The organism is Pseudomonas sp. FSL R10-1339 (genome assembly GCF_009600545.1).
Lineage (GTDB): Bacteria > Pseudomonadota > Gammaproteobacteria > Pseudomonadales > Pseudomonadaceae > Aquipseudomonas > Aquipseudomonas bubulae.
This window is the reverse complement of the sequence record NZ_WIVQ01000011.1, coordinates 1-55,474: the sequence shown is the minus strand read 5'-3', so window position 1 is coordinate 55,474 and position 55,474 is coordinate 1. Positions and strand designations below refer to the sequence as shown.

At 57.5% G+C, this 55,474-nt stretch carries 57 protein-coding genes; 17 read left to right on the top strand and 40 right to left on the bottom strand.

Annotation, left to right across the window (positions count from 1 at the left end):
• Nucleotides 1-51 precede the first annotated feature (51 nt).
• The 3 genes from GHO03_RS05960 to GHO03_RS05950 are packed head-to-tail and all read left to right on the top strand — an operon-like array spanning nt 52 to nt 1,652.
• The gene (locus GHO03_RS05960; protein WP_095001627.1) at nt 52-489 is read left to right on the top strand and encodes an NUDIX domain-containing protein; all 438 of its coding nucleotides are present in this window, start codon (nt 52-54) and stop codon (nt 487-489) included.
• Nucleotides 489-1,127, top strand: coding sequence for a LysE family translocator (locus tag GHO03_RS05955; protein ID WP_153399386.1), 639 nt, complete (start codon nt 489-491; stop codon nt 1,125-1,127). The genes GHO03_RS05960 and GHO03_RS05955 overlap by 1 nt, the downstream gene beginning before the upstream one ends.
• Before the next feature lie 12 nt (nt 1,128-1,139).
• Complete coding sequence (locus tag GHO03_RS05950) at nt 1,140-1,652, top strand: GNAT family N-acetyltransferase (RefSeq protein ID WP_133144830.1); 513 nt, start codon at nt 1,140-1,142, stop codon at nt 1,650-1,652.
• A 52-nt stretch (nt 1,653-1,704) separates the two neighbouring features.
• Here GHO03_RS05950 and metR read toward each other — a convergent pair whose 3' ends face one another.
• Complete coding sequence (gene metR, locus GHO03_RS05945; RefSeq protein WP_095001423.1) at nt 1,705-2,622, bottom strand: transcriptional regulator MetR; 918 nt, start codon at nt 2,620-2,622, stop codon at nt 1,705-1,707.
• Between the two features lie 107 nt (nt 2,623-2,729).
• Between metR and metE the strand changes: the two genes are divergently transcribed.
• A complete protein-coding gene (gene metE, locus GHO03_RS05940) occupies nt 2,730-5,042 on the top strand; it encodes a 5-methyltetrahydropteroyltriglutamate--homocysteine S-methyltransferase (protein WP_095001422.1) in 2,313 nt (770 codons plus the stop codon).
• 42 nt (nt 5,043-5,084) lie between these two features.
• Here metE and GHO03_RS05935 read toward each other — a convergent pair whose 3' ends face one another.
• Genes GHO03_RS05935 through GHO03_RS05910 form a run of 6 tightly spaced genes read right to left on the bottom strand, consistent with a single transcriptional unit; the run spans nt 5,085 to nt 12,318 of the window.
• Nucleotides 5,085-6,476: a sigma-54 dependent transcriptional regulator gene (locus tag GHO03_RS05935; protein WP_153399384.1), complete on the bottom strand. Its 1,392-nt coding sequence runs from the start codon at nt 6,474-6,476 to the stop codon at nt 5,085-5,087.
• Entirely contained in the window at nt 6,473-8,233 is a 1,761-nt protein-coding gene (locus tag GHO03_RS05930; protein ID WP_153399382.1) for an ATP-binding protein, read from the bottom strand. The genes GHO03_RS05935 and GHO03_RS05930 overlap by 4 nt, the downstream gene beginning before the upstream one ends.
• On the bottom strand, nt 8,233-9,357 hold the full coding sequence (locus GHO03_RS05925; protein WP_153399380.1) for a GNAT family N-acetyltransferase: 1,125 nt from the start codon (nt 9,355-9,357) through the stop codon (nt 8,233-8,235). The genes GHO03_RS05930 and GHO03_RS05925 overlap by 1 nt, the downstream gene beginning before the upstream one ends.
• 15 nt (nt 9,358-9,372) lie before the next feature.
• The gene (locus GHO03_RS05920) at nt 9,373-10,239 is read right to left on the bottom strand and encodes a carboxylesterase (protein WP_095001418.1); all 867 of its coding nucleotides are present in this window, start codon (nt 10,237-10,239) and stop codon (nt 9,373-9,375) included.
• Entirely contained in the window at nt 10,236-11,630 is a 1,395-nt protein-coding gene (locus GHO03_RS05915) for an aspartate aminotransferase family protein (RefSeq protein WP_095001417.1), read from the bottom strand. The genes GHO03_RS05920 and GHO03_RS05915 overlap by 4 nt, the downstream gene beginning before the upstream one ends.
• Nucleotides 11,623-12,318, bottom strand: coding sequence for an MtnX-like HAD-IB family phosphatase (locus GHO03_RS05910; RefSeq protein ID WP_095024195.1), 696 nt, complete (start codon nt 12,316-12,318; stop codon nt 11,623-11,625). The genes GHO03_RS05915 and GHO03_RS05910 overlap by 8 nt, the downstream gene beginning before the upstream one ends.
• A gap of 228 nt (nt 12,319-12,546) precedes the next feature.
• On the opposite strand from GHO03_RS05910, the gene GHO03_RS05905 reads away from it, so the two are divergent.
• The gene (locus tag GHO03_RS05905) at nt 12,547-13,311 is read left to right on the top strand and encodes a MipA/OmpV family protein (protein ID WP_095019468.1); all 765 of its coding nucleotides are present in this window, start codon (nt 12,547-12,549) and stop codon (nt 13,309-13,311) included.
• A 62-nt stretch (nt 13,312-13,373) separates the two neighbouring features.
• Here GHO03_RS05905 and GHO03_RS05900 read toward each other — a convergent pair whose 3' ends face one another.
• The 14 genes from GHO03_RS05900 to GHO03_RS05835 all read right to left on the bottom strand — a co-directional run bounded on the left by GHO03_RS05900 (nt 13,374) and on the right by GHO03_RS05835 (nt 27,770).
• On the bottom strand, nt 13,374-13,793 hold the full coding sequence (locus tag GHO03_RS05900; protein WP_095001414.1) for a transporter: 420 nt from the start codon (nt 13,791-13,793) through the stop codon (nt 13,374-13,376).
• Between the two features lie 11 nt (nt 13,794-13,804).
• Nucleotides 13,805-14,179 carry an EamA family transporter gene (locus tag GHO03_RS05895; RefSeq protein WP_095001413.1) on the bottom strand — a complete coding sequence of 125 codons (375 nt, stop codon included), beginning with the start codon at nt 14,177-14,179 and terminating at the stop codon, nt 13,805-13,807.
• Nucleotides 14,170-15,096, bottom strand: coding sequence for an arginase (locus tag GHO03_RS05890; protein ID WP_153399377.1), 927 nt, complete (start codon nt 15,094-15,096; stop codon nt 14,170-14,172). Before GHO03_RS05890 ends, GHO03_RS05895 begins: the two co-directional genes overlap by 10 nt.
• A 179-nt stretch (nt 15,097-15,275) precedes the next feature.
• Nucleotides 15,276-15,602, bottom strand: coding sequence for a GlpM family protein (locus tag GHO03_RS05885; RefSeq protein WP_169844883.1), 327 nt, complete (start codon nt 15,600-15,602; stop codon nt 15,276-15,278).
• Between the two features lie 8 nt (nt 15,603-15,610).
• On the bottom strand, nt 15,611-16,936 hold the full coding sequence (locus GHO03_RS05880) for a sigma-54 dependent transcriptional regulator (RefSeq protein ID WP_095001411.1): 1,326 nt from the start codon (nt 16,934-16,936) through the stop codon (nt 15,611-15,613).
• Nucleotides 16,933-18,837, bottom strand: a complete 1,905-nt coding sequence (locus GHO03_RS05875; protein ID WP_095020398.1) for an ATP-binding protein — start codon at nt 18,835-18,837, stop codon at nt 16,933-16,935. Before GHO03_RS05875 ends, GHO03_RS05880 begins: the two co-directional genes overlap by 4 nt.
• A gap of 168 nt (nt 18,838-19,005) precedes the next feature.
• Entirely contained in the window at nt 19,006-19,740 is a 735-nt protein-coding gene (locus GHO03_RS05870; protein ID WP_016779681.1) for an amino acid ABC transporter ATP-binding protein, read from the bottom strand.
• Nucleotides 19,737-20,411 carry an amino acid ABC transporter permease gene (locus tag GHO03_RS05865; protein WP_019823564.1) on the bottom strand — a complete coding sequence of 225 codons (675 nt, stop codon included), beginning with the start codon at nt 20,409-20,411 and terminating at the stop codon, nt 19,737-19,739. The genes GHO03_RS05870 and GHO03_RS05865 overlap by 4 nt, the downstream gene beginning before the upstream one ends.
• Nucleotides 20,411-21,157, bottom strand: a complete 747-nt coding sequence (locus tag GHO03_RS05860) for an amino acid ABC transporter permease (protein WP_016779683.1) — start codon at nt 21,155-21,157, stop codon at nt 20,411-20,413. The genes GHO03_RS05865 and GHO03_RS05860 overlap by 1 nt, the downstream gene beginning before the upstream one ends.
• Before the next feature lie 202 nt (nt 21,158-21,359).
• Nucleotides 21,360-22,289: a glutamate/aspartate ABC transporter substrate-binding protein gene (locus tag GHO03_RS05855; RefSeq protein ID WP_095001409.1), complete on the bottom strand. Its 930-nt coding sequence runs from the start codon at nt 22,287-22,289 to the stop codon at nt 21,360-21,362.
• A gap of 329 nt (nt 22,290-22,618) precedes the next feature.
• Nucleotides 22,619-24,157, bottom strand: a complete 1,539-nt coding sequence (gene glpD / locus GHO03_RS05850; protein ID WP_095001408.1) for a glycerol-3-phosphate dehydrogenase — start codon at nt 24,155-24,157, stop codon at nt 22,619-22,621.
• 286 nt (nt 24,158-24,443) lie between these two features.
• Nucleotides 24,444-25,199, bottom strand: a complete 756-nt coding sequence (locus GHO03_RS05845) for a DeoR family transcriptional regulator (protein ID WP_019823558.1) — start codon at nt 25,197-25,199, stop codon at nt 24,444-24,446.
• 124 nt (nt 25,200-25,323) lie between these two features.
• Nucleotides 25,324-26,829: a glycerol kinase GlpK gene (glpK, locus tag GHO03_RS05840; RefSeq protein WP_095001407.1), complete on the bottom strand. Its 1,506-nt coding sequence runs from the start codon at nt 26,827-26,829 to the stop codon at nt 25,324-25,326.
• 89 nt (nt 26,830-26,918) lie between these two features.
• Nucleotides 26,919-27,770 (bottom strand): MIP/aquaporin family protein, encoded by an 852-nt coding sequence (locus tag GHO03_RS05835; protein WP_153399374.1) that lies wholly within the window; start codon nt 27,768-27,770, stop codon nt 26,919-26,921.
• A gap of 370 nt (nt 27,771-28,140) precedes the next feature.
• On the opposite strand from GHO03_RS05835, the gene ybaK reads away from it, so the two are divergent.
• Complete coding sequence (gene ybaK, locus GHO03_RS05830; protein ID WP_095001405.1) at nt 28,141-28,611, top strand: Cys-tRNA(Pro) deacylase; 471 nt, start codon at nt 28,141-28,143, stop codon at nt 28,609-28,611.
• Nucleotides 28,612-28,627: 16 nt separating this feature from the next.
• Here ybaK and GHO03_RS05825 read toward each other — a convergent pair whose 3' ends face one another.
• Complete coding sequence (locus GHO03_RS05825; protein WP_095001404.1) at nt 28,628-29,737, bottom strand: ABC transporter ATP-binding protein; 1,110 nt, start codon at nt 29,735-29,737, stop codon at nt 28,628-28,630.
• A complete protein-coding gene (argF, locus tag GHO03_RS05820) occupies nt 29,734-30,654 on the bottom strand; it encodes an ornithine carbamoyltransferase (RefSeq protein WP_095001403.1) in 921 nt (306 codons plus the stop codon). The genes GHO03_RS05825 and argF overlap by 4 nt, the downstream gene beginning before the upstream one ends.
• A gap of 511 nt (nt 30,655-31,165) precedes the next feature.
• Here argF and grxD point away from each other — a divergent pair.
• Complete coding sequence (gene grxD, locus GHO03_RS05815; RefSeq protein WP_016779691.1) at nt 31,166-31,507, top strand: Grx4 family monothiol glutaredoxin; 342 nt, start codon at nt 31,166-31,168, stop codon at nt 31,505-31,507.
• 91 nt (nt 31,508-31,598) lie between these two features.
• Here the strand turns inward: grxD and bfr are convergent, their stop codons facing one another.
• On the bottom strand, nt 31,599-32,069 hold the full coding sequence (bfr, locus tag GHO03_RS05810) for a bacterioferritin (protein ID WP_016779692.1): 471 nt from the start codon (nt 32,067-32,069) through the stop codon (nt 31,599-31,601).
• Nucleotides 32,070-32,267: 198 nt separating this feature from the next.
• Nucleotides 32,268-32,486 (bottom strand): bacterioferritin-associated ferredoxin, encoded by a 219-nt coding sequence (locus GHO03_RS05805; RefSeq protein WP_153380374.1) that lies wholly within the window; start codon nt 32,484-32,486, stop codon nt 32,268-32,270.
• Nucleotides 32,487-32,764: 278 nt separating this feature from the next.
• Here GHO03_RS05805 and GHO03_RS05800 point away from each other — a divergent pair, with 278 nt between their 5' ends.
• Nucleotides 32,765-33,367 (top strand): peroxiredoxin, encoded by a 603-nt coding sequence (locus tag GHO03_RS05800; protein WP_095001402.1) that lies wholly within the window; start codon nt 32,765-32,767, stop codon nt 33,365-33,367.
• 77 nt (nt 33,368-33,444) lie between these two features.
• Here GHO03_RS05800 and rnt read toward each other — a convergent pair whose 3' ends face one another.
• Both rnt and pyrC read right to left on the bottom strand, forming a co-directional pair.
• On the bottom strand, nt 33,445-34,119 hold the full coding sequence (gene rnt / locus GHO03_RS05795; RefSeq protein WP_016779695.1) for a ribonuclease T: 675 nt from the start codon (nt 34,117-34,119) through the stop codon (nt 33,445-33,447).
• Nucleotides 34,116-35,162: a dihydroorotase gene (gene pyrC, locus GHO03_RS05790; protein WP_153399371.1), complete on the bottom strand. Its 1,047-nt coding sequence runs from the start codon at nt 35,160-35,162 to the stop codon at nt 34,116-34,118. Before pyrC ends, rnt begins: the two co-directional genes overlap by 4 nt.
• A 155-nt stretch (nt 35,163-35,317) precedes the next feature.
• Between pyrC and GHO03_RS05785 the strand changes: the two genes are divergently transcribed.
• Nucleotides 35,318-36,223: an OmpA family protein gene (locus GHO03_RS05785; RefSeq protein WP_095024200.1), complete on the top strand. Its 906-nt coding sequence runs from the start codon at nt 35,318-35,320 to the stop codon at nt 36,221-36,223.
• A 127-nt stretch (nt 36,224-36,350) separates the two neighbouring features.
• On the top strand, nt 36,351-37,568 hold the full coding sequence (locus GHO03_RS05780; protein WP_016779698.1) for an argininosuccinate synthase: 1,218 nt from the start codon (nt 36,351-36,353) through the stop codon (nt 37,566-37,568).
• Between the two features lie 57 nt (nt 37,569-37,625).
• On the opposite strand, the gene GHO03_RS05775 is transcribed toward GHO03_RS05780, so the two are convergent.
• A complete protein-coding gene (locus GHO03_RS05775) occupies nt 37,626-38,417 on the bottom strand; it encodes a hypothetical protein (protein WP_153399369.1) in 792 nt (263 codons plus the stop codon).
• A gap of 992 nt (nt 38,418-39,409) precedes the next feature.
• On the opposite strand from GHO03_RS05775, the gene GHO03_RS05770 reads away from it, so the two are divergent.
• Nucleotides 39,410-40,036, top strand: coding sequence for a response regulator transcription factor (locus tag GHO03_RS05770; RefSeq protein ID WP_095002959.1), 627 nt, complete (start codon nt 39,410-39,412; stop codon nt 40,034-40,036).
• A gap of 85 nt (nt 40,037-40,121) precedes the next feature.
• Here the strand turns inward: GHO03_RS05770 and GHO03_RS05765 are convergent, their stop codons facing one another.
• From GHO03_RS05765 to metG, 4 genes are all read right to left on the bottom strand, one after another.
• Nucleotides 40,122-40,304 carry a PA3496 family putative envelope integrity protein gene (locus tag GHO03_RS05765; RefSeq protein WP_016779702.1) on the bottom strand — a complete coding sequence of 61 codons (183 nt, stop codon included), beginning with the start codon at nt 40,302-40,304 and terminating at the stop codon, nt 40,122-40,124.
• Between the two features lie 106 nt (nt 40,305-40,410).
• On the bottom strand, nt 40,411-41,049 hold the full coding sequence (gene nth / locus GHO03_RS05760) for an endonuclease III (protein ID WP_095002960.1): 639 nt from the start codon (nt 41,047-41,049) through the stop codon (nt 40,411-40,413).
• Between the two features lie 58 nt (nt 41,050-41,107).
• Nucleotides 41,108-42,100, bottom strand: coding sequence for an electron transport complex subunit RsxB (rsxB, locus tag GHO03_RS05755; RefSeq protein ID WP_095020403.1), 993 nt, complete (start codon nt 42,098-42,100; stop codon nt 41,108-41,110).
• 204 nt (nt 42,101-42,304) lie between these two features.
• Nucleotides 42,305-44,356 carry a methionine--tRNA ligase gene (gene metG / locus GHO03_RS05750; protein ID WP_153399367.1) on the bottom strand — a complete coding sequence of 684 codons (2,052 nt, stop codon included), beginning with the start codon at nt 44,354-44,356 and terminating at the stop codon, nt 42,305-42,307.
• Between the two features lie 181 nt (nt 44,357-44,537).
• Between metG and apbC the strand changes: the two genes are divergently transcribed.
• Nucleotides 44,538-45,632, top strand: coding sequence for an iron-sulfur cluster carrier protein ApbC (gene apbC / locus GHO03_RS05745; protein WP_153380370.1), 1,095 nt, complete (start codon nt 44,538-44,540; stop codon nt 45,630-45,632).
• Nucleotides 45,633-45,830: 198 nt separating this feature from the next.
• On the opposite strand, the gene GHO03_RS05740 is transcribed toward apbC, so the two are convergent.
• Nucleotides 45,831-46,040, bottom strand: a complete 210-nt coding sequence (locus tag GHO03_RS05740; RefSeq protein WP_002554837.1) for a cold-shock protein — start codon at nt 46,038-46,040, stop codon at nt 45,831-45,833.
• 352 nt (nt 46,041-46,392) lie between these two features.
• Here GHO03_RS05740 and dcd point away from each other — a divergent pair, with 352 nt between their 5' ends.
• Together dcd and GHO03_RS05730 are read left to right on the top strand one after the other, a co-directional pair.
• Entirely contained in the window at nt 46,393-46,959 is a 567-nt protein-coding gene (gene dcd / locus GHO03_RS05735) for a dCTP deaminase (protein ID WP_016779707.1), read from the top strand.
• A gap of 93 nt (nt 46,960-47,052) precedes the next feature.
• The gene (locus GHO03_RS05730) at nt 47,053-47,259 is read left to right on the top strand and encodes a hypothetical protein (protein WP_095002964.1); all 207 of its coding nucleotides are present in this window, start codon (nt 47,053-47,055) and stop codon (nt 47,257-47,259) included.
• Nucleotides 47,260-47,271: 12 nt separating this feature from the next.
• Here the strand turns inward: GHO03_RS05730 and GHO03_RS05725 are convergent, their stop codons facing one another.
• The 7 genes from GHO03_RS05725 to GHO03_RS05695 form a co-directional block, all read right to left on the bottom strand.
• On the bottom strand, nt 47,272-48,393 hold the full coding sequence (locus tag GHO03_RS05725) for a succinylglutamate desuccinylase/aspartoacylase family protein (protein ID WP_095002965.1): 1,122 nt from the start codon (nt 48,391-48,393) through the stop codon (nt 47,272-47,274).
• A 165-nt stretch (nt 48,394-48,558) separates the two neighbouring features.
• Nucleotides 48,559-51,021 (bottom strand): penicillin acylase family protein, encoded by a 2,463-nt coding sequence (locus GHO03_RS05720; protein ID WP_153380368.1) that lies wholly within the window; start codon nt 51,019-51,021, stop codon nt 48,559-48,561.
• Between the two features lie 80 nt (nt 51,022-51,101).
• Nucleotides 51,102-51,743 carry a glutathione binding-like protein gene (locus GHO03_RS05715; protein ID WP_095002967.1) on the bottom strand — a complete coding sequence of 214 codons (642 nt, stop codon included), beginning with the start codon at nt 51,741-51,743 and terminating at the stop codon, nt 51,102-51,104.
• Nucleotides 51,744-51,945: 202 nt separating this feature from the next.
• The gene (locus GHO03_RS05710; RefSeq protein WP_086795965.1) at nt 51,946-52,155 is read right to left on the bottom strand and encodes an SEC-C metal-binding domain-containing protein; all 210 of its coding nucleotides are present in this window, start codon (nt 52,153-52,155) and stop codon (nt 51,946-51,948) included.
• A 7-nt stretch (nt 52,156-52,162) separates the two neighbouring features.
• On the bottom strand, nt 52,163-52,648 hold the full coding sequence (locus tag GHO03_RS05705) for an LEA type 2 family protein (RefSeq protein ID WP_095002968.1): 486 nt from the start codon (nt 52,646-52,648) through the stop codon (nt 52,163-52,165).
• Nucleotides 52,649-52,670: 22 nt separating this feature from the next.
• Nucleotides 52,671-53,147: a YchJ family protein gene (locus GHO03_RS05700; protein WP_095002969.1), complete on the bottom strand. Its 477-nt coding sequence runs from the start codon at nt 53,145-53,147 to the stop codon at nt 52,671-52,673.
• Between the two features lie 4 nt (nt 53,148-53,151).
• The gene (locus tag GHO03_RS05695) at nt 53,152-53,649 is read right to left on the bottom strand and encodes a DUF6231 family protein (protein WP_095019457.1); all 498 of its coding nucleotides are present in this window, start codon (nt 53,647-53,649) and stop codon (nt 53,152-53,154) included.
• A gap of 157 nt (nt 53,650-53,806) precedes the next feature.
• On the opposite strand from GHO03_RS05695, the gene GHO03_RS05690 reads away from it, so the two are divergent.
• The 3 genes from GHO03_RS05690 to GHO03_RS05680 form a co-directional block, all read left to right on the top strand.
• Complete coding sequence (locus GHO03_RS05690; RefSeq protein ID WP_095002971.1) at nt 53,807-54,499, top strand: OmpA family protein; 693 nt, start codon at nt 53,807-53,809, stop codon at nt 54,497-54,499.
• Nucleotides 54,500-54,625: 126 nt separating this feature from the next.
• Nucleotides 54,626-54,904: a DUF1145 domain-containing protein gene (locus GHO03_RS05685; protein WP_095019456.1), complete on the top strand. Its 279-nt coding sequence runs from the start codon at nt 54,626-54,628 to the stop codon at nt 54,902-54,904.
• On the top strand, nt 54,897-55,474 hold a 578-nt coding region (locus tag GHO03_RS05680; protein ID WP_153399365.1), incomplete at its 3' end, for a collagen-like protein. The genes GHO03_RS05685 and GHO03_RS05680, both read left to right, overlap by 8 nt.

Genomic DNA, 55,474 nt, shown 5'->3' with positions numbered 1-55,474 from the left:
CGTTGGGTCGTGCAATCCTTCTTGACCTTACTGTTTTGTTGGCCGAATTCCGTGACCTCATTTGAACCCGCAACCTCCAGAATCATTCGTATTGCCGCTGCCGTAGTGATTGGCCTCGATGGGCGGACCCTGCTGGTGCGCAAGCGCGGCACCCAGGCCTTTATGCAACCCGGCGGCAAGATCGATGCCGGTGAGCAGCCGGTCGACGCCCTGGCCCGTGAGCTGGAAGAGGAGCTGGCTTTGGTGATCGACCCGGCCAGCGCGACCTGGCTGGGCCATTTCGCTGCCCCTGCGGTCAACGAACCGGGTTTTGAGGTACAGGCCGAGCTGTTCCTGGTGCATATCAGTCAGCCCGTGGTGGCAGCGGCAGAAATTGAAGAAGTGCAGTGGATCGACCCCGAGGGCGATGGCGGCCTGGTACTGGCGCCGTTGACCCGGGATCTGGTCCTGCCGTTTTATCGCAATGCCTTGCAGTCCCGGACGGCCTGATGATTCCAGCCCATGAATTGCTGATTTTTGCTGCGGCCTGCCTGCTGTTGGTGCTGACGCCAGGGCCGAACATGATCTACCTGGTCTCGCGCTCCATCTGCCAAGGGCGCAAGGCAGGCGTCACATCGTTGCTCGGGGTGGTGGCGGGTTTTTTCGTGCACATGTTTGCCGCCGCTGCGGGTTTGACGGCGGTATTTATGGCTGTACCGATGGCCTATGAGGCACTCAAGTGGGCGGGCGCCCTGTATCTGCTGTGGATGGCCTGGCAAGCTGTACGCCCGGGTGCCAGCTCACCGTTCGAAGCCCGGGACCTGGCGCCGGATGCCATGCCGAAGCTACTGACGATGGGCTTTATGACCAGCGTACTCAACCCCAAGGTGGCGGTGTTCTATTTGTCGGTTTTCCCGCAATTCATCAACCCGGAACACGATTCGATGTTCACTCAGAGTATTGTATTGGGCCTGACTCAAATCAGCGTCAGCTTCACGGTTAACCTGCTGATCGCGCTGTTTGCCAGCGGTATTGCCGTGTGGTTTGTACGCAACCCGCTATGGCTGGCCGTGCAGCGCTATGTGATGGGCGGTGTGCTGGCCGCACTGGCGGTGAGGCTGATGCTGGAACAACGTAAAACCGTATGACCTGGACCCGTAATGGCTATAGAACTGCTTGAACCCGCAAACGCCAAGGCTTATCGCAAACTGATGCTTGAGGCTTATGCGCAGCACCCCGAGGCTTTTGTATCCTCCATAACCCAACGTGAGAAGTTACCGCTGAGCTGGTGGGAAGCAAAACTGGACGATGAACTGAGCGCCCTGTTCGGTGCATTTGTCGATTCCCGACTGGTGGGCATTGTCGGCCTGGCATTCGAACCCTGGGAAGATGCCCGGCACAAGACCACGTTGTTTGGTTTGTATGTGTCGCAGGCTTTTCGTGGGCAAGGGCTGGGGGAGCATCTGGTGCAGGCGGTGGTTTCACTGGCTGAGCAAGAGCCCGAAACCAAGGTGATCGAACTGACGGTCAGCGCTAACAGCGATGCTGCACTGGCGTTGTACCAGCGCTGCGGTTTTGCACAGTCGGGGCTGGAAGACTGCGCAATTCGGGTGGGGGAGGCCTATTACGACCGGGTGCATATGCGCCGGTTGGTCAATATAGAAGAGAACTGACCGGGCTCTGGGTGGGAGCGGGCAAGCCCGCTCCCACACTGCCTTGCCGTTGTCAGCGAACCGCACTCACGCCATCCAGCGTCGAAAATGACGTGTCCTTGGCTGTCAGCAAAAAGTCGCGCATATAAGGTGCATCCAGCATGTCGGCGCGAATCGCGGCGTAGAGTGTCGCAAACAGGCCTTTCTCGCCCAGGCGTTTGGCCTTCACATAACCCCGTGAGCTGTATTCATGCAGCGCCCAGTGCGGCATCCCGCAGACTCCCCGGCCGCTGGCTACCAGCTGCATCATCATCACTGTCAGCTCCGAGGTGCGAACCTGCGCAGGTTCTACATCGGCCGGCTCCAGGAAGCGGGTAAAGATGTCGAGGCGATCGCGCTCCACCGGGTAAGTGATCAGAATTTCGCTGCTCAAATCCTCAGGCACGATAAATGGCTTGCTGGCCAATGGATGCTGATTGGCCACTGCTAGCATGGCTTCATAGGTAAATAGCGGCACATAGGTCAGCCCGGCGATTTCCTGCGGGTCGGACGTGACCACCAGATCCAGATCGCCCCGGGCCAGTGCCGGCAAGGGTGCGAAGGCAAAACCGGATGCCAGATCCAGCTCGACCTCGGGCCAGGCATCGCGGAACTGGTCAATGGTCGGCATCAACCACTGGAAGCAGCTGTGGCATTCAATCGCCATATGCAGACGACCGGCCGTTCCGCCAACCAGACGTGCGATATCGCGTTCGGCACCGCGCAGCAGGGGCAGCATGGCATCGGCCAGTTGCAGCAGGCGCAAGCCGCCGCTGGTGAAGCGAACCGGTTTGGTTTTGCGCACAAAGAGGGGCATGCCCATGCGCTCTTCAAGCTCTTTGAACTGGTGGGATAAAGCGGACTGGGTCAGGTGCAGGCGTTCGGCTGCTTCGACCAGACTGTCTGACTCGCGCAACGCGTGCAGGGTTTTGAGGTGACGAATTTCCAGCACAGTGGCTCCATGAGTAACTTTGATGATCAACACGAAAACGTTGAGTTTGTCTCATGTTGTAGCGGGTGTCGATAATAGTGCCATTACTTACACGAAGGAATGTTGTTATGGCCCTGGCACACAATCTTGGTTTCCCCCGCATCGGCGCAGACCGCGAGCTGAAAAAAGCACTCGAAGCCTATTGGAAGGGTGATATTGACCAGGCCGCGCTGAAAGACGTTGGCCGCCAATTGCGTGCCACCCACTGGCAGTTGCAAAAAGACGCAGGCATCGATTTGTTGCCGGTCGGTGACTTTGCCTGGTACGACCAGGTGCTGACCCACTCATTGACGTTCGGCGTGATCCCCCCGCGTTTTTCCAGCACCCTGGACGAGCAGCGCCAGCCAACCCTGGATACCCTGTTTGGCATGGCTCGCGGTGCCAGTCAGAGCTGCTGCGGTGCTGAGCACGGCAAAGGCCAGTATGCCCAGGAACTGACCAAATGGTTCGATACCAACTACCACTATCTGGTACCGGAATTCAGTCAGGACCAGCGCTTTGATCTGAGCTGGAACGAGCTGTTTGAAGAAACGGCAGAAGCACAGGCGCTGGGCCACAAGGTCAAACCCGTGATCATTGGCCCGTTGACCTACTTGTGGCTGGGCAAGGCCAAAGGCAACGAATTCAACAAGCTCGACCTGCTGGAAAACCTGCTGCCGGTTTACGCTCAAATCCTGTCCCGCCTGGCTGAGCAGGGCGTGGAATGGGTACAGATCGACGAGCCGATCCTGTCGCTCGACCTGCCACAGGAATGGAAAAACGCCTTTGAACGCGCGTATCACATTCTTCAATACTCGCCACTCAAGAAGCTGGTTGCCACCTACTTCAGCGGCCTGGAAGACAATCTCGGCCTGGCGGTTGGCCTGCCGGTGGATGGCCTGCACGTGGATCTGGTGCGTGCTCCCGACCAGTTGCATGCCATTCTGGACCGCCTGCCGACTTACAAAGTGTTGTCCCTGGGCCTGGTCAATGGCCGCAACGTGTGGCGCTGCGATCTGGAAAACGCCCTGGCGCAACTGCAGGAAGCCGAAGAGCGTTTTGGCGATAACCTGTGGGTAGCCGGTTCCTGCTCGCTGTTGCACAGCCCCGTGGATCTGGACCGCGAAACCAAACTGGATGCCGAGCTGAAAAGCTGGTTAGCCTTCGCCAAGCAAAAGTGCGCTGAAATTGCAGTGCTGCGTGATGCGCTGAATATCCCGCAAGACCCCAAGGTACAAGAAGCCCTGGCCCAAAGTCGCGCCGTACAACAAAGCCGGGCCAGCTCGCCACGTATTCACAAGGCCGCCGTACAAGCCCGTATTGCAGCGATCACCGACGCCGACAGCCAGCGCCAGTCACCCTTTGCTGCACGGATCGAAGTGCAGCGTGCCCGCTTGAATCTGCCGGCATTCCCGACCACCACCATCGGCTCGTTCCCGCAGACTGCTTCGATTCGTCTGGCGCGTCAGTCTTACAAACAAGGCAAGTTGTCGACCAGCGAATACACCGACGCGATGCACAGCGAAATCCGCAACGCTGTACTGGTCCAGGAACGTTTGGGTCTGGACGTACTGGTACACGGCGAGGCCGAGCGCAATGACATGGTCGAGTATTTCGCCGAGCAACTGGACGGCTATGTGTTCACCCAATACGGCTGGGTACAGAGCTACGGTTCACGTTGCGTAAAACCGGCCATCATCTTCGGCGACCTGAGCCGCCCGCAGGCCATGACCGTTGAGTGGATCAAATACGCTCAGGGCCTGACCGACAAGGTGATGAAAGGCATGCTGACAGGCCCGGTGACCATGCTGATGTGGTCCTTCCCCCGCGAAGACGTATCGCGCAAAGTACAGGCGCAACAACTGGCTCTGGCGATCCGCGATGAAGTGGTGGATCTGGAACAGGCAGGGATCAAAATCGTGCAGATCGACGAAGCCGCGTTCCGTGAAGGTTTGCCGTTGCGCCGTGCACAGTGGCAGGAATACCTGGACTGGGCGGTGGAAGCCTTCCGTCTGTGTGCCTCGGGTGTGGGGGATGAAACCCAGATCCACACCCATATGTGCTACAGCGAGTTCAATGATGTGATCAAGTCGATTGCCGCGATGGACGCGGACGTGATCACCATCGAAACCTCGCGCTCGGACATGGAACTGCTTGATGCATTTGAAGCGTTCGACTATCCGAACGACATCGGCCCGGGTGTGTATGACATCCACTCGCCACGGGTGCCGGAAACGGCTGAGATGATCAAGTTACTGAGCAAGGCAGCGCAGCGTATTCCCGCTGAGCGGCTATGGGTCAACCCCGACTGCGGCCTTAAAACCCGGGCCTGGGCCGAGACTGAAGCGGCACTGATCAACATGGTCGCGGCAGCACGGCAACTACGCTTGCAAGCCGCTTGAGATCAATAGCCCCTCTCCCTCCGGGTGAGGGGCTTTGAGGTGTTACCTGACAATTTTATCGACATGAATATCCAGCTTTTTCAGGCGGTACCAGAAACTGCGCTCGGATATGCCGATTAACTGCGCCGCCGCAGCCTGTACGCCATTGGCCTGTTGCAGGGCACTTAGAATGTAGGCTTTTTCGACTTCGGCCAACGCGGCTTCCAGGTCGGGGGGCACGCTCGGTCCGGGGGCAAGCAAGGCACTGCTCTGGCCGGGTTGGGCACTGAACAGGTAGGGCGGCAGGTCACTGTCCTGGATAGTGCTGCTATTGGCCACAATGGTGGCGCGCTCCACGCAGTTTTGCAGTTCGCGAATATTGCCCGGCCAACTGTACTGGGCCATCGCCTGCAAGGCGCTGGGGCTGAAACCGGTGATGCGTTTGCCTGCGGTAGCACCCAGGTTATGGGCAAAGTGCCGCGCCAGCGAGGCGATGTCTTCAACGCGTTCGCGCAACGCGGGCAGCGGAATCGGGAAGACGTTCAGGCGGTAATACAAGTCTTCGCGAAACTCCTTGTCGGCTACGGCTTGCAGCAGGTTTTTGTTGGTCGCGGCGATGACCCGCACATCCACCTTGCGCTCTCGCGGATCCCCCACGGGCTCGATCACCCGTTCTTGCAGCGCCCGCAGGATTTTTGCCTGCAAGGCCAGGGGCATATCGCCCACTTCATCGAGAAACAGGGTGCCCTTGTCGGCCTGCATAAAGCGCCCGACCCTGTCTGCTACGGCGCCGGTAAACGCGCCTTTGCGGTGGCCGAACATCTCGCTTTCAAGCAGCCCCTCAGGAATCGCCGCACAGTTGACCGCGACAAAGGGTTTGTCGGCGCGGCTGCCGTGTTTGTGGATGGCGCGGGCGACCATCTCTTTGCCGGTACCGCTTTCGCCAGTCAGCAGGATCGTGGCGTTGCTCTCGCGTACCGAGTCGATGGCCTGCAGCACCCGGCGAAAGCTTGGGCTGTCGCCAATCAGGCTGTCGATGTGCTGGTGCTCGTCCAGCTCGGCGCGCATGCGCGCGTTGTCGCGCAAAATGTCGCGAAACTGCAGGGCTTTGCTGACCGTAATATCCAGCTCGTCGATATCAAAGGGCTTGGCGATGTAATCGTAGGCGCCGTTACGTATGGACTGTACGGCGTTTTTTACCGTGCTGTAGGCAGTCATTACAATCACTGGCAGGTTCGGGTAACGCTGTTTGATCTCGGCCAGTAACTGCGGGCCGTCCATGCTGGGCATGCGCCAGTCGCTGATCACCAGGTCGATATCTTCCTGCTCCAGAACTTCAAGTGCCTGCAGGCCGTTGCTGGCAGTGAAGACCTGAATCCGGTTCTGGCTCAGTGCCGAGCTGAGCAAGTCGCAGAGTTTGGGCTCATCGTCGACCACCAGCACGTTATGACTCATGTTTCATCCCCTCCGTGGGCCGGAATGTACAGGTTGAAGGTGGCTCCGACGTCTTTCTCGCTGATGCATTCGATGCGTCCGTCGTGGCTGTCCATGATGGAGAACACTTTGGCCAGGCCCAGCCCCGTGCCTGAGGCTTTGGTCGTCACAAAGGGCGTGAAAATACGCTCAAGCATATCGGGTGCGATTCCTTCTCCGGTATCAGCAATGCCTATTACTGTGTAGTCCTCTTCGCGGGAAATACGTACGGTCAGGCATCCGCCCTCAGGCATGGCGTCGATGGCGTTGATGATCAGGTTCAGGCACGCCTGTTTGAGTTGTCCGGCATCGGCGTACAGGGTCGCACCGGGCGCCTGATCGTCGATGTGGGCATCAATAGTGTGGCTTTCCAGCTCCGGTTTGCAGAAACCCAGAATGTCTTCGACCAGAGGCCGCGCCAGCTGCGGCGCACGCACGGGGGCGCTGGGCTTGGCGAATTCGAGAAACTCGGTGATCAGGTCATTGATGCGGGTCACCTCGCTGACCACGTACTCCAGATGGCGCTTGTCGGTTTCACCCAGATCGGCCCGGCGGTGCAACAGTTGGGTCGCGGTTTTGATAATGCCCAGCGGATTGCGGATTTCGTGGGCCAGGCCCATGGCCACCTCGCCCAGGGCATGCAGGCGGTCGCGGCGACGCAATTGGGCTTCGAGATGATGCAGCTCGCCCAGTCGTGCGGTCATATGGTTGAAGGTGCTGCTCAGCTCGGCCAGTTCGTCGTTGCCCGACACCGCCACGCGTTGGTTGTAGTCCCCGGCAGTGACGGCGCGTACCCCTTCGGAGAGGTCGCGCAACGGCCGGGTAAGGCGTTCGGAAACCAGCCAGTCGACGGTCAGCGACAGTACCGAGCCGACCAGGAAGATCAACGCGAACAGGTTGCTCTGGTTGACCAGCCCCACCAGGCTGCTATGGCGCAGCAGGCCACTGTAGATCACCCCTTGCAGCTCACCGGTGTCGTTGAGGATGGGCCAGTACAAGCCGCTGTAGCGGCTGGTGAATTGTTCGCTGGGCTGACGGGTTTCCCGCAGGGTTTGTTCGATGGCGCCGGGCACCATCAGCTGGCGGTCTTCGAAACGCTGGCTGGAGAATATCTCGGCAAAGCCTGCCGTATTGGACAGGTACAAACGCAAGTCGAGGGAGTGCACGTCGGCCACGCTGGTCAGAAAGCTGCTGTCCATATAGGTAGCCACCAGCAGCTGATAGTTCACTCCATCCTGGCTGGTGGCAAAGGTCGAGACTACGGTGCCGGTTGGCACACCGCCGACATTGATAGTTTGCAGTACAGCGTTGGGGCTCAGGCTGATCTGGTCGACAATGGTGTCGCTGGCGGTACTGAAAATCACTTTGTGGTCGCTGTCACGGATCAGCGCGACCACGTCTATGCCCATGGCTTCGGCGATATCGGCAGTCAGCCGGTCATGGCGGATGGCCTTGCTGGAGGACGGCGGGTGGGCGTGTTGGAGAAGCAGCTTGGCGGCGCGGGCGTTGTCCGCGAGGATTTCGCTGATCTCGTCCTTGACGATTTTGGTCGACTCCTGCAGCCAGACCCGTACGTTACTGTCGAAAATCTGCGACAGGGTGGTCGCTGCCAGTTCGGCAGCAATCATGGTCGGGATCACGCTGACCAGCCAGAACGCCAGCACCAGTTTGCGCTGTACGGTCCAGCGCGACACTTTGAAGGGTTGTGGCTGGCGCGGTGTTTTGGGCGTGGTGGGCATTAGTACTCGCTTATCGCAGCCGCCAGTGCCGGGTCGTGGCGGTCAGGGCGAATGAACAGTTTGACCAGTTTGAGTGCGTTATTGATCAGCCAGTTGCGATGCCGGAAAAACAGCGTATTGCTTTGAAAGGTGCAGCCCAGACGAATCTTGCTCGCGTAGCCGGCCTGACCGCATTCGTACAGGGCAATATTGTGACGTATGCAGTAATCGACATTCACCAGCCAACTCCTGAAGTACAGATTGTAGTCACGGGTGAGCTCAAGGTCGTGACCAAAAAACTTGTCGATCAGACGGTGTTCGTCAATCAACACCAGATTGAACGCCACCAGTTGATCGTCGAGCCAGTACAAAACGCACACTGCCCGGTCGCCGAGTTGTTGGAGGATACCGGTGAAATAGGTCGCTGGTAAGCGCTCCAGTTGCAGATCACTGCGCGCCAGGCTGGCCTCGTACAGGCGCATGATTTCAGGCAAGACGTCGTCAATTGCGTTGCGCCATTCCACCCGTGGGCCAGGCGTACGCAGTTTGCGGCGCATGTCTTTGCGGGTGGACTTGCCCAGCGAGCCAAGGTAGCCGTCCACTGATCCAAAGGGCACGGGCAGCGTCGCACTGGGCAAGCCGGGCATGGCCTGAAAGTCCGCCGCCTTGCAACTGTGCGCCCAGTCAGCGTCATGGCTGGGGACGTCCTTGACGGCAATCAGGTCGATACCCAGGCGGGCCGCATCGGTCTGGGCCAGGGTCAGCAACCGGGCGAGCAGGGCAGGGCGCTGCGCCGCCTGTACATGACTGGCCGTTCCCGCACTGCATTGTTCGGTCACCGGTGAGCCGATGGCGTAAAGCTTTAGCTGCACCAACCCCGGGAGTGCGCGATTGAGTTTTTCGGTAAAGCGTTTGCCGATGCCCTGGACCGTGGTGTCGAGGCGATAGCACGTGGTGAACGCAGTCGCTGCGGCAATCAGGGTGGAACCTTCGAACAGCGTCAGGTAACGCCATGCAAAGCCTTCAATCCCGGCTTTTTCGACGGCCATAATGTAATCCCAATCCTCCAGGGCATCTGGAAAACAGTCATTCCAGGCTTCACGGTCGATTGCCTGAATGGATGAAAAGGCTTGGGCTGTAATCATGGGGCGTCCTTGGGCTCAGGCCTGCTTGAGGTACTCGACAGGGACCGGTGCCGTGCGGCTGTTTTTCTTGATAAAGGCGTCACTCAGTTCGATCACGCGGCGGTATTGCAGGTCGACGGTGATCATGTGATAGCAGTTGTCGAGCAGCACCTTGGTCACCGGCCCGCCCAGATGGCGTTCGACGTAATCGGCGTTCCATCGGCTGGTGATATCGTCTTCAATGGAGTGCAGCACCAGGGCTTTGGTGGTGATCGAAGGCATGCGTTTTTTCACCACGGCATTCATCCGGTGCAGTTCACGCACGGTGATCCCTTCCATCGTCAACAACCCGGCATTGCTGCTTTCGCCGGCTTTCATCTGGCGCTCGACAATGGCCCTCAGGCGCTGGTTTTTAATACCGTAGGGCGGCTTTTCCTCAAAGCTGCACAGGTGCACACCAAAGGGGATCTTCATCAGCAGCGGGGTCATAAAGGCCAGCTTGTTGATGCTCCAGCCGTCATAACGCAAGGTCGTGGAGTACATCAACAGCCCGGCGACCTGGCCCGGGTGTTCGGAGGCCAGGTACATCGACATTACCGCACCCATCGACAGCCCGCCGACGAACACCTGCTGGTGGCGCTGGCGGATCCCGGCAAAGGTCTTGCGCACGCCTTCATACCAGTCCAGCCAGCCGGTGGCCTGCAGGTCGCTGTTGTCACCGCAGTGCCCGGCCAGGGTGGGGACGTACACCGTGCACGTCCCGTCTTTTGCCAGCCCCTGGGCAACCCGACGCAACTCCGTCGGGGTGCCGGTAAGGCCGTGGATCAACAAGACCCCGACCTCACCCGTGCCGAGAACGAAACCGGTGTTGCCTTCGCCCAGATCGATCTCTGCCCCGTTCACCGTTTCATGGCCCGAGCCAGCAGGCGATCGAGCAGGGCGATGCCCAGGTCGATTTCGGCGTAGCTGATTTCCAGCGACGGCGCCAGGGTGATAACGTTCTTGTAGTAGCCGCCCACGTCGAGAATCAGACCCAGACGTTTGCCGTCGATTTCGATATCCCCCTTCATGCCTTCCTCAACCATGAAGTCGAGAGTGGCCTTGTCCGGGGTAAAACCGTCCGGGCCGCAGATTTCGCAGCGCAGGGCCAGGCCCAGGCCGTCGACGTCACCGATGATCGGGTAGCGTTTTTGCAGATCTTGCAGGCCGTCGAGGAAGTACTTGCCCTTGGCCATGACCATCGCGCCATAGTCGACTTCGCTGGTCATCTTGAACATTTCCAGGCCCACCGCAGTACCCAGCGGGTTGGAGGCGAAGGTGGAGTGGGTCGAGCCCGGTGGGAATACCTTGGGGTTGATCAGCTCTTCACGGGCCCAGATGCCGCCCAGCGGGTTGAGGCCGTTGGTCAGTGCCTTGCCGAACACGATGACGTCGGGTTTGACGTCGAAGTGTTCGATCGACCACAGCTTGCCAGTGCGCCAAAAGCCCATCTGGATTTCGTCAACCACCATGAGAATGCCGTGCTGATCCAGTACGTGCTTGAGCTCGCTGTAGAAGTTCATCGGCGGGATCACATAGCCGCCGGTGCCCTGGATCGGCTCGACGTAGAACGCGGCGTATTCGCTCTGGCCGACTTTCGGGTCCCACACGCCGTTGTATTCGGTCTCGAAAAGACGGGCGAACTGTTGCACGCAGTGGCTGCCGTACTCTTCCTTGGTCATGCCTTTTGGCCCGCGGAAGTGGTACGGGAACGGGATGAAGTTGGCGCGTTCGCCAAAGTGGCCGTAACGGCGACGGTAGCGGTAGCTCGAGGTGATCGATGAGGCGCCCAGGGTGCGGCCGTGGTAACCGCCCTCGAAGGCGAACATCAGGCTTTTGCCGTTGCTGGCGTTACGCACCACCTTCAGCGAGTCTTCGATGGATTGCGAGCCGCCGACGTTGAAGTGCACACGACCGTCGAGGCCGAACTTGTTTTTGGCGTCGACTGCAATGCGCTCCGACAGCTCGATCTTGCCCTTGTGCAGATACTGGCTGGCGATCTGCGGCAGGGTGTCGATCTGTTGCTTGAGGGCGTTGTTCAGGCGCGGGTTGGAATAACCGAAGTTGACTGCCGAGTACCACATTTGCAGGTCGAGGTAGGCCTGGTCTTCGGTGTCCCACACGTAGGAGCCTTCGCAGCGGCTAAAAATGCGCGGTGGTTCGATGTAGTGAACGGTGTCGCCGTACGAGCAGTACTTGGCTTCTTTTTCCAGAAGAATCTGGTCTTCAGGGGTAGCGATTCGAATATCAGACATGATTGAAGAGTTCCTGCTGTTCACGAGAATAGTGGGGCGCGTTGGCGGCATGGCTCGGCAGTTTGGCGAGCAGGGCCGGGAGTTCGGCAAAGGAGTCAAATCGTGCGTACGGGATACCGTTGCGCTCGCAGTGTTCGGCCAGGCTGTCCCTGGCAAAGACGAAATCGGCGCCAGAGGCCACGCACATGTCGGAGCGGCCATCGCCAATCACCAGCACGCGTTTGCCGTCGGGGGCGGATTTGCACTTGCAGTTGCCCGAAGCGGCACGGCAGGCGTCGCTGGAATAAGGGAAGTCGATGCGCCAACTGTTCTGGTCGACCTGACGCAGGCGGTTGGCCAGGATCGGCAACAGGCTTACGTAGTTACGGGCCAGAATGCGGGCGATGGCTTGTTCGATGCCGTCACTGACGACCTCGATGGAGGCGCCAAGACCGATGACGTGGTCGACGAAGTCGGGGAAGTCAGGGTCAATCTCAACGCTGTCGAAATAGGCCAGCAGCTCGGCAGGCGTGGCTTTGACCAGCGACAGCTGGCGGCTCAGGCATTCACGCGAACCGATGTCACCCTGCAACCATTGGTCTTCGATCGCTTCCCAGCTGGGGTCGGCGAAACGTTGAAGAATGTTGTCGATGACGTCGGTACGGGTAATGGTCCCGTCGAAATCACACACGATATGCCATTGCATCATCTGCATTGTCCTGTCGAAAAGGCGCGCTTTTTGCGCTTGCCAGAGGACATAGCATTGACTGTGCCAACTATTGAAAGCCCCGTGGGCTGGGGCTCTGCGCGAGTTTTTGGGTGGCAGTCGGGCTTGAAGCTACAATTTTTGTAGCTTGCTACAAACAACATGAGTGCTTGCGCAGGCCGCGCTAAAAAGGGATTGATGCGCGCATAGAACCTCTATGGAACCCTCTTGATGAAAACTCCGGTCTGTGCTTTTTTGCTGCTCACTTTGTTGGGCGTCAGCGCGGCTGCCCATGCCGCAGACGGCCCCAGTGGGGAAGTGGGCATGGGGATTGGCTATCAGCCGTATGATCCAAGCGCCAGCCGCTACCAGACAGTGCCATTGCCGTATTTTGATGTGGACTGGGGCGATGTCAGCCTCAATACCGATGACGGCCTGACCTGGAGTGCTTTCAAGGCCGACGGCTGGAGCGCAGGGCCCGTGCTCAACTATGTGTCGGGACGCAATGCCAATGGTTCGCTGCGGGGCCTGCGCGATGTTTCAGACATGGCCATGTTCGGCGGCTTTGTGCAGTACAGCCCGGCTGACTTCTGGCGTGTCTACGCACAGCTCGGGCAGGCGGTGGGTGGTGCAGGCGGTCAAGGCGGGGTGCTGGGTCAGGTCGGGGGCGAGTTGGGTTACCCGCTGGGGCAGGGGATTATCGGCAGCAGCCAGTTGGCGGTGCACTTTGCTGATGGTCGGCAGATGTCGACCTTTTTTGGCGTAAGTGACAGCGAGGCGCAGGCGTCAGGGATTTCCGCGTACAAGGCCAGTGGCGGCCTCCAGAATGTTACCTTGACCCAGAATTTCGAGTTTCCGCTGACCGCGAACTGGTCGCTGGTGACCAGTGCCAGCTGGACACGCCTGCTGAGGGCGGCGGCGGACAGCAGCATCGTACGCGAGCAGGGCAATGTGAATCAGGGCGCGGTGCAGACGGCGGTAAGTTACAAATTCTGAAGCGGCCCTCCCAACCCTCTCCCGGAAAGAGAGGGTTGGGCTAAGGGAAAGCAGGCAGTGACTCAATGTTCCGGTTCACCATCGGCCAGCAGCGCAATCCCGCCGACAATCACCGCCACGCCTGCCCAGTGCAGTGCGCTGATTTGCTCGCCAAGGCCCAGCCAGGAGCCCATCAGCACCCCGACAAATACCAGTGAACTCAAGGGAAACGCCAGCGACAGGCTGCTGCGGCGCAATATCAGCATCCAGACAAAAAACGCGCCGAAATAACAGGCAATGGCCACCCATACTCCCGGGTTGAGCAGCACGGCCTGGAGCCACTGCAGGGTGAAGTCCATCTGTCCCAATTGATCGCCACCGATTTTGGTGGCTATTTGCCCTGCGCTCTCGAGAGCAATCAACAAGGCCCACAGCACAATCGTGCCCAAACGCCCGTGCAGCCAGCCGTTATCCGGGGCTTTTAACCCGTCAGTGTTTGCCATTGCTCAACTCCTCAAGCTGCGGTGATGCAGACCAGCATCACTCCAAGGGTAATAACCAGGGTGCCCATCCAGCGCCGACGGCTGACGTGTTCGCCCAGGAACACCTTGCCGGCGAATACCACACCGCAATACGCCAGCGCAGCGGCCGGGAATAGCAAGCTCAAGGGTGCCCTCGACAGGGCCTCCAGCCAGACGAAGAACTCAATCACGTAAGCGCCGACCCCAGCCCACAGCATCGGTGCACTAAATACCTGACCCCAGAAGGCATTCAGGCGAAAACCACCCTCCAGTTCCGGCAAGCGGTCCAGGCCGATTTTGAAACACAGCTGGCCGATAACATCGAGCACAATGGAAAACGCCACCAGCGCAATTACGATCAAGGACATGGGAACAGCTCCTCGAATAAATGGATCAGCGCTTCATTGGTGGTTGAGTTGCGCAGCAGATCGCTTTCACTCCAGCGCCCAGGTGCTGGCTGGTCCGATCGGGCCTCCCAGCGTTTGAGCACATTGCGGTGCGCAGCCTTGGCAAACTCACCGCAAACATCAATACCCAATACCCGCTTGCTGGTGGCCAGGGCACGAAGGGCGTGAAGCAAGTGGGTCAGGCGCATACCACCCTGATCCCAGTTGGTGGCGGCGTCTTCGCTGGCGAGTACGTCTTTGTCCACGGTTATCCAGATCGCTTCGGTAGGCAGACTGCGGATCAACTCGTCGAGAAAGGTCGGCCAGTCCTGATCGGCGAGGTTGCGCCAGTGCAACAGGTTCTCGTGCTGCTCGTGCCCTGTGCCGTCGCCGATTCGGCCCCAGACCTTGGTGGGAGCATGCTGCCAGGGGAATAGTTGCAAATCGCCACGGCACAGGGCCCCGAGATTTGCGCCCTTGAACTGCGGGTTTTGCAGGTCATCACTGCAGGGGCCGAGGGTGACTATGCGTTTGATGTTCGGCAGCTTCAAGGCGCGGTTGACCCACGAACCGCAATGGCGGCGGGGGGCAAAGCGCACCCAGTCAGGATGGTTGTCGAAGTGGATCAGGGTGATCGGTTCGGGCAAGTCCGCGAGCAAGGCCGGGGTCAGGTGGTGATAGTCGCCGGAGCCTATAAAAAAGATTTCTGGCCGCTGCGTGGAGCGTTTCGGCCGTTGTTGCAGGCGTTCAGCGAAGCGCCGGTAATTGCGTTCGGTGGACCACAGACGCAGTTGCGGCCCCAGTTCCAGCAAGTCCAGGCGTGTGGCACGACCGTCGGTCAGACGTTGCTTAATCGGTGCTTGTGAGGTCAGGCTGTGATCAAGATCGAGAATATTCAAAGTGTGATTTACCCCATGTCATCGCCGCCGATCCAGGCAGGGCGGGCTTTATAGGGTAAATGCAAGGGGCGGGCCAAACGACTTGGCCTGTGGGGGTCGGGGTTGCCAGCGAGGATGTCACTGCTGTTTATCTGGCAAACCGCGTCATTTGTATTGCGAGCAAGCCCGCTCCCATCGTTTCAGTGCAGGCGTACCCAAACGCTGACCAGCACGGTCGCGGCCATTAGCCAGGCTACGGCGGCCAGCGCCAGCGAGGCTTCAAGGCGCATGCGATCGACCAGCACGTACAGGGCAGCGAGGTACACGAAGTAAGGAATGATCGACCACATGCCGAACACAATGGTGGTTTTCAGGTCGTCCACCGAGCGGCCTTTGCCGACGATGTAGTGGGCGATCAGGGCAAAGGTTGGAAACAGCGGCACAAGCCCTGCGATGTAGTAGTTTTTGGTTTTGGCCAGCATGGCCAGAATGATCACCACTCCAGCGCCCAGTGCAGCTTTGAGAATCAGATCCATCAGTGCGCGAGCCCGTATTTTTTGACTTTATCAAAGAGGGTGGTCTTGGCCATGCCCAGTTCCTGGCTGGCCTGGGTCAGGTTGCCGCCGCTGCGTTGCAGGGCATCGTTGAGCAGGTTGCGTTCGAACGCTTCCACCGCCTCGGAAAACCCCAGCCCCTGCGCTGCATTGCTCCCCGGCTTTTTGAACGCCGGAAGGCCCAGGGCAAAACGTTCGGCCACGTTGCGCAGTTCCCGCACATTGCCCGGCCAGTCATGACTCATCAGGCTGGACAGGGTCTGGTTATCCAGCTCCGGGGCCGCACGGTCGAAACGCAATGATGATTGCTGCAGAAAGTATTCAAACAGTTGCAGGATGTCTTCGCGGCGTTCGCGCAAAGGTGGCAGCTCAAGTGTGACCACGTTCAGGCGGTAGTACAGGTCGCTGCGAAACTGGCTGGCCTTGCTCAGTTGGTCGAGGTCGGATTTGGTCGCCGCAATAACCCGGCAGTCCACATCGATGCTCTGGTTGGAGCCCAGGCGCTCCAGAGTGCGCTCCTGCAAAACCCGCAGCAGTTTGATCTGCAGGTTGAGCGGCATGCTTTCCACTTCGTCGAGAAACAGCGTGCCGCCATGGGCGTGTTCGATTTTGCCGATGCGGCGTTTGCCTGCCCCGGTAAAGGCGTTGGCTTCGTGGCCGAAAATTTCGCTTTCAAACAGGTTTTCCGGCAGACCACCGCAGTTGAGGGCGACAAATTGCTGGGGCTGGCGGCGGCTGAAGTCGTGCAGGCAGCGGGCGACCAGCTCCTTGCCGGTACCGGTTTCACCTTCAATCAGCACGTTGGCTGAAGTATCGGCGACGTTGGCTATCAGTTCGCGCAACTGCTGCATGGCCGGCGAGCGGCCGATGATGCGTCCTTCAAGTGAATCACGCTCGGCAAGCTGACGGCGCAGCGACCAGACTTCCCGCGCCAGGCTGCGCTGCTCCAGCGCACGACGGGCCACATCAACCAGGCGTTCGGGGGAGAAGGGTTTCTCCATAAAGTCATAGGCACCGTCACGCATGGCGCCCACGGCCATGGAAATATCGCCATGCCCGGTAATCAATACCACCGGCAGGGTGCGGTCGCGGGCCTTGAGGTGCTTGAGCAGTTCAAGACCATCCATTCCGGGCAGGCGGATATCACTGATGACGATACCCGGGAAGTTGTCGCCTACCAGCGCCAGCGCCTGTTCGGCACTGCTGACGCCTTCGCTGCGAATATCTTCGAGCGCCAGCGCCTGCTGGCAGCCGAGCAGAACATGGGGATCGTCTTCAACAATCAGGACCGTCAGGTCGTTATTCATGGCGTGTCGGCCTTAGCAGGTTGTACCAGCGGCAAAAGAAGGACAAATGCGACACCACCGGTGACCGGGAACTCGACACTGAGGCTACCGCCGGCAGCAGCGGCCAGGCTGGCCGACAGGGTCAGGCCAAGGCCTAGACCCTGTTCGCCGGGTTTGGTGGTGAAGAAAGGTTCAAAGAGATGTTTGCGTGCTTCTGGCTCGATCCCGGGACCGTTATCGCGCACGCACAGACGGTATTTGGCGTCGTTGGGCTCGCCCGTCAGCCACAGTTGCGGTTGTGTCGCCTGACCTTGCATGGCGTCCAGCGCATTGCCGATCAGGTTGACCAGAATTTGCTCAAGTCGGGTTTGATCAATCTTGAGCGCCACCTCCGTGAAGTCTCGATGCAGTTGCACCCCTGATTCTTCCATGCGGCTGGCGAGCAGTTGCAGGGCGGCGTCAACGGCCTTGCCCAGGCAGGCCTGGCCATGATCGTCACCGCGGCGGGCGAAGGAGCGCAGGTTAGCGGTGATGCGGCCCATTCGGTCGACCAGATTGTTGATGGTGCCGAGGTTGTCCGCGGCGACCTTGAGATCACCGCGTTCAAGAAAACGCACGGTATTGCCCGACAGCGTGCGCAAGGCCGCCAGCGGCTGGTTCAGTTCATGGGCGATGCTGGTGGACATCTGCCCGATGGCCGCCAGCTTGCCCGCCTGTACCAGTTCATCCTGGGCGCGGCGCAGGGTGTCTTCGGCCTGGCGCCGCTCGCGTATCTGGCCTTTGAGCCGTTCGTTGCTGGCCCGCAGGTGGGTGGTGCGCTCGGTGATCTTGCGCTCCAGCTGGTTGTTGGCCTCTTGCAGGGCTTCCCGTGCAGCCAGTCGAGTGGCTATCACTTTGCGTCGCTCATTCCAGGCAATCAGCAAAAAGGCCAGCAAGGCAAATGCCACCGCCACCAGCATTCCCTGGTTCGCCGCTTCACGGCGCAGGTCTTGCAATGGCGTGAGCAGGGTGATGTCCCAGGGGGTGTCGTTAAGCCTGCGGGTTTGCGCCAGGTAGCTGACTTCCTGGTGGTCGGTCACCACATCGTTACTGCTGGCGAAGGTGACTTTTTCTACGCCTTCGGCGAGGTTTTCCCGCTCCAGCGGTTCCAGCTCGTTGAGCGGCCACCAGTAGTACTGCAGGCTGCGGGCCAGGCGCTCCTTGGTGTCGGCACTGAGCGGGTGGATGGACTTGAGCCGCCGGGTAGGGTCGCTGGACAGGATGATAATGCCGTTCTCGTCGCTGACGTAGGCTTCGAGGCGGGCGCGTTGCCAGCGCTCCTCAAGGGCTTCGAGGCGGACTTTGATCACGGCCACGCCAATGATCTTGCCCTGCTCTTCCAGGCCGTGGGCGAGGTAGTAGCCGGGTTCACCCGAGGTACTGCCAATGCCGTAGAAGCGTCCGGGCTGGCCGCGTACGGCATCCTGAAAATAGGCGCGAAATGACAGGTCCTCGCCCAGATAACTGTCGGTATCCCGCCAGTTGCTGGTAGCCATCACGCGGCCGGTGGTGTCGAGCACATAGATGGCCCGGCTGCGGCTGCGGCGGTTCAGGCCTTCGAGGTATTGGTTGACGGTGACCCGGTTCTGCACGGAGGGATCGGCGAGCAATCGCGAAACGCTGGACTCCAGCTCCAGCAGGCTGGGCAGGTAAGTGTATTTGCCCAGCTCACTTTCAACGGTACGGGCATGCAGTTCCAGTTGGCGTTCGCCGGTTTCGCTCAGGGTACGAATACCGAAGTGTTCACTGATGCGATAGCCCGCGTAGCCCAGGCCGATCGTCAACAGGATGATCAGCAGAGGCAGCAGGAAATGACGGAGCAGGCGAGGTTTCACGGCAAGTGAGGGCGGAGCACCGCGATAAATAGTGGGGTCGCATTTCATCACAGATGCCTTGGGTCAACCACTGTGCAGTGGTTGACCGTTCACGTAGATCCACTGTGGGAGCGGGCTTGCTCGCGATGGGAGCGGCGCGGTTCATCAGTTAACCAGGATCGCTGCCATCGCGAGCAAGCCCGCTCCCACCCAAGCCGGTGGGAGCTGAACGGGTGTTTAGTGCTGCAGGATCTTGGCGAGGAAGTGCTGGGCACGCTCGGAGCGGGCCGATACATCACCGAAAAACTCTTCTTTCTCACAGTCTTCGACGATTTTGCCCTGATCCATAAAGATCACCCGATTGGCGACCTTGCGGGCAAAACCCATTTCGTGGGTCACGCACATCATGGTCATGCCTTCGTTGGCCAACTGCACCATGACGTCGAGCACTTCGTTGACCATTTCCGGGTCAAGGGCCGAGGTCGGTTCATCAAACAGCATGACGATCGGGTCCATGGCCAGGGCGCGGGCAATCGCCACACGTTGTTGTTGCCCGCCGGAAAGCTGGCCGGGGTGCTTGTGGGCATGGGCCGACAGGCCTACGCGTTCCAGAAGCTCAAGGCCTTTTTTGGTGGCTTCAGCCTTGCTGCGGCCCAATACCTTGACCTGGGCAATGGTCAGGTTTTCGGTGATGGTCATGTGCGGGAACAGTTCGAAGTGCTGGAACACCATGCCAACCCGCGAACGCAGCTTCGGCAGGTTGGTCTTCGGGTCGGCAATGGAGGTGCCGTCAACCACGATGTCGCCTTTCTGGAACGGTTCAAGGGCGTTGACGCACTTGATCAGGGTCGACTTGCCCGAGCCCGACGGGCCACAGACAACGACCACTTCGCCTTTTTTGACTTCAGTACTGCAATCGGTCAGTACCTGGAAGTCCCCGTACCACTTGTTGATGTTCTTGATCGAGATCATACGGCAAACCTTTTTTGCAGACGCTTGACCAGCAGCGAGGCGGAAAAGCTGATGATGAAATACACCAGACCGGCGAAGATCAGGAACTCATTGGAGCGGCCGATGATGTCGCCACTGGAACGCGAGGCATTGAGGAAATCCACCAGGCCAACCGTGTAGACCAGAGAGGTGTCCTGGAACAGGATAATGCTCTGTTGCAGCAGCAGCGGGGTCATTTTACGAAAGGCCTGGGGCAGGATGATCAGGCGCATGGCCTGGCCGTAGCTCATGCCCAGGGCCTTGGCTGCACCCATTTGCCCCTTGGGGATGGCCTGCACGCCTGCTCGCACGATTTCGCAGAAGTAGGCTGCTTCGAACATGACGAAGGCTACCAGGCACGACTCGAACGCCCCGATCGGGGTGTCCTTGCCGGTGATCCAGCGCAGCACGAACGGCACGGCCAGGTAGAACCAGGTAATGACCAGCAGCAGCGGGATGGAACGGAAATAGTTCACGTAAGCGCCGGCCAGGTTGGCCATCCACTTGCTTGACGATAAACGCATCAGGGCCAGCACGGTGCCCAGGGCCACACCACCGACAACGCCCATGACCATCAGCTTGAGGGTCATGATCATGCCGTTCCACAGGCCCGGCAGGGCGGGGACAATCCCGCTGAAATCGAAGAAGTCCATTATTTGCCCCCCAGAGACATGAGACCGGGTACGGCTACTTTTTTCTCGATCAGGCGCATCAACAGCATCAGGCTCATGTTCAGGGTGAAGTAGATCAACGTGGCCAGGGTGAAGGCTTCAAACAGGTTGGCGGAAAACTCGGCCGTCTGTTTGGTTTGTGCCAGCAGTTCCATCAAACCGATCAGCGAGGCCACGGACGAGTTCTTGAACACGTTGAGGAATTCGGAGGTGAGCGGTGGAATGATGATCCGGTAGGCCTGTGGCAGCAGCACGTTCCAGTAGATCTGCGCCATGCTGAAACCCATGGCGCGGGCCGCTGCTTCCTGGCCCCGTGGCAGGGCTTCGATACCGGTACGTACCTGTTCGCAAACACGTGCGGCGGTAAACAGGCCCAGACACACGACAACGCTCAGATAAGCCGAAGTGGTCGGGTTGAGGTCCTGCTTGTACCATTCCTGCAGGTTGGGTGGCAGCAGATCGGGCACCAGGAAGTACCAGATAAACAGCTGCACCAGCAGCGGAACGTTACGGAAGATTTCTACGTATACCGTGGCAATGCCCGCGATAAAGCGGTTCGGCAGGGTGCGCATCACGCCCAGCAGCGAACCCAGGATCAGCGCGACAATCCAGGCGACAACAGCGATAGCGATGGTCCAGCCCAGGCCGGAAATAAACCAGTCGAGATATGTCTCGCTGCCTACGCCGGTGGACTTGAAGAACACGCTCCAGTCCCAATTGTAATTCATGCAGGGTCTCCCCTCAGATGGGTCTATAAACAAGCACTTGCTTCAGGGAATCCGTTCTCACCCGGCAGGGTCGCCGGGCACACTTAGCCCGCTCGATAACCGGCGGGTCGAGTGCTCTCTAATGCAATAAGAAGCTTAGTCCAAAGGTGGTCGACACCCCCGGGCGCAATGGCTTGCGCCCGGGGGGTTCAGCCGGCTGAAATCAGGATTTCTTTTCTTCAGCCGGTTTGTCGTCTGCTGCCTTGTCGGTAGGGGTGGCAATCAACGCTTTGAGCTCATCGCTCATCGGGAACATCAGGTTCAGGCCTTTTGGTGGAATCGGCGACTCGAACCAGGTTTTGTAGGTGTCGTTGATCTTGCCCGACTTGTAGTAGGCAACGATGGCGTCATCCACGGCCTTTTTGAATTCCGGATCGCCTTTACGCAGCATGCAGCCGTAGATTTCGTAAGACTGTGGAGTGCCGGTCACGGCCCAGTCTGTAGGCTTCTTGGCTTTGGCCATTTCACCGGCCAGCAGGGCGTCGTCCATCATGAAAGCAACAGCACGGCCCGACTCCAGCATGTTGAAGGCTTCGCCGTGGTCTTTTGCCGAGATCACGTTCATGCCCATCTGCTTGTCGGCGTTCATCGCTTTGAGGATGCGCTCGGAGGTGGTACCAGCAGTGGTCACGACGTTTTTGCCTTTCAGGTCAGCGAAGTCCTTGTAAGGCGAGTCCTTTTTGGACAGCAGGCGCGTACCGATTTCGAAGATGCCGACCGAGAAGTCGACTTGCTGTTGGCGTTCAACGTTGTTGGTGGTGGAACCACACTCAACGTCAACGGTGCCGTTCTGCACCAGCGGGATACGGGTCTGGGAGGTGACGAGGTTGTACTTGACCTTCAGGTCCGGCATGTCGAGCTGTTTTTTCAGCCCTTCAACGATAGCCAGTTGCACATCATGGGAGTAGCCAACCGGTTTGCCGGAAGCGTCCGCGATGTAGGAGAACGGAATGGAGGAGTCACGATGCCCAAGGGTGATGGTGCCGGATTCTTTGATTTTCTTCAGTGTGCCGGTCAATTCGGCTGCAAAAACTGGAGTGCTAATCAGAGCTGCAGCAATTGCTGCGCCCAAAAGTTGCGGAACGATGCGCATCGATGTTTCCTCGACATTGTTTTTTTTATTGAGCCCGTTTGCAGGCCCTTTTTTACTCAGAACGTCTCAACAGGCTAAACGCTCTGTTTAAGCATTCGGCATAGAGTGTAGAGCATGAGTCGTGCCAGCCCTGGTATTAAAGTCTAACCTGCTGATTTATAACGAATTAAAGTTTTATGTCGGGACTTCGGTGGCATGCAGATGCCCGGAAAGCCGAATCATTGGGGGGGAGTGCGTTCGGAAAACCGAATGAAAGGCAGGCAGTGCGGGGGGGGAGGAGCGAAGGCCCGTGCAAGCGGACTCGCTCCCACGGGCCATCTAAACGCGAATTAAGCGGCCTGAACCTTGCGGTGTTTCAGGCCAAGGGTGGTCATGTACTGGCTCAGGTGGGCCTGTTCCTCGGCCGTGGTGAACAACCCAAGCTTGGTGCGGCGCCACAGGATGTCCTGTGCCTCCAGTGCCCATTCCTGGTTGCACAGGTAATCAACCTCACGGCTGTAAAGGCCGCTGCCGATATGCTCGCCCATGTCGCTCAGGCCTTGTGCACCTTCGAGCAAGCTCCAGGAGCGGTTGCCATAGGTGATTGCCCAGCGCTTGGCAATTGCGGCATCCAGCCAGCTGTATTTGCTGACCAGGGCCTCGCTCAGGGCTTTTGGCGTGGTCATGCCTTCGCCGCCGGGTAATGTCGCGCTGGCGGTCCAGCTCGGCTTGATCTGGGTGAAGTAGGGTGTCAGCTGTGCCATGGCCGATTCGGCCAGCTTGCGATAGGTGGTCAGTTTGCCGCCAAATACCGATAGAAGCGGGGCTTCGCCCGCTGCGCCAGACAATGCCAGGGTGTAGTCGCGGGTCACGGCCGAAGGGTTGTCGGACTCGTCATTGCACAGCGGGCGCACGCCGGAGTAGGTGCGCAGAATGTCGCTGCGGCTCACTTGCTGCTTGAAGTGGGCGTTGACCACATTAAGCAGGTAGTCGGTTTCTTCTTCGGTAATGCTGACCTTGGCCGGATCGCCGGTGTATTCGCGGTCAGTGGTGCCGATGATGGTGAACTGGTCCATGTACGGAATGGTGAACACAATCCGCTGGTCTTCGTTCTGCAGGATGAAGGCATTTGGCGCGTCATACAGCTTGGGCACAATCAGGTGGCTACCCTGGATCAGGCGGATGCCGTAAGGCGAGTCCAGCTTGAGGTCGTCCTTGATGAATTTGGCGACCCAGGGGCCGGCGGCATTGACCAGGGCCTTGCTGCGGATCGAAAACAGGCTGCCATCTGCACGTTCCAGGTTCAACTCCCACAAACCCTTGTTACGGCGCGCGCCGACGCAACGGGTCTGGGTGTGAACATGGGCGCCTTTTTCCCGCGCGGCCATGGCGTTGAGCACTACCAGGCGCGCGTCATCGACCCAGCAATCGGAGTATTCAAAACCTTTGGTGATTTCTGCTTTAAGGGGGCTGTTGGCACCGAACTTGAGGCTGGTTGAACCAGCCAGCTTTTCACGCTTGCCCAAATGGTCATACAGGAACAGGCCGGCACGGATCATCCACGCCGGGCGCAGGTGCGGTCGGTGCGGCAATACGAAACGCATCGGTTTAACGATATGCGGGGCTTTGGCCAGCAGCACTTCGCGTTCGGCCAGCGCTTCGCGCACCAGGCGGAACTCGTAATGTTCGAGGTAGCGCAGGCCACCGTGGATCAGCTTGCTGCTGGCAGAGGACGTGTGGCTGGCCAGATCGTCCTTTTCGCAAAGGAACACCGAGAGGCCGCGCCCGGCTGCATCTGCCGCAATCCCGACACCATTGATTCCACCACCAATAACGGCGACGTCGTAAACCTCAGCGAGGGGAGTGGCAGGCAAGGTGGTCAGGGGCATGGGTTGGCCTCGCGTTCTTTACGCATATTTGAATTCGAACATTAATGTTCATTTGCGAAAATATTAGCGGATAAAGGCGCGCGCAGCCAGCACCCTTCGATTGAAAAAACTCATCGAAGGGCGTCGAAAGGAAGAATTTCGAACATTTTAGTGTAGGACAATGATTCTGCGGGAGCAGGCATTGCTCGCAATGCAGGCGCTGCGGCTCACCTGTCAGGTTGCGGTGATGCCATCGCGAGCAAGCCCGCCCCACAGCATCTGAACCCGCATCACTATCTGAGTGCGGTTACACCACTTCCAGACGAATTTTGTTCTGGGCCAGCAGTTGCGCCAGCTCCGGCACGGGCGGCTGGTCGGTGACCAGGCAATCGATCAAGGTGATCGGGCCCAAGCGGACCATTGCATTGCGGCCGAACTTGCTGGAGTCCGCTGCCAGGATAGTTTGTCGGGCATTGGCGATAATCGCCTGGGATACGCGTACTTCCTGATAGTCAAAGTCCAGCAAGCTGCCGTCAGAATCGATACCGCTGATACCAACCAAGGCGAAGTCGAACTTGAACTGGTTGATAAAGTCGACGCTGGCCTGACCGACGATGCCACCATCGCGGCGCACATTGCCGCCGGCGATCAGTACTTCGAAGTCGTCTTTTGCGCTCAGGATCGACGCAACATGCAGGTTGTTGGTGATGATTTTCAGGTGATTGTGGTTGAGCAGCGCCCGGGCAATCGACTCGGTGGTGGTGCCGATATTGATGAAAATCGAGGCGTGATCGGGAATCTGGGCGGCAATGGCTTCGCCAATGCGGCGCTTTTCATCGCGCATCTGGTCGGCCCGCATGGCGTAGGCGGTGTTCTCTACACTGGAGTCATAGGCGGCGCCACCGTGGTAGCGGCGCAACAGGTCGGCTTCTGCCAACTGGTTGATGTCACGGCGAATGGTCTGCGGCGTGACGACGAACAACTGAGCCATTTCCTCGATGCTGACATAACCGCGCTCGCGTACGAGTTCGAGGATCTGCTGTTGGCGTGGAGGCAGATTCATGGAGTTTCCTTTGGGCGGCGAAGCAAATTCACCCATGATGCCGCAGGAAAGCGTCGTCTGCTACTCGCAGGTGCCTCAAGCAACTGCGGGCGCCATAGGCGCCCGCAGATGTAATTGCCCGTACTTAGTTGCTTTCTTCGTGAGGTTCCCAGTCGCGGGTACGGCTTACGGCTTTTTTCCAGCCGGCATAGAGCTTCTCTTTGCAGCTTTCGTCCAGTGCAGGTTCGAACTCGCGCTCGATCACCGCCTTGCCGCGCAGTTCATCCAGGCTGCCCCAGAAGCCGCAAGCCAGACCCGCCAGGTAGGCAGCGCCCAAGGCCGTGGTTTCACGCATTTGCGGGCGTTCAACCTGGGTGCCGAGGATGTCTGCCTGAAACTGCATCAGGAAGTTGTTGGCTACGGCACCACCGTCTACACGCAGGGCTTTGAGGCGTTCGCCGGAGTCCTGTTGCATAGCGTCCAGTACGTCCCGTGTCTGGTAGGCAATCGACTCCAGCGCAGCACGAATGATGTGGTCTACGCGTACGCCGCGAGTAAGGCCGAACAGTGCGCCACGGGCATACGGGTCCCAGTAGGGGGCACCGAGGCCGGTGAAGGCAGGCACCAGATACACGCCATTGCTGTCTTTGACTTTATTGGCGAAGTATTCGGTGTCGTGGGCGTCGTTGATGATCTTCAGTTCGTCACGCAGCCATTGCACGGTGGAGCCACCGTTGAACACGGCGCCTTCCAGGGCGTAGGCCACTTCGCCGCGGGGGCCGCAGGCGATGGTGGTCAGCATGCCGTGGGTCGACTTCACGGCGTTGGCGCCGGTGTTCATCAGCAGGAAGCAGCCGGTGCCGTAGGTGTTCTTGGCCTGGCCGGGCTCGACGCACATCTGGCCAAACAGCGCGGCCTGTTGGTCGCCGGCAATGCCGCCGATGGCGATACCGCTTTTGGTGCGGCCGTAGATTTCTGAAGACGACTTCACTTCAGGCAACATTTCGCGCGGGATATCCAGCACCTCCAGCATCTTGGCATCCCACTCCAGAGTGTGGATGTTAAAGAGCATGGTGCGCGAGGCGTTGGTGTAATCGGTAACGTGGGTTTTGCCGCCGGTAAATTTCCAGATCAGCCAGCTGTCGATGGTGCCAAACAGCAGTTCGCCTTTGCGCGCCCGTTCGCGGCTGCCTTCGACGTTGTCGAGGATCCACTTCAGTTTGGTGCCGGAGAAGTACGGGTCGGTCACCAGGCCGGTGGTGTCGCTGATGTATTGCTCGTGACCGTCGCGCTTGAGCTGCTCGCAGATCTCGGTGCTGCGACGGCATTGCCAGACGATGGCGTTGTAGATCGGGCGGCCGCTTTCTTTGTCCCAGACCACCGTGGTTTCGCGCTGGTTGGTAATGCCGATGGCGGCAACCTGGTCATGATGCAGGCCGGCCTGGGCCAGGGCCTCAACCATCACGGCGCTCTGGGTGGCAAAAATCTCCATCGGGTCGTGTTCGACCCAGCCCGGTTGCGGGTAATGCTGTTGGAACTCACGTTGTGCTGTGCACACCACGTTGGCGTCACGATCGAAGATGATCGCTCGCGAACTGGTGGTGCCTTGGTCCAGCGCAATGATGTAGTTCTTATTCTGAGTGTCGGTCATTTGTTAGTGCCTTGCAGAATGAGGGAGGTTGCGGGCGCGAGACAGGTAACGGGCAGTAGGTCTCGTGCGCCCCGTTTCATCAGTCGGTATCAGGATGCCTGGGTCTTTGCAGGCGCAGCGGCTTGGGTAACCGCATCTGCCGGGGCAATGTCAGGCAAGTGCCGGGCAATCATCCCGCGATAAATGGCAGCGCCCAGACAGGCACCTACGATGGGTGCAAAAATGGGAATCAGGAAATACGGGATATCGCGCCCGCCGGTGAACGAGACGTCCCCCCAGCCAGCGAAGAAAGTCATCAGCTTGGGCCCGAAATCACGCGCAGGGTTCATCGCAAAACCGGTCAATGGGCCCATCGAGCTGCCAATGACGGCGATCAGCAAGCCGATCAGCAGGGGGGCCAATGGGCCACGGGGCAAGCCGTTTTTGTCGTCGGTCAGGGCCATGATTACGCCCATAAGGATAGCGGTTATCACAAGCTCGACGAGGAAGGCCTGCAGCGTTGTCAGCGAAGGGTGCGGGTAGGTCGAGAATACCGAGGCCAATTCCAGGCTGGCCTGGCTGCCACGTACCATCTGGTGGGCTTGTTCGTAATCGAAGAACAGGTTGCTGTAGAGCGTGTAAACCAACGCCGCTGCGCAAAAGGCCCCTGCGATCTGGGCGAGGATATAGAAAGGCAGTTTACGTTTTTCAAAATCGGTGAACAGGAACAGCGCAATGCTGACCGCCGGGTTCAGGTGTGCGCCGGAAACGCCGGCCGTCAGATAAATCGCCATGCTGACGCCAATGCCCCAGATGATACTGATTTCCCATAGGCCAAAACTTGCGCCCGCGACCTTGAGAGCCGCAACACAGCCGGTACCGAAGAATATCAAAAGTGCGGTGCCGAGAAACTCGGCCAGGCACTGGCCTGAAAGTGTGGGGTGCTGCGATGCAGTCGACATGTAAAACCTCGTTATTGTTGTTTTTTGACGTCGTCAATCAGGGTGGCAGTGCGCCTGAGCCTGGACCGGGAACTGCGTATTTGTGTTTTACGCTGTCAGGCTGAGTCGTGTGAGTATATTCAGATTCGAAAAAATATAGACAAGAAACACTGCTGTCAAAGGTCGAAAGTGAACGGGTATTCACATTCTGACTTCAGATGAGTGCTTTGGTATTGGTTTTTATGTAAACAAAGACTACGAATTGAGAGGGGTAAAGGTAACTTTTTAGCTACATGCAGGGTCTGTAACCTCGGTTTCAGCGCCTTTTTACGGGGTAATAGCCTAAAATCGGCCATCGTATTTCTTTCTCCTCTGCAAAACTGGAGCTGTCATGACGCCTGCACTGGACCTGCTGAAAAAAGTTCGCGCCGAACATCGGGTACACAGCTATGAACACGACCCCAAGGCGGCATCCTACGGCCTGGAGGCCGCAGAAAAGCTTGGCCTGGAGCCTGCGCAAGTGTTCAAAACGCTGTTGGCCAGCAGTGAAAAGGGCGAGTTGCTAGTTGCCGTCGTACCGGTCGTCGGAAGTCTTGATTTGAAAGCGCTGGCTCAGGCAGCGGGGGTGAAGAAAGTCGAAATGGCGGACCCGGCGGCGGCTCAGCGCTCCACAGGTTATCTGCTTGGCGGGATCAGCCCGTTGGGGCAAAAGAAGCGCCTGCGTACTTTTATTGATAAAAGTGCCGAGGGTTTTTCGACTATTTTTGTCAGCGCCGGACGACGCGGCCTGGAGGTGGAACTGGCGCCTGCGGTGCTGGCAGAGCACACGCAAGCGAAGTTCGCAGAAGTAGGCAGGGCGTAAGCGCTGCCACAGGTTTTTAGTGCGCTGTGCTGAAACGCCTTACACCTGATTCGGATTGCGGGATTTGCGCCGCTATGCTGCCGCTGGTTTGAAACATCACCAGGTGTTCGGCGGCAACGCGAATACCCACTTCAGCGCCAGGCAAGTGGTCGGCATGACTCGGGAAGATCGACTCCAGCTGGCTGCCTGTCGGCAGTTGCAGGCGATAAAGGGTCGATGCGCCGAGGAATGTCTTGCCGATGATCCGCGCCTTCAAATCGCTGTCCGGTGCGTAGACGATATCGTCCGGGCGCAGCAATACATCCACTGCACCGCCCGTTGGCCAGGTATACGCACGGTTGCCACGCAAGACACCCAGCTCGGTTTGTACCGATTCAGGTGTCAGCAACTGGCCGCGAATAAAGTAGCCCTGACCGATAAAGCTCGCCACAAAGGGCGTCTGAGGTTCGTGGTAGAGGTTGTAAGGGGTGTCCCACTGTTCAAGGCGGCCTTCCTTGAACACGCCAACATGATCGCTGACAGCGAAGGCTTCTTCCTGATCGTGTGTCACCAAAATCGCACTTGTACCACGGGCTTTCAGGATATCGCGCACTTCGTGGCTGAGCTTGCGGCGCAGCTCGCCATCCAGGTTGGAGAATGGCTCATCCAGCAACAGCAGTTGCGGCTCGGGTGCCAGGGCGCGGGCCAGGGCAACGCGTTGCTGCTGACCACCTGATAACTCGTGCGCAAAGCGTTTGCCCAGGTTTTTAAGGTTGACCAGCTCAAGCAGCTCTTCGGTCACACGGTCTTTGTTCGGGTGCTTGCGAATGCCGAAGGCAATGTTGTCGGCCACGCTCAGGTGCGGGAACAGGGCGTAGTCCTGAAACACCATACCAATACGACGTTTCTCGGGTGCCAAGGTGAAGCCGGCGCTGGAGATCACTTCGCCTGCCAGCCTGATTTCACCCTGGTGTACCGGTTCGAACCCGGCAATAGCACGCAATGTCGTGGTTTTGCCGCACCCCGAAGAGCCCAGCAAGCAGCCGATATCACCGGCATTGAGATGCAGGTTGAGGTTTTGCACCACGCTCTGGCCCTGATACCCACAGGCCAGATCACGAAGGTTTAGCAATAGCGGCTGACTCATGCGGATTGGTACGCCGGTTGGACAAGGAATTCGAGCAGCGCTTTTTGCGCATGCAGGCGGTTTTCGGCCTGATCCCAGGCCACGGAGCGAGGGTCGTCCAGCAGGTCGACGCTGATCTCTTCGCCGCGATGAGCAGGCAGGCAGTGCATGAACAGCACGTCATCGGCCGCCAGGTCGAGCAGGGCACGGTTGACCTGATACGGGGCAAACAGTTCGAGGCGCTTGGCCGTTTCGTCTTCCTGACCCATTGATGTCCATACGTCGGTGCTCACCAGGTGGGCGCCAATCACGGCATCACGCGGGTCGCGAACGATGGTAACGCGTTCGCCTGCCAGCGCCACGAACTCGGGGTTTGGTTCATAGCCTTGCGGGCAGGCAACACGCAGGTGGAAGTCAAACTGGATAGCCGCTTCTATATAGCTGTTGCACATGTTGTTGCCGTCACCAATCCAGGCCACGGTCTTGCCCTTGATCGATCCGCGATGCTCAAGGAAGGTCTGCATGTCAGCCAGCAGCTGGCATGGGTGCAGGTCGTCCGACAGGCCATTGATAACCGGTACGCGGGAATTGGCCGCAAACTCGGTCAGGGTGCTGTGGGCGAAGGTGCGGATCATGACGGCGTCAAGCATGCGTGACATGACGATGGCGCAGTCGCCTATCGGTTCGCCACGACCCAGTTGGGTATCTCGTGGTGACAGAAAAATGGCCTGGCCACCGAGCTGGATCATGCCAGCTTCAAATGACAGGCGGGTGCGGGTCGATGATTTTTCGAAAATCATGCCCAGTACGCGACCTTTCAAGGGTTCGAACAGAACGCTGCGCTGGCGCAGGTCCTTAAGCTCGATGCCGCGGCGAATCACGCTGACTAGCTCTTCGGGAGTGCAATCCATCAGGGAGAGAAAGTGCCTTGCGCTCATCATTAACTACCTTTTTTTGCAACGATCGCAGATGCTCAAGGCCGGGGTTTTCGGAAAAACGGGCGAGACCTGCGGCGAAAGCCGCACGGGGCGACGAAATAGGGGAAGGCGCGATCTTATAAGGAAATGTCGCGTCTTGCCAATAAGGGTCATATGTATAGAGGTTTGAGCGGGTCTTGCGCTGCATGAGCCACATCAGGCGGTTTGCCTCACCTCAGCTGCTCATTTGTACACTGCCGTGGCGTAGCTTGGCAATTGCGAGGGGGGGCGAGGTCGTCGTATTTGTCATCGCTGGCGAGGAGCGACGGCTGCGATGGCGTTGTCAGCATTCCTGTCATGAGGCGGGGTTTAACTGCTCGCAGCCATCGTTTCTCGGCAGGGACAACAAGCTTTGTGGAGGGAGCAGGGGCATACTATTGTCTGTCGGGGAGACCGAGCGTCGCGCTCGGCTTTCCGTTACAATGCGCCACCGTGCCGACATCTGCGTCGGAAAGTTCAGCCGAGGTGCTCCATGGATATCATCGAAACTATTAAAGACCAGATTGCCAACAACACCATTCTGCTCTACATGAAAGGCTCCCCGAATGCCCCGCAGTGCGGCTTTTCGGCTAAAGCTGCTCAGGCAGTCATGGGGTGTGGCGAGAAGTTCGCTTACGTGGACATCCTCCAGAATCCTGAAATTCGTGCCAATCTGCCAAAGTACGCCAACTGGCCAACTTTCCCGCAATTGTGGGTAGGTGGCGAGCTGGTTGGCGGTAGCGACATCATGGCTGAAATGGCCGCTGATGGTTCTTTGCAGGCTTTGATCAAAGAAGCTGTCGAGAAAGCCGCAGCAAACAAGACTGAAGCGTGATATCAGTCGCGTCGTGACAGTTGTTTTGTCGCACGCATAAAAAAGCCCCGCCTCTGTGATAAACAAGGCGGGGCTTTTTAATGGGTGTTAGTTACTCACCCATTTGCGATTGCAGGTAATTCTCAATACCCACTTTGTCGATCAGGCCCAACTGAGTTTCCAGCCAGTCGATATGTTCTTCTTCCGACTCAAGAATATCTTCGAGCATTTCCCGGCTGCCAAAGTCACCAACTACTTCACAATGGGCAATGGCGGCCTTGAGGTCGGCGTGGCCAGTCTTCTCGATGCGCAGGTCACACTCCAGCATTTCCTTGGTGTGCTCGCCGATATGCAGCTTGCCCAAGTCCTGTACGTTTGGCAGGCCTTCCAGGAACAGGATGCGTTTAATCAGTTTGTCCGCGTGTTTCATCTCGTCGATGGACTCGTGGTACTCATGCGCGCCCAACTTCTCCAGGCCCCAATCCTGATACATGCGTGCATGCAGGAAGTATTGGTTGATTGCGACCAGTTCGTTGCCGAGAATTTTGTTGAGGTGCTGAATAACCGAAATGTCGCCTTTCATGGCTGGGGCCTGCCTTAATTAACTGTATATAGGGCAGAGTTTGATCCGCACCTTGCAGACTGTCAAACCTAAGTATTTGAATAATAAATGAAAATTAATCGGAATAAGAATGTTTGTGTTCCGCGTCTTGGGCCTAAGCACTTGAATTCTGGGCATAAAAAAACCGGACGCTATGTCCGGTTCTTTGGAATTGGTTAATCAGGCGACTGAAAATTCTGCCGGGAAACTCATGACAGCCTGGCTGGCTTGCAGCGAGGAAAGGGTTTCGCGAACCACTTGCTTGGCCAGACAGGCACATTTGCCACATTGGCTGGCAACACCTGTCGCTTCACGCACTTCACGGTAACTGCAGCAACCGTCGTAGATTGCGTCGCGGATTTTTCCATCGGTGACGCCAGTGCAAATGCAAACGTACATAAATAAGAACCATCGCTGGTTGGGATTCAATGCCAAGGATCTTAATGTTAACGAGAATGATTGTCAAAGTACCTTGAGTCTCAATTGAGGGTCTCAGGCACTGTGCTGACGAACGGTTCTTTTGAGCGCTTTCGGGCGGGTGAAAAAGGGTGCCTGCCAGTTCCGACGAGCGGTGTATGATGACCGGTCTTTTTACCCGGGAGCTGATTGCCTGGCGTCGTTTTCAACGGCTGCCCAATCAGGTTCTGTTTTTCACGCTGCACACCAGGAGATATCCAATGAGCGTACTCGTAGGCAAACAAGCCCCTGACTTCACCGTCGCCGCCGTACTTGGCACTGGCGAAATCGTTGACAGCTTCACGCTGTCCTCCGCCATCAAAGGCAAATATGGCCTGGTGTTCTTCTACCCACTGGACTTCACTTTCGTATGCCCGTCCGAGCTGATCGCACTGGATCACCGTATTCCTGAGTTCCAGGCGCGCAATGTTGAAGTGGTTGCGGTGTCCATTGACTCCCATTTCACCCACAACGCATGGCGCAACACGCCAGTGAACAATGGCGGCATCGGCCAGGTGAAATACACCATGGCTGCCGACATCAATCACGCCATCTGCAAGGCCTACGACGTTGAAACCGAAGGCGGCGTGGCTCTGCGCGGCGCGTTCCTGATCGACGACAAAGGCGTTGTGCGCTCGCAGATCGTCAACGACCTGCCACTGGGCCGCAACATGGACGAGCTGCTGCGTCTGGTTGACGCCCTGCAATTCCACGAAGAGCACGGCGAAGTTTGCCCGGCCAACTGGAAAAAAGGCGACAAGGGCATGACCGCTTCGACTGCAGGTGTTGCGGCTTACCTGACTGAAAATGCTGACCAGCTGTAATCGTCAGTTTCAGGCATAAAAAAACCGGACCCAGTGTCCGGTTTTTTTATGGTGCGCTGTAAGCCTTTACGACAGGATCAGTCGTTGAAGTCTTTCCAGCCGCCCATTTGTTTCCAGCTGTTTACGATGCCACAGAACAACTCGGCGGTTTTCTCGGTGTCGTAACGGGCCGAGTGTGCTTCACGCCCATCAAAGTCGATGTCGGCGGCCTGGCAGGCTTTTGCCAGGACGGTCTGGCCATAGGCCAGGCCAGCAAGGGTCGCGGTGTCAAAGCTCGAGAACGGGTGGAAAGGGTTGCGCTTCATGTCCAGGCGCGCGACAGCGGCGTTGAGGAAGCCCAGGTCGAAGCTGCTGTTATGCCCCACCAGAATGGCGCGTTTGCAGCCATTGGCCTTCAGGGCCTTGCGCACACCGCGGAAGATATCGGTCAGGGCTGTCTCTTCACTGACGGCCATGCGCAGTGGGTGATCGAGCTTGATACCGGTGAATTCCAGTGCAGCGGCTTCGATATTGGCGCCTTCAAACGGCTCTACACGGTGGAAATAGGTGTGTTCGGGGAACACAAAGCCTCTTTCGTCCATGCCGATCGTTACGGCAGCAATTTCCAGCAATGCATCAGTAGCACTGTTGAAACCGCCGGTTTCAACATCGATTACGACCGGCAGATAACCGCGAAAGCGCTCTGCCATCGGGTGGCGTGGACCGCCGCCATGGCCGCCTTCGTGTTCGTCATCATAATGGTCGTCACTCACAGCTGTTCCTCCAGCAGGCGCCAGCGCAGTGTTTCACCGGCGCGCAGCGGAATTACGGTCAGCTCGCCGAAAGGCAGGCTGGTTGGGGCGGTCCACTCCTGGCGAACCAGGGTGATCTGTTCGTTGCTGGCGGGCAAGCCGTAGAAGCGCGGGCCGTTAAGGCTGGCAAAGGCTTCCAGCTTGTCGAGCGCATTGCGCTGTTCGAACGCTTCGGCGTACATCTCGATGGCCGCATAGGCGGTATAACACCCGGCGCAACCGCACGCCGCTTCCTTGGCGTGCTGGGCGTGAGGTGCCGAGTCAGTGCCCAGGAAAAACTTCTCGCTGCCGCTGGTGGCCGCATCCAGCAGGGCTTCCTGATGGGTGTTGCGCTTGAGGATCGGCAGGCAATAAAAGTGCGGGCGAATGCCGCCAACCAGCATGTGATTGCGGTTGTACAGCAGGTGATGAGCGGTAATGGTTGCGCCGACGTTGGCCGAAGCCTCGTTGACGAACTGCACCGCGTCGGCGGTGGTGATGTGCTCAAACACGACTTTCAGCGTCGGGAAACGATCTACGACGCGGCGCATATGCTCGTCGATGAAGATCTTTTCGCGGTCAAAGACGTCTACGCCGGCTCGGGTGACTTCACCGTGGATCAGCAAAGGCATGCTGACTTCGGCCATGACTTCCAGAACCGGGAAGATCGCGTCGATACTGGTTACACCGGAGTCGGAGTTGGTCGTTGCCCCGGCCGGATACAGCTTGGCTGCATGGACGAATCCGCTGGCCTTGGCCGTGCGAATGTCTTCTGGCTGGGTACGATCGGTGAGGTACAGCACCATCAGCGGCTCGAAGCGGCTGCCAGCGGGGCGTGCAGCCAGGATGCGCTGGCGATAGGCGTCGGCCTCGGCGGCATTGCGCACCGGGGGTACCAGGTTGGGCATGATGATGGCGCGGCCAAAAGTGCGCGCTACATCCGCGACAGTGTGAGGCAACACAGCACCATCGCGAAGATGTATATGCCAGTCGTCGGGACGCAGCAGGGTCAGGCGGTCAGACATTGGGGATTCCAGGCGGGTCGAACTGAGGTGAATGCTACCGGAAAAGACTCTAGCAGGCACTCGCTATCAAGTTTTGTGATTGCTGACCGATATCTGATGAGCATGCCGTAAATCTGTGGCCTGTTTTTTTGCCGTACAAGCCTGTGGAGCCTCCCGTGCGCCAGCGTTATTTCATCCTGCTCAGTATGTTTGCCAGCCTGCCAGCCATGGCTCTGACTTTTCAGACGCGGCTGGAGAATATCGAGTGGAAAGTGGAAGGTGACAAATTCGAATGCCGTCTGATTCAGCCGATTACCGATTTTGGTTCGGGTGCTTTTGTAAGGCGTGCAGGAGAACAGGCTGTATTTCGTCTTAATGCCTACAACTCAATGTTGGGCGAGGGCTCTGCCAAGCTGTTGGCCGCCGCTGCGCCCTGGCAACCGGGCCGTGGTGATATTGACCTGGGCTCGGTGCGTATTGGCCGTGGGCAGGTGCTTTTCAACAGTTCCCAGGCGCAGGCCGCCAACTTGTTTCGAGGCTTGATTGAGGGGCGCAGCCCCTTGATAAGGCATTATTCTCGTGAGGGCAATGTCTCGGAAGTACGCCTGCTCCCTGTCAGGTTTCGCCAGGCTTACGGCGACTACGAGGCCTGTACCGCAAAGCTTTTACCGAAAAACTTTGAGCAGGTCAGACAAAGCCAGATCGGTTTCCCTGGCGGGGGGACCGAACTGGACGCGGTGGCCCGGGTCAACTTGCAAGTCATGGTCGAATACTTGAAGGCAGACCCTACAGTCAATCACGTCATCCTCGACGGTTATTCCGATAATCAGGGCAATCGCTTGACCAATCGTGAGCTGTCGCGCCGCCGGGCATTGGCGGTAATGGAGTATTTCAAGCAGAACGGCCTGCAGGAGTCGCAGATCACGGTGCGATTTCATGGTGAGCAATACCCCTTGGCGGCGAATACCAGTCGGGTAAACCGGGCGAAAAATCGCCGGGTAAGCGTCCGCCTGGAACGGCTCCCTGTGCCTGAAAAAGCTGCGCCATCTGTAGGTCCCAGCAATCCAGCGGCTATTTCCTGAAGCAGCGGTCTCGTCGCGTCTTTGATATAAACTGTCGCTTTGTCGTCTTAAGCTGTCGCGCCTCTGTAAATTCATGGCTGTGGGCGGTAGACTGTTCGGCTTTTCGAACAACCCGTGGAGTGATGGCATGGCGGACGTAAACAAGGTCGTTCTGGCTTATTCGGGCGGCCTGGACACTTCGGTGATCCTGAAGTGGCTGCAGGATACTTATAACTGTGAAGTCGTAACCTTTACCGCTGACCTGGGTCAGGGTGAAGAGGTCGAACCTGCACGTGCCAAGGCGCAAGCCATGGGCGTCAAGGAAATCTACATTGATGACCTGCGCGAAGAGTTTGTTCGTGACTTCGTTTTCCCGATGTTCCGCGCCAACACCGTTTACGAAGGCGAGTACCTGCTGGGTACATCCATTGCTCGTCCGCTGATTGCCAAACGCCTGATTGAAATCGCCAATGAAACGGGCGCCGATGCCATTTCCCACGGTGCAACGGGTAAAGGTAATGACCAGGTTCGCTTTGAACTGGGTGCCTATGCCTTGAAGCCAGGGGTGAAGGTTATTGCTCCTTGGCGTGAGTGGGACTTGCTCTCCCGTGAAAAGCTGATGGATTACGCTGAAAAGCATGCAATCCCGATCGAGCGTCACGGCAAGAAAAAATCCCCGTACTCGATGGATGCCAACTTGCTGCATATCTCCTACGAAGGTGGTGTGCTCGAAGATACCTGGACTGAGCACGAAGAAGACATGTGGAAGTGGACCGTCTCTCCGGAGAACGCTCCTGACAAGCCGCAGTACCTGGAACTGACCTACCGTAATGGCGACATCGTTGCGCTGGACGGTGTTGAGATGACACCTGCGACTGTTCTGGCAACGTTGAACCGCATTGGTGGCGAACACGGTATCGGCCGTCTGGATATCGTCGAAAACCGTTATGTTGGCATGAAGTCCCGTGGTTGCTATGAAACCCCGGGCGGCACCATCATGTTGCGTGCTCACCGCGCCATTGAGTCGATTACTCTGGATCGTGAAGTCGCTCACTTGAAAGACGAGTTGATGCCAAAGTACGCCAGCCTGATCTACACCGGCTACTGGTGGAGCCCTGAGCGCATCATGCTGCAACAGATGATTGATGCTTCGCAGGTTCACGTTAACGGTGTTGTTCGCCTCAAGCTGTACAAAGGCAACGTGATTGTTACCGGTCGCAAGTCTGACGAGTCGTTGTTTGATGCCAACATCGCAACCTTTGAAGAGGATGGCGGTGCTTACAATCAGGCCGATGCTGCCGGCTTCATCAAGTTGAATGCATTGCGCATGCGTATTGCTGCAAATAAAGGGCGCAAGTTGTTCTGATACAGCTCGCCTGGTAAAGCCCCAGCCAATTGGCTGGGGCTTTTTTTTGCCTGCAATTCAGGTATTTGTTTGGGGGCGGGGTGAGTTAAGCAGGGTGAATCTGTGTGCGTCGGTGTTGTAGCTGATAATGGTTGTATGGTTGATGGATGACGTATGTTTGAAGTTGTCGATGGCCCGTCGAATAGTTTCCTGAGGAATACTGGAGTGCTGGTTGGTAAGCAGTAGCAGTACAGCATGTCTGGGGGGCGTGTTTTTATATTTGCGGGTTGCTTTGTAATAGATATGTAATACCTCTTCGGCAGTGCCTTTATGAGGGGAGAGCAAGTGCAGGTAGTTCAGGTCCATAAGATAAAGTGTTTTTAACTCTGAGCCCTCTCTCCATGCATGACTCTTGGCAAAGAATGTTGCGTGCGCTCTTTCGGGGGGTGGAAACGGGGGAGGGTCTACGTGGTGGACTCTTTGGCCTTGAAGGAAGATGTTATGGGGTCTGTATAAGCTGTACGGGGAGCCTGAAGGGCAGGCGGGTATAAATAGTTGTGCGGATGTACTTGTGCTTGCAAATGAATTGCCTTGCTTCAGGCAAGGGCCAGTCGGCTGAGAGAACCCTTCCGGAGTATTCTCGGCTTTGGATAAGTCAGCGGGGGTATAAAGTGTTTTGTTATTGAAGTTTAAGGTCAGGAAAAACAACGTGATCAGAAGTGATGGGAACACAATCAGGAACCATACGTATATTTTTTGATGCTCACTGTCGATATAAGGGAGATAGACTGCAGCGGACGCTTCCGTCAGCATTGAAAAAACAGCGATAACGGTAAGTGGGTGGTTGATTTTTAAGGTGTTTTTTATCATGAAAGTGCCTTTTGGTAAAAGTCGGAATGATAAGGAAGAAGGCGCTTCTTGGCGGTGTATGGCCAGCTTGGAGTATCTGTGCAGGGTCAATGTAAGTCGGGTGATTGGTTCAGCGCTTTCTTCAGGGAGTTGCTAGCGTTTTTTAAAATTAGTCGTGTTTTTTTTAAGGCGCAAATCAATTGCATGAGATTGTGTCGCGCCCGGCTGGCGGAATTTATCGATTTCTTGAATAAGAGGTTTGTTTTTGTAGGGGGGCTGTCGTTATCAGATCGGACCTTGTTAAAGGGCGTTAAGTGTTTTTTGTAAAGGGTGTAAGGTTTTTAGTCAGTGACTGATTTGAATGATAAGTCTGAGAGGGAGTTGTAGGTGGATGAACGTATCTATCGAATATTTATTTTTATCTTGGTTGGGTTTGCCTGGGCGAACGTCTTGCCGTTATTTTAGCGTGATTTAATGCTTTAGGTGTTTTCCTAATGATTTGTAGTCCGATTCTGTAAGCATGAAATTGTAATATTTTCCCTTGGAAAAATAGTAGATTTAATTTGAATGAACATTGAGATTTGTCACTGTGTTTTTTGTGGTTTTTAATGGGGGTGGGGCATTTTATTTGGGCGGCAGGCCATGGGGGTGGGGTATGTAGTTGAGTTGTCAGGCTGTTTGGTCAGATTTTTGAATGTGTTTTATATCTGGTTTTTTGAATGTGTCTTAAGTGGGTGCGATTTCGTTATCTGTGTGAAAGTGTTGCAGTTCTATGTTGGGTTTTTATTTTAATTCTCGGCGCTTTCTTGAGTTTCGGTCTTCCCATGTCTGGCAGCTTGTGACGAAAGTGTGTGGGGGGCGTTTCAATGGGCGATATCTGTAGGGTTGATCTCCAATATTTGTAGGAAATGTCTTTGGTTGTTGATGCTTGAGGGGGTGCTATGCCCAGTTTGTTGCGACTAGGCTATGGTGCTGGTTCTGAAAATTCGAACAGCGATAAATTGGAATGGCCCATGAATAAAGTGCTGATCGTGGATGATCATCCTGTAATTCGTCTTGCTGTGCGTATGCTCATGGAACGACATGGCTACGAGGTTATTGCAGAGACGGATAATGGTGTGGATGCTTTGCAGCTTACGCGTGAATATGCGCCTGATATCGTAATTCTGGATATTGGAATACCTAGGCTTGACGGGCTTGAAGTTATAGCGCGGTTGTCCACACCGGCAGTGCCTATCAAGGTGCTGGTGTTGACTTCACAAGCCCCGGGTCACTTTTCCATGCGTTGCATGCAAGCCGGTGCAGCCGGTTATGTATGCAAGCAGCAGGACTTGACTGAACTGTTGAGTGCAATCAAGGCCGTACTGTCTGGCTACAGTTATTTCCCGAATCAAGCCTTGCACTCAGTACGTTCAAGCTTGGGGAATGCCAGTGAGGCAGATATGGTCAATCGCCTTTCTGGGCGAGAAATGATGGTGTTGCAGCAGTTGGCACGTGGAAAGAGTAACAAGGAAATTGCGGATGGCATGTTTTTGAGCAATAAAACGGTGAGCACCTACAAAACGCGCCTTTTATTGAAGCTTAATGCCCGTTCACTTGTAGATTTGATTGAGCTGGCACAGCGCAATGGCCTGGTGTGAAGAGAGGGGCTTGAAGATGTAATACCCCAAGCCCCCTGAGCAAAAGCCTCCACAACAGGAGGCTTTTGATGCCGTATCTCCGGGATTACAGGTCGTATCCATAATCTTCCAGCTCTTTTCTGAGCCGTTTTTCTTCCAGCAGTGCGTCAATGGTGCGGCGTTTGGCCAGATTGGTTTTAGCGACCTCGACAACAGGCTCTACGACTTCGTCCGAATCGACTACTGCGAAATCTTCCTCTACTTCCAGTTCTTCTTTGCCAGTGCTCATTCAATTCACTCCAGGCTAAGACAGCTAATGGCGCCCCTTATAGCGATAATCGCTCGTTGGGTAAAAAAGATTTTCTCAATCGATCAGCCCATAGAACGCCTATCACTCAATCATCAGAGGTTTTTTCCTTGAAATCGCACAGGTCTTCTATGCGACAACTGCCGCACCGAGGCTTGCGCGCCTGGCACACGTAGCGCCCGTGCAGGATAAGCCAGTGATGGGCGTCCAGCAGGTAGGGTTTTGGTACGTACTTCATGAGGTTTTTTTCGACCTCCACCACGTTTTTGCCAGGGGCAATACCGGTTCGGTTGCTGACCCTGAAAATATGGGTGTCTACAGCCATTGTCAGTTGCCGGAAAGCTGTATTGAGCACAACGTTTGCCGTTTTACGACCTACCCCGGGCAGTGCTTCAAGCTCTTCTCGGGTCTGTGGGACCTGGCTGCCATGGCGCTCAATCAATAAACGGCAGGTTTCGATCACGTTCTTGGCCTTGCTGTTATACAGGCCAATGGTCTTGATGTAGTGCGACAGTCCTTCCACTCCCAGAGCGTAGATGGCTTCTGGTGTGTTGGCGACCGGAAACAGTTTGGCCATTGCCTTGTTAACGCTGACGTCAGTGGCCTGTGCAGACAGGATCACGGCGATAAGCAGTTCAAAAGGCGATGAATAGGCCAGTTCGGTTTTAGGTTCAGGGTTGTCTTCGTGAAACCGGCGAAATATTTCAAGGCGCTTTACGGCGTTCATGGTTAAAAACGTTCCTGAAGAGCAGTCCGATAAACGGTGGGGCGCTTATATGGTTTTTTCAAGTCTTGCCCGGATCCAGCGCATTGAGTGCGGATTCTGCCTGAGTGACAGCGTCAGCCAAAAGTGTCAGCTCGGTGCCGGACACCTCTTGGCCCATGGCTTTTTTAAGTTCGGCGCGGCGCATGGCCAGCTGGATTTTTGCCCGTTTGAGTTCGGCAGTATTGGCTATCGGTGCGGGTGTGGCGGCCAGGGGCATTGACTCCAGTTGAGCCAGTGCCTGCTGCGCGGATTCAAACTGCTGTTGCAGAATAACCAGCTGAGATTGCTGCTGTGCGGTTGGCGGATGCCCGAAGGCCTTCAACGATTTGTTCAATTGCGCGCGGGCCATGGCCAGAGTGACCTTGGCTTTTTTAAGTGCGGCGTCATTGAGGCTGCCTGATGCTGCCCCGGGGAAATCCGTTTGCGTGCCGCTGAGAGTTGCTGCAGGCGGGCGCTGGGCACGGGCAAGGCGTTCAGCTTGCCTGTGCAGCTCTTCGTGGCGCAGGCGTTCGTCGCGCGACTCGAAGCGCTTGCGGGCATGCTCGCGTTTCTGGTTACGGGCGTTGAACTGCTCTTCATTCTGAGCGAGGCCGCCGACAATCGGGATGACATTGGCAGGCAGCGGGTGCATTTCGATGCAGTCCACCGGGCATGGCGCAACGCAGAGATCGCAACCGGTGCATTCATCGATAATCACGCTGTGCATCAGTTTGGCGGCGCCAAGAATGGCATCGATCGGGCAGGCCTGAATGCATTTGGTGCAGCCGATGCATTCGGCTTCGCGAATATAGGCCACTTGCGGTGGGGCCTGGCCGCGATCGGTATCCAGTTGCAGTACGGGAACCCTGAGCAAGCTGGCCAGTGCAGCAATGGTTTCGGCACCGCCAGGCGGGCACTTGTTGATTGCCTCGCCTTGAGCAATACCTTGCGCATAGGGTTTGCAGCCAGGATGGCCGCATTTCCCGCATTGAGTTTGCGGCAGTAAAGCATCAATACGTTGAATCAGGCTCATGGTGTGATCAGTCCAGCTACAGCGGGTCGCATCTGGGCGACGCTCAACATGCGCAGAGATAATTAGGGGCGTGACGGTCAAGCGTGGGTGCAAGATCGTTCAGCTCGGTAAAGACGGCTGATTATCCGGCATGACGGGAGGGGCGGCTACTGATGAACAGCGTCTGGTGGCCTGCAGGCCACCAGACGGTGCAAAGGGGCAGTGTTACTTGATGCGCTGACCTGGCTTGGCGCCGCTGTCCGGGCTGAGCAGGTAAATTTCTTCACCGCCAGGGCCGGCAGCCATCACCATGCCTTCAGATATGCCAAAGCGCATTTTGCGTGGCTTCAGGTTGGCGATCATCATGGTCAGACGACCTTCAAGCTCGGCCGGGTTCGGGTAGGCGCTCTTGATTCCCGAAAACACGTTGCGTTGCTCGTCGCCAATATCCAGGGTCAGGCGCAGCAGCTTGTCGGCACCTTCAACCGCTTCGGCCTTGAGAATCAGCGCGACGCGCAAGTCCACGGCAGCGAAGGTATCGAACTCGATTTCTGCGGCCAGCGGCTCCTTGACCAGTTCGCCGTTGCCCTGTGGTGCAGCGCTGCCGGTGTCGGTCTGGCTGGCGACCAGGTCTTCTTTCGAAGCATCGGTCATGGCCTGGACCTTGACCGGGTCGATACGGGTCAGCAATGGCTTGAATGCGTTCAATTGGTGGTTGGCCAGCAACACCTGGTGATCGTTCCAGGTCAGGGGGTCGACATTCAGGAATGCCTCTGCATCGGCAGCCAGTACTGGCAGGACCGGCTTGAGGAAGATGATCAGCTGGCGGAAGAGGTTGATGCCCAGTGCGCAGACCGCCTGAACTTCAGCTTGCTTGCCTTCAACTTTGGCCATTGCCCAAGGAGCCTTGTCAGCGATCCAGGCGTTGGCACGGTCGGCCAACGCCATGATTTCACGCATGGCACGGGCGAAGTCACGGGCTTCATAGGCCTCGGCAATGCTTGGTGCGGCGGCCAGGAACGCTTCGGTCAGTTCGGGAGCAGCATTGCCCTCGACCATCACACCGGCGTTACCCTTGTGAATAAAGCCTGCACAACGACTGGCGATATTGACCACTTTGCCGACAAGGTCCGAGTTGACCTTCTGTACGAAGTCTTCCAGGTTCAGGTCCAGGTCATCAACCCCGCGACCCAGCTTGGAGGCGTAGTAGTAGCGCAGGTATTCCGGTGCCAGGTGGTCCAGGTAGGTGCGGGCCTTGATAAAGGTGCCGCGGGATTTGGACATCTTCTGGCCGTTGACGGTCAGGTAACCGTGAACGTTGATGGCAGTAGGCTTGCGATAGCCTGCGCCTTCGAGCATGGCTGGCCAGAACAGGGCGTGGAAGTTAACGATGTCCTTGCCGATAAAATGGTACAGCTCGGCGGTGGAGTCCTTGGCCCAGTACGCGTCGAAGTCCAGATATGGACGGCGGGCGCAGAGGTTCTTGAAACTGGCCATGTAGCCGATTGGTGCGTCCAGCCATACATAGAAGTACTTGCCTGGCGCGTCCGGGATCTCGAAGCCGAAGTACGGCGCATCGCGGGAGATATCCCACTGTTGCAGGCCGGTATCCAGCCATTCGGCGATCTTGTTGGCTACAGCATCCTGCAGGGCGCCGCTGCGGGTCCAGCTTTTGAGCATGGCATCGAAGTCGGGCAGCTTGAAGAAGAAGTGCTCGGAATCCTTGAGCACCGGAGTGGCGCCGGAGATGGCGGACTTGGGATTCTTCAGATCGGTTGGCGCGTAGGTGGCGCCGCATTTTTCGCAGTTGTCGCCGTACTGATCGTCAGTGCCGCATTTAGGGCAGGTGCCCTTGATGAAGCGGTCGGCCAGGAACATTTTCTTTTCCGGGTCGAAGTACTGGGTGATCGAGCGGGTAGCGATATGCCCGGCTTCGCGCAGCTTGATGTAGATCGCACTCGACAGCTCACGGTTTTCTTCGGCGTGGGTCGAGTGGAAGTTGTCGAAATCGACGAGGAACTCGGCAAAGTCGGCGCTGTGTTCAGCCTGGACGTTGGCGATCAGCTGCTCGGGGGTGATGCCTTCTTTCTCGGCGCGCAACATGATGGCCGAGCCGTGGGCATCGTCTGCGCAGACATAAGTGCACTGATTGCCGCGAAGTTTCTGGAAGCGCACCCACATATCAGTCTGGATGTACTCAAGCATATGGCCAAGGTGAATTGAACCATTGGCATAGGGCAGGGCGCTGGTGACTAAGATATTGCGTGGCTCGGACATGGGGCTCGGCTACTTGATGAGACGGTGGTCGGCCACTATAAAGCGCCGGGCAATATATTTCACCCCGTGCTGGCGTATCTGATCGTTTGTGCTGTTTTTGTGCGGTTCAAAAGCCTGCTGCCGGTGGTTTATTACAGGTACGATAGCGGCCTGTTTTACTCAGTCTTTACGGGAGTTGCCCATGAGCGCAGTTAATCGCGCAGCGGTGGAGGCCGTCCTTCGCCAATACACCGACCCTTATCTGAATCAGGATCCGGTCAGTGCCGGATGCATCCGCAACATAGAGGTTAAGGGTGAGCGCGTCAGTGTTCAGCTTGAACTGGGTTATGCCGCCGGTCTGTTCAAGGGTGGCTGGGCGCAGATCCTGCAAACCGCCATCGAAAACATGGATGGCGTGACCTCGGCCAAGGTCGAGATCAACTGCGTGATTGCGGCGCACAAGGCGCAGGCGCAAATCCCGGGCCTGGCCAATGTGAAGAACATTGTGGCCGTGGCTTCCGGCAAGGGCGGTGTCGGCAAGTCCACCACCGCAGCCAACCTGGCACTGGCGCTGGCCCGTGAAGGTGCGCGGGTGGGGATTCTGGACGCGGATATTTATGGTCCGAGCCAGGGCGTGATGTTTGGCATCGCTGAAGGTACGCGGCCGAAGATTCGTGATCAGAAGTGGTTCGTGCCCATCGAAGCCCATGGCGTTGAAGTCATGTCGATGGCCTTTTTGACTGACGACAACACGCCGATGGTGTGGCGCGGTCCGATGGTGTCGGGTGCGTTGCTGCAGCTGGTGACACAAACGGCCTGGAATGACCTTGATTACCTGGTCATTGATATGCCACCGGGTACCGGCGATATCCAGCTGACCCTGGCACAGAAAGTCCCGGTGACCGGGTCGGTGATTGTGACCACGCCGCAGGATCTGGCTTTGCTGGATGCACGCAAGGGTGTCGAGATGTTCCGCAAGGTCAACATTCCGGTGCTGGGTGTCGTGGAGAACATGGCGGTACACATTTGCTCGAACTGTGGTCACGCAGAGCATCTGTTCGGTGAGGGTGGGGGGGAGAAGCTGGCAACGCAATATGGCGTTGAGGTGCTGGCCTCGCTGCCGCTGTCGATGGAAATCCGCGAGCAGGCCGACAATGGCAAGCCAACAGCGGTGGCTGACCCCAACAGCCCGGTTGCCTTGATCTATCAGGAGCTGGCCCGACAGGTGGGTGCGCGTATTGTCCTGCATGAAGCGGCTTCGCAGGCTATGCCGACCATTACGACCACTGACGACTGAATTGCGATGCAATACCTGTAGTCGCTGACGAGGTACGAGGCTGCGATAAGGCCCCCAGGGCCTTCAGAAATTGGGGCCGCTATGCAGCCCATCGCCGCCTCGTGCCTCTTCAGCGACTACAAAATCGTGCCTGGGTTTATTACGGGCATAAAAAAACCCCGCTTTTAAGGGCGGGGTTTTTTACTGGATCAGTACAAGTTAGATAACTTGAACTTCCTCAGCTTGCATGCCTTTCTGACCGCGAGTAGCGATGAAAGAAACCTGTTGGCCTTCTTTCAGGCTTTTGAAGCCGTCGGATTGGATAGCTTTGAAGTGAACAAACAGGTCGTCACCGGATTGTGGAGTGATGAAGCCGAAGCCTTTTTCATCGTTGAACCACTTAACGGTACCAGTTTGGCGATTAGACATGGTGTAACTCCTTGAACAAAGATAACTGCGACGCAGGAAAAGCCCTGGCCGAGACTGAGTGCAAAGAGCAGGAAAAATTCTTGGAGATGGTTGGATCGAAATTCAACATATCGTGTAGAGATTCTCAGTGACACAAGCAACACAGTGGCGCCACCTTAACGCTTTTTTCCGAACGTGCAAAGGGTCTTTGCGAAGGATTATCCAAAAACGTGACTGACGGTTGCCCTCACACCCTGTATTCAGGGGATCTCAAGCTAATTTCGATATTTTTTCCCCAGATTTTTGAACAGGGCCTTGGGGGGCGGTAAGATGCCCAACAGAATTTTCTACCTCGCTATTCAGGACACCCGCCATGAGCATCAAACCAGACAAGTGGATTCGCCGCATGGCGCAAGAGCACGGCATGATCGAACCTTTCGTCGAGCGTCAGGTGCGTGAAGAAGGCGAGAACCGTCTGATCTCCTACGGCGTTTCGAGCTACGGCTATGACGTTCGTTGCGCAAACGAGTTCAAGGTCTTCACCAATATCAACTCGGCGACCGTTGATCCAAAAAATTTCGACGCGGGCAGCTTTGTCGATGTCACCAGCGACGTTTGCATCATCCCGCCAAACTCCTTCGCCCTGGCACGCACCGTTGAGTACTTCCGTATTCCGCGCAATGTGCTGACCATCTGCCTGGGTAAAAGTACCTACGCGCGTTGCGGCATCATCGTTAACGTGACGCCACTTGAGCCCGAGTGGGAAGGTCATGTGACCCTGGAGTTTTCCAACACCACGACATTACCGGCCAAGATCTACGCCAATGAAGGCGTGGCACAAATGCTGTTCTTCGAATCTGACGAAGAGTGTGAAGTGTCGTACAAGGACCGTGGCGGCAAGTATCAGGGCCAGCGCGGCGTGACCTTGCCTCGCACCTGACGAACAGAGGGAATTCTTGAGCGCAAATGCACTCTATTGAGTGTATTTCCGGTTACGCATCCAGCGAGCCGGATCATCGCTCAGGAGTGCCTTATGAAGATTGATCCGAGTATCCGCGCCCAACTGGCAAACCTCGAGCCCAATCAGGTCGGGCTGCTGGCCTGGTCTCTGCTGGCCTTTCCACAGCTGCATGCAGGTGGCATCCCCGGCCAGCCTGACCCGGACAGCCCGCAACCGATCGAACCCGAACCGGGCGTGCCAACGCTGCCTGACGAGCCTCCGCCTGCGCCGGTTGCCTGATCCCGTAGTGGCTCAAGGCGATAGCAGATAACCGCTACGATAGGCTTCGCGGCCTGCCACGTGGGCAATCACCATGCCTGCGGTGGCCATTCGCCGCTGAGAGCGGGCATACAGCAAACCTGCGCTGGCGCAGTAAACCGGTGTGAGCTTGTCGCTGATGGGGTCAATGATCTCGGCAATCAACTGGCCAGCGCACAGATACTCCCCCGGCCTGGCATTGAACACCAGCAGCCCGCCTGCCGGTGTTGCCACGGGCTCTACGCCGGCCAAAGGGGTGGCGGGGTAGAGAAGGGGTGGCAAAGGCACGGATTCTCCGTCAATCGCGCCAAAATCGATCAGATAATCAATCAGCGCCTGGCAGTCGTGCCCTGCATGGCTGTGGTTCACATCTGCCAGGCCGCGTAATTCCAGGGTTACGGAAAAGCTGCCCTGGGGAATCGCATAGCAATGACCGAAACGCTGCTGTAGTTGCCACCACAGCAGGGTGAAGCACTCATCGAACGACAACCCGCCGGAGTCCGTTGCCAGCAGGCTGGCTTGAGCGCCGAGGTGGCGCGCCAGCGGTTCGACCTGCGGCCAGGCTTCAGGCGTGGTGTACAGGTGGGGTACGGCCTCATAGTCGCAGTGCAGGTCCAGCACCATATCGGCATCGCAGGCCAGCGTTTGCAGGGTCAGGCGCTGGGAGTGCAACTGCGTTGTCGGCACTTGCGCTGACAGCAGTTCGCGCAAGCGACGGCGGATTAATTGCAGGTTCTGTGCGGGATCATCGCTGAGCTGGCCTTCAAGCTCATCACCAATCTGCGTGCTCAGGTCCAGGAAGTTACGATTGAAGTTCTGCCCGCTTTGCAGCTCGTAACGCCCCAGCGGGATATCCATCAAGACCTGCTCAAGGCCAGCCGGGTTGGCCACTGGTACCACGACTATCTCAAAGAGCAACCGTCCCGCCACCTCAAGCTCTGCAAGGCGCTGCTTGAGGTGCCAGGCGACCAGCATCCCGGGCAATTCATCCGCGTGCAGTGAGGCCTGGATATAGATCTTGCCTCGGGGCTGGGCAGGCCCGTAATGAAAACTGTGAATAAGCCGTTCAGTGCCCGGGACAGGTGCCAGCAAAGGATGAATTTGATGTCGCTGCATGGAGACGTCCTTGTGAGCCAAGTTCAGATGGCCAGACAGTAGCGCTGTGCCAGTCGCCCCAATCGAAGCATATTATGGGCGACATACAAATGAAAAATTGCACCTTTTACTCAGCATATGCCCTCTCCCGGCTTTGTGCATGAGAGGGCAGGCTGTGGCTCTCGGTTACTTGCCCGGAACCAGGGTCAGACGGGTCTTGCCGTAGGTCTTGTCGAAGTTCTGCGGCTGCATCGGGAAGCTGATGTACTGCCCTTTGAGCCACGGATCGATACCGTCGGTGTAGTGCGGGCTGGCCGGGTTACTCGATTGCCCGGTGCTGTTTTGCGCCATCATCGGTTCGACCTGGCCGAAGTCGATGATCATGCGCATGGCCGGTATCTGCGTCACCTCGAAGTTTGCGCCCGCGAGGTGGTAGGCCGCCGTATTGAGGGTCGTATGATCGCCGCCTGCCATAACGGGGGCGCGAACAGTCTGGCCGTTGGCATTGCGCCATACGTACTGATGCAGCTTGCCCCACTGCCATGCTTTGTGATCGTTGCCCATCAGGCTGTCACCGATGCTGATCGCCCCGGCCAGGCTGCGGGCCAGAATGGCCGGTTTGTCTTCTTTTTGCGTGGTGCGGCTATCGTCCCAGAAAGGACTGTCTTCGCGGCCCAGCAAGTGATCGGCTACCGCCGGGTAAGACAGGTTGCTATTGGCCACAAATGCCTGCCAGCTGGCGCTGTTCTCGGGGTCCAGTTCATCCAGGAAGATCTGCCGGGTGCTTTCCTGCAAAAACAGTTCGTACACTGCCGCATCGGCCGAGTTGGCGCCGAGCTTGCCGTCAAATGCCATCAGCCGGCCAAGAGCTTCACGGGCTTTGGCCTGTTCTGGCGCGGGCAATGCCGCGATCGCCTGTTTCAGAGGCTGTGCCATGCCGGGGGCGCTGAACATGGTTTTCAGCTTGGCTGCGAACAGCGTGGTCTGGTCGTACTGCATGGCTATCATGCTGCGGGCGTCCTGTTTGCCACTGCCTGCCAGTTGCGCAAGGCGTTCGCTGCGCTCAGGTGACAGCCACGAGTTGGACAGTTGCATGCCGTAGCCATAGGCGGCCGTACGCTGGTTGGCGGTACCCAGCCAGCCCTGGGTCGGGTCCTGGTCGTAGGGGTGCAGCATCGGGTCGGCGTAACCTTCCCAATCGTAGCGGCCATCCCAGCCCGGCGACGGGAACAGGCCAAGGCCTTCACGGCGGTTGGGGTAGAGCCCGGTCACTTGCCAGCCGATATGGTTGGCGTCGGCATACAGCAGGTTCAGCGCCACAGCGCGGATTTCACGGCTGGCATCCGAGGCTTTTTCGCTGTTCTGGGCACGGGACAGGTCAAAAAATGCGTCGAGGGTTTTGTCGCCCTGCAAGTCCGGGGTTTGCAGGGCAAGGCCCAGGCTACTGTTCAGGGCATTGGGGCTGCCCAGGGTGCTGTTGAGCAAAGGCCCGTGGCGGGTTTCGTAAATTACTTCGCGAATCGGACGCTGACCTTTGACGAAAAAGGTTTCGTTGCGCACCGTCGCCGGTAGCCACTTGCCGTTCGCCATGTAGTACAGGCTGCTGCCCTGGCGTTTGAGCTTCTCCAGGAACACATCCTGGTTGTCGCCCATGGCCATGCTCATACCCCATGCCACCTTGCCGTTGAACCCGGCAAACAGGGTCGGCAAGCCCGCAATGGTTGCCCCGGCAGCCTGGTATTTGGGGGCGCGAATCTGCACGTAGTTCCAGGCCGAAGGCACGCCTATGGGTTGATGGATATCGTTGGCCAGCAGGCTCTTGCCACTGCGGCTGCGCTGCGGGCCAATGGCCCAGTCGCTGGATGCCGTGACACCTGGCAGGCTCAGTTGCTTCACCTGTTCAAGGGCCTGGGACACGCCGCTCAAGCCTTGCAACTGGCTGCCCAGGGCCAGGCCCTTGAGCTTGTCGGCTTCGCTGCTGGGCAGGGCTTCGTTGGGATAGGTTGGCATCAGCCAGGGCAGTTTGTCGGTGCCGACTTTTTGCGTAAGGGCCAGGGCGTTGAGTTCTTCTTGCAGGTTGACCGACATGCCGAAGTTCAACAGGCTGAAAATCAGCGCCGAGTCCTCGGGTTTCCAGTACTCGACCTTGTAGCTGGCCTGCGCCAGATCGGCCGGCAATTTGTCGCGGTAGCGGAACAGGTAGGCGTTGACTCCGCGAGCGTAGACTTCGAAAAACTTTTTAAGTCGCGGTGAGGCGCTTTTATAAAGCTCGTCAGCGTTCTTTTTCAGATTGACGGTGCGCATCAACCGGTCGCTTTCCAGTGCATCAACGCCGTTGAGCTCGGCCAAGCGGCCTTGGGCCAGCAAGCGCAAACGCACCATCTGGCTGATTCGGTCACCGGCATGCACATAACCCAGGGTGAACAGGGCGTCATGGAAGCTGCTGCTTTCGATCAGCGGCATGCCCTGGATGTTGCGGCGTACCGACACGTTCTGTGCAAGGCCCTTGAGCGGTTGCACGCCAGAGGCTGGCACCAGGCTTTCAGTGGCATGGTTGTTTATCTGGCAACCGGCCAGGCCCAGCAGGCTGACCATTGCCGCGGCAACGCCGAACCGGGGTAGTAAAGAAGTAAAGGCTGGCGAGGCCATGGCAAAGCTCCTGCGGGGGTGGTGTCATCGAAAGCCGCTACGTTAGTGAGGCCGATGACACCGTGCAAGCGCTATATGCACTACTTCGGCGGGTTGATTTTATCCACCAGTGCGTAGGCACGTTCTGTAGCCGGGCGCGCCTTGACTCGCTGGAACCAGGCCTTCAGGGCCGGGAAATCATCCAGGTTCTGCCCCTGCCATTCATGGGGCACGATCCACGGGTAAATCGCCATGTCGGCGATGCTGTATTCGTCACCCGCAACAAACTCGCGGCCTTCCAGCTGTTTGTTCAATACGCGATACAAACGGGCCGTCTCTTCGGTGTAGCGTTTGATCGCATACGGGATTTTTTCCGGTGCGAAGCGGTTGAAGTGATGATTTTGCCCGGCCATTGGCCCCAGGCCACCCATTTGCCAGAACAGCCATTGCAGGGCCATTTGCCGGCCGCGCAGGTCCTTTGGTAAAAATTGCCCGGTTTTTTCCGCGAGGTACAGCAGGATCGCGCCGGACTCGAACAAGGACAGTGGCTCGCCACCGTCGGCCGGTGCCTGATCAACAATGGCCGGGATGCGGTTATTCGGGGCTATCTTCAAAAAGTCCGGAGCAAACTGTTCATTCTTGCCGATATTGATCGGATGAACCTTGTAGGGCAGGCCAGCTTCTTCAAGAAACAATGAGACTTTGTGGCCGTTGGGAGTGGTCCAGTAATAAAGATCGATCATGAAGGGCTCCAGAAGGGAATGTTCACCCAGCACCTGACGACCATCAGAGGCGGTCATCGACTGTGGGCTGTCAGTTTTACCCCCAAAAGCGCGTCGGATGAAAGCAGGTCATGGTTTGTGACGCACTTTTTCATAAAGCAAAAACACAAACGCCGCACAGGACACTGGACCCTGTGCGGCGTTTGCAAAGCGTCCCGAGGGATCAGGCGCCGTGGCACTTCTTGAATTTCTTGCTGCTGCCGCACGGGCAGGGATCGTTGCGGCCAACGTCTTTCAGCTCGTTGCGCACAGGCTCTTGAGGTGCATGGCCGCAATGCGGGCCATGTACATGACCGTGATCGTGGTCATGGGTGTGGCCATGATCATGATCGTGGTTGCAGTCGGGGCCATGAACGTGGGGTTGTTGGGTCATTGCTCAATCACTCTGGAATAAAATCGCCGGGGATTATCTCGCCTTTGCGCGTCAGGTGCACGTCGTAACCGTAGAACAGCCCGGTTTGCAGTGTGCCCTCGAGTCGGTAGGGGATTGGCTGGTCGGGTGTTTCAAGCAAATTGACCAGCGGGCGCACCTGCGGCCAGAGGTTGGTACGCACCGGTATCACGTACATGGCGCTGCTGTTGGGTTGCACGCTGAACCAGTGTTCGTTCTCACCTTCGGTCAGCTTGATGGTGCCCAGATACACGGCATAGCTCAGGCCGCGTACGGTCAGTGTCGAGTCATTGGGGTTGTCGACCCGAAAATGCAGCCTGAAGCGCTGCTCCAGCAGCTTGGCCTGCACCAGTTCGACTTTTTCCAGATGCACGTCCGGGTCCTTGTCGCCTGAGTCGAACCAGGAGGTGCATCCCGATACCATCAGCAGCATGGCCAGGGCGATTGTTTTTATTGTTCGGGCCCGCACGTCCATTGTTTAACCCTCAGAGTCCAGCCTATTGACCGAAAAAACCGGCACAGCATTTTTTGAACTTCAGCCCGCTGGCGCATGGGCAAGCGTCGTTGCGCCCGACCTTGAGCGGTACGGTGGGGTCGATGAAGTACCAGCGCCCGGCGCTTTGCACAAAGGATGAGCGCTCGCGGTGGCTGTGCTCACCATTGGCGTCGTGCCAGCGTGCAGTAAAGGTCACAAAGGCGTGTTCCGGTTGGCCGCCGAACACTTCGCTGCTTTCAACGGTCAAGCCCAGCCAGGTGCTCTGCGCGCTCCAGTCGGCAATGGACTGGCGATCCAGCCCGGCTTGCTGCACAGGCAGGGTGGTGCTGACCAGGTAGTCGACAAGCCCCAATACATAGGCGCTGTAGCGTGAGCGCATCAGGGTTTCGGCGCTCGGGGCCGGGTGGCCGTCATGATAGTGCCCGCAGCAGGCTTCCAGCAGGTTGCCGCTGCCGCAGGGGCAAATGGATGTGCTCATCGGGTTACCACCAATACTTGCCAAAGTTTTCCGGGTTTGCCCAAAACCTGGCGTTTAGCCAGTCGGGTACTTGTTTGTATTCGCGCAAGTCGTAAGTAAAGAGCGTCAGGACTTGCTCGTCACGCTGAAACCTCTCATTGCTTTGTAAAGCAAGGGCGTAAAAGTCGGTTTCTTTCCAATTGCAGGCTGTGAGATCCGCCAGCACGGCAATGCGACTGGCATTGAGGTTGCGAATGCCGCCCAGCAATTGCAGCCCGCTGTTTTTGGGCAGGTGCTCCAGGCAGTCGATCACCAGTGCCAGGTCAAAGCGTTGCGCTGCCAGGTCTTCGGGCAACGGGCCAGGCGCTGCTCGGGCCACCTGTGCGCCGGGGTGCGCAGCCTCGAAGGCGGCCAGTGCCGGGAAACTGCTGGCCCCGACCACGAGCAGGCGTTGTGGCGCATAACGATCCAGCAAGGCCGCCAGCGCTTGCTGGGGTGTACGTGTAGAAATACCGGGCGTCATCGAAGGTCCTCACTTAGAGCGTCCAAGACTAGCCTGCGCAAGCCGCGCGGCCTAGTGGGCTGTTGCCGCTACTGTCACTTTGCTGGCGCACACCCTGAGCGCAGTCTTTACTTTGCCTTGCATCGGCCAAACGCCGCCCCTCAGGAGAGACCCTTTTATGAGCATCATAAGAACAGCAGTACCTCTGGTTGTTCTCACCGGCGTATTAACGGGCTGTGCCGGGTTGCAAAAAACTGACTGGCCCACCTGTGCTGCAGTCGGCGGTGTGGGCGGGGCGGCCTTGGGTGCAATAAAAAGCTCGGCCTGGGCGGGGGGTGGTGCCGTATTCGGTGCGGGCATGGCCGCGGCTTACTGTTGGGTACACGGTGACGGCGATGCGGATGGCGACGGTGTTCCGGACAGTCGCGACAAGTGCCCTGATACGCCCCAAGGCGTGAAAGTCGATGCTGCGGGCTGCCCGATTGTGGCCGTGGTGGTGGTTGAAGAAGTGGTGGTCGTCAAGCAAGAGGCCATTGTAGTACGTGATGTGAATTTCGAATTCAACTCTGCCCGGTTGACTGCGGCGGACAAGGAAAAGCTCAATATCATAGCCGCGCGCCTAAAAAAAGACGCCGCCAACGCCCAGTTGAAGGTCACAGGGTATACCGACAGTGTGGGCAATGAGGCCTACAACCTGAAACTGTCCAAGGCACGGGCGCAGTCGGTGGTTGAGTACTTGATCGACAGCGGTGTACCGCGCAGCCAGTTTGTTTCCGTGGAGGGAGCCGGTGAGTCGAACCCTGTGGCCAGCAATCAGACCCCTGAGGGCCGCGCCCAAAACAGACGTACCGAGATTCTGATCATTCGTTAACCCTTGGTATCGCCGCGGTTTTGCCCGGGCCAGTCGAAGTTGCGGCGAATCTTTTTATGACGGTCTATGGCGTCCTGCTTGTACAAGCCGTTAATGTGCGCCAAAGAACATGCTAAAGGCGGATGTATGAGGGTGCTTTGGGGGCTGGGTAAAGCATTGACACTGATAGTTTGGGCCTTGGTGCTGAGTAATCTGTACCAGCCCTTGGTCTACCCGTTCGATGTGCTGATCAACCTTGTTGGCAGCCTGTTGGTGCTGACCCATGGGCTTGAGGTGCTCTTGTTCAAAGGTCGCCTGCAAGGCCGCCGCCATCCCTGGCGTGATCGCCTGTTGATTCTTGTGTTTGGAATTTTTCACGCACATACCCTTCCTGCCTCCCGCGAACGAGATTCCAGCCATGCGTAAGTTATGTTTGTTGGCTGCCTTGTGCAGCCCTTTTGCTCAGGCCGAGGTCGTCTCGGTCGAGGCCAACTCGATGATGCGCCTGCCCGCTAACGTCAGTGTATTGCGCCTGGAAAAGCTTGATGTTGCTGACTACGGGACGTTATTGATTCCAGCGGGGATCACCCAGGTCGATATCGACCAACTGCAGCTGGGTCGTGAAGCACGCATCACTATCGTTCCTGCCGAGCACGGCATCGCGCTGCGGGTGGCGCGTGCCGAACTGGGCGAGGGCAGCCAGATCAATGCCCGTGGCGCCACCGGTACCTTTGAAAAGCCTGCGCGGCCAGCCCGGGACCTGAGCCTGCGAATTGAGTCACTGCAAGCGCCGCAACTGTCCATTGATGCCCGTGGCGGTACGGGAGCGCCGGGTTTTGCCGGGCTTGATGGCGGTAATGGCGAAGAGCCAGGCTGTACTTGGGGCGCGGCGGGCTCCGGAGCCAATGGCGACAATGGAGGTAACGGGCAACCGGGTGCGGCCGGCGGGCAGGTGCGGGTTGAGCTGCCGCGTGACTACCCGGCCGAACAAGTCCG

What these genes read in the sequence shown, in the direction of transcription:
- GHO03_RS05955 (WP_153399386.1), top strand. Translation starts at nt 489, where the DNA reads ATGATTCCAGCCCATGAATTGCTGATTTTTGCTGCGGCCTGCCTGCTG.
- GHO03_RS05950 (WP_133144830.1), top strand. Translation starts at nt 1,140, where the DNA reads ATGGCTATAGAACTGCTTGAACCCGCAAACGCCAAGGCTTATCGCAAA.
- metE (WP_095001422.1), top strand. Translation starts at nt 2,730, where the DNA reads ATGGCCCTGGCACACAATCTTGGTTTCCCCCGCATCGGCGCAGACCGC.
- GHO03_RS05935 (WP_153399384.1), bottom strand. Translation starts at nt 6,476, where the DNA reads ATGAGTCATAACGTGCTGGTGGTCGACGATGAGCCCAAACTCTGCGAC.
- GHO03_RS05930 (WP_153399382.1), bottom strand. Translation starts at nt 8,233, where the DNA reads ATGCCCACCACGCCCAAAACACCGCGCCAGCCACAACCCTTCAAAGTG.
- GHO03_RS05925 (WP_153399380.1), bottom strand. Translation starts at nt 9,357, where the DNA reads ATGATTACAGCCCAAGCCTTTTCATCCATTCAGGCAATCGACCGTGAA.
- GHO03_RS05915 (WP_095001417.1), bottom strand. Translation starts at nt 11,630, where the DNA reads ATGTCTGATATTCGAATCGCTACCCCTGAAGACCAGATTCTTCTGGAA.
- GHO03_RS05910 (WP_095024195.1), bottom strand. Translation starts at nt 12,318, where the DNA reads ATGATGCAATGGCATATCGTGTGTGATTTCGACGGGACCATTACCCGT.
- GHO03_RS05905 (WP_095019468.1), top strand. Translation starts at nt 12,547, where the DNA reads ATGAAAACTCCGGTCTGTGCTTTTTTGCTGCTCACTTTGTTGGGCGTC.
- GHO03_RS05900 (WP_095001414.1), bottom strand. Translation starts at nt 13,793, where the DNA reads ATGGCAAACACTGACGGGTTAAAAGCCCCGGATAACGGCTGGCTGCAC.
- GHO03_RS05895 (WP_095001413.1), bottom strand. Translation starts at nt 14,179, where the DNA reads ATGTCCTTGATCGTAATTGCGCTGGTGGCGTTTTCCATTGTGCTCGAT.
- GHO03_RS05880 (WP_095001411.1), bottom strand. Translation starts at nt 16,936, where the DNA reads ATGAATAACGACCTGACGGTCCTGATTGTTGAAGACGATCCCCATGTT.
- GHO03_RS05875 (WP_095020398.1), bottom strand. Translation starts at nt 18,837, where the DNA reads ATGAAATGCGACCCCACTATTTATCGCGGTGCTCCGCCCTCACTTGCC.
- GHO03_RS05870 (WP_016779681.1), bottom strand. Translation starts at nt 19,740, where the DNA reads ATGATCTCGATCAAGAACATCAACAAGTGGTACGGGGACTTCCAGGTA.
- GHO03_RS05865 (WP_019823564.1), bottom strand. Translation starts at nt 20,411, where the DNA reads ATGGACTTCTTCGATTTCAGCGGGATTGTCCCCGCCCTGCCGGGCCTG.
- GHO03_RS05860 (WP_016779683.1), bottom strand. Translation starts at nt 21,157, where the DNA reads ATGAATTACAATTGGGACTGGAGCGTGTTCTTCAAGTCCACCGGCGTA.
- GHO03_RS05855 (WP_095001409.1), bottom strand. Translation starts at nt 22,289, where the DNA reads ATGCGCATCGTTCCGCAACTTTTGGGCGCAGCAATTGCTGCAGCTCTG.
- glpD (WP_095001408.1), bottom strand. Translation starts at nt 24,157, where the DNA reads ATGCCCCTGACCACCTTGCCTGCCACTCCCCTCGCTGAGGTTTACGAC.
- GHO03_RS05845 (WP_019823558.1), bottom strand. Translation starts at nt 25,199, where the DNA reads ATGAATCTGCCTCCACGCCAACAGCAGATCCTCGAACTCGTACGCGAG.
- glpK (WP_095001407.1), bottom strand. Translation starts at nt 26,829, where the DNA reads ATGACCGACACTCAGAATAAGAACTACATCATTGCGCTGGACCAAGGC.
- GHO03_RS05835 (WP_153399374.1), bottom strand. Translation starts at nt 27,770, where the DNA reads ATGTCGACTGCATCGCAGCACCCCACACTTTCAGGCCAGTGCCTGGCC.
- ybaK (WP_095001405.1), top strand. Translation starts at nt 28,141, where the DNA reads ATGACGCCTGCACTGGACCTGCTGAAAAAAGTTCGCGCCGAACATCGG.
- GHO03_RS05825 (WP_095001404.1), bottom strand. Translation starts at nt 29,737, where the DNA reads ATGAGTCAGCCGCTATTGCTAAACCTTCGTGATCTGGCCTGTGGGTAT.
- argF (WP_095001403.1), bottom strand. Translation starts at nt 30,654, where the DNA reads ATGAGCGCAAGGCACTTTCTCTCCCTGATGGATTGCACTCCCGAAGAG.
- grxD (WP_016779691.1), top strand. Translation starts at nt 31,166, where the DNA reads ATGGATATCATCGAAACTATTAAAGACCAGATTGCCAACAACACCATT.
- bfr (WP_016779692.1), bottom strand. Translation starts at nt 32,069, where the DNA reads ATGAAAGGCGACATTTCGGTTATTCAGCACCTCAACAAAATTCTCGGC.
- GHO03_RS05805 (WP_153380374.1), bottom strand. Translation starts at nt 32,486, where the DNA reads ATGTACGTTTGCATTTGCACTGGCGTCACCGATGGAAAAATCCGCGAC.
- GHO03_RS05800 (WP_095001402.1), top strand. Translation starts at nt 32,765, where the DNA reads ATGAGCGTACTCGTAGGCAAACAAGCCCCTGACTTCACCGTCGCCGCC.
- pyrC (WP_153399371.1), bottom strand. Translation starts at nt 35,162, where the DNA reads ATGTCTGACCGCCTGACCCTGCTGCGTCCCGACGACTGGCATATACAT.
- GHO03_RS05780 (WP_016779698.1), top strand. Translation starts at nt 36,351, where the DNA reads ATGGCGGACGTAAACAAGGTCGTTCTGGCTTATTCGGGCGGCCTGGAC.
- GHO03_RS05775 (WP_153399369.1), bottom strand. Translation starts at nt 38,417, where the DNA reads ATGATAAAAAACACCTTAAAAATCAACCACCCACTTACCGTTATCGCT.
- GHO03_RS05770 (WP_095002959.1), top strand. Translation starts at nt 39,410, where the DNA reads ATGAATAAAGTGCTGATCGTGGATGATCATCCTGTAATTCGTCTTGCT.
- GHO03_RS05765 (WP_016779702.1), bottom strand. Translation starts at nt 40,304, where the DNA reads ATGAGCACTGGCAAAGAAGAACTGGAAGTAGAGGAAGATTTCGCAGTA.
- nth (WP_095002960.1), bottom strand. Translation starts at nt 41,049, where the DNA reads ATGAACGCCGTAAAGCGCCTTGAAATATTTCGCCGGTTTCACGAAGAC.
- rsxB (WP_095020403.1), bottom strand. Translation starts at nt 42,100, where the DNA reads ATGAGCCTGATTCAACGTATTGATGCTTTACTGCCGCAAACTCAATGC.
- metG (WP_153399367.1), bottom strand. Translation starts at nt 44,356, where the DNA reads ATGTCCGAGCCACGCAATATCTTAGTCACCAGCGCCCTGCCCTATGCC.
- apbC (WP_153380370.1), top strand. Translation starts at nt 44,538, where the DNA reads ATGAGCGCAGTTAATCGCGCAGCGGTGGAGGCCGTCCTTCGCCAATAC.
- GHO03_RS05740 (WP_002554837.1), bottom strand. Translation starts at nt 46,040, where the DNA reads ATGTCTAATCGCCAAACTGGTACCGTTAAGTGGTTCAACGATGAAAAA.
- dcd (WP_016779707.1), top strand. Translation starts at nt 46,393, where the DNA reads ATGAGCATCAAACCAGACAAGTGGATTCGCCGCATGGCGCAAGAGCAC.
- GHO03_RS05730 (WP_095002964.1), top strand. Translation starts at nt 47,053, where the DNA reads ATGAAGATTGATCCGAGTATCCGCGCCCAACTGGCAAACCTCGAGCCC.
- GHO03_RS05725 (WP_095002965.1), bottom strand. Translation starts at nt 48,393, where the DNA reads ATGCAGCGACATCAAATTCATCCTTTGCTGGCACCTGTCCCGGGCACT.
- GHO03_RS05720 (WP_153380368.1), bottom strand. Translation starts at nt 51,021, where the DNA reads ATGGCCTCGCCAGCCTTTACTTCTTTACTACCCCGGTTCGGCGTTGCC.
- GHO03_RS05715 (WP_095002967.1), bottom strand. Translation starts at nt 51,743, where the DNA reads ATGATCGATCTTTATTACTGGACCACTCCCAACGGCCACAAAGTCTCA.
- GHO03_RS05710 (WP_086795965.1), bottom strand. Translation starts at nt 52,155, where the DNA reads ATGACCCAACAACCCCACGTTCATGGCCCCGACTGCAACCACGATCAT.
- GHO03_RS05705 (WP_095002968.1), bottom strand. Translation starts at nt 52,648, where the DNA reads ATGGACGTGCGGGCCCGAACAATAAAAACAATCGCCCTGGCCATGCTG.
- GHO03_RS05700 (WP_095002969.1), bottom strand. Translation starts at nt 53,147, where the DNA reads ATGAGCACATCCATTTGCCCCTGCGGCAGCGGCAACCTGCTGGAAGCC.
- GHO03_RS05695 (WP_095019457.1), bottom strand. Translation starts at nt 53,649, where the DNA reads ATGACGCCCGGTATTTCTACACGTACACCCCAGCAAGCGCTGGCGGCC.
- GHO03_RS05690 (WP_095002971.1), top strand. Translation starts at nt 53,807, where the DNA reads ATGAGCATCATAAGAACAGCAGTACCTCTGGTTGTTCTCACCGGCGTA.
- GHO03_RS05685 (WP_095019456.1), top strand. Translation starts at nt 54,626, where the DNA reads ATGAGGGTGCTTTGGGGGCTGGGTAAAGCATTGACACTGATAGTTTGG.